Origin of the sequence: Caulobacter sp. UNC279MFTsu5.1 (assembly GCF_900114015.1) — a bacterium.
In the GTDB taxonomy this organism is placed as follows: Bacteria; Pseudomonadota; Alphaproteobacteria; order Caulobacterales; family Caulobacteraceae; genus Caulobacter.
In genome coordinates this window covers 1-56,634 of the sequence record NZ_FORN01000034.1, presented here as the reverse complement: position 1 = coordinate 56,634, position 56,634 = coordinate 1, and the positions used below count along the sequence as shown (strand labels likewise).

The following is a 56,634-nucleotide window of genomic DNA, read 5'->3' as shown; positions in this document are numbered from 1 at the left end:
GTGCTGGGCGTGTCCATCGCCACCGCCATGGTGTTCGTGGTCACCGCCATCGTCTCGTGGCGAATTTCCCAGGCCTCGCTGCCCGGCCAGCCGGCGGGCCTGGCGCACGGGGTGCGCGCCTTCGCCTGGGTGAGCATCGGCGAGATCGCCTTCTTCATCGGGGCGTTCGCCCTGGCGATCGTCTACGTCAAGCGGCCGGAAATCCATAAACGCCTGCTGCTGCTGGCCACGATCTCGCTGCTGGGCGCGCCGATCGCCCGCTGGTTCCTGACCCTCCTGGCGCCGTCGGCCCCGCCGCCCCCGGCCGCGCCGCCGTCCGGCCTGCCGGCGATGTTCGTCCCGCCGGTGTTCGTCGCCGTTCCGCCGGCGCTGATCGGCGACATCCTGCTGCTGGTCGCCATGTGGGTGGACTGGCGCACCCGGGGCCGGCCCCACCCGGTTTATCTGATCGGCGGAGGGCTGATGGTGCTGCTGCACGCCACCCAGGTCCAGGTCGCGGAATCGCCGGCCTGGCAGGCGGCGGCCGCCGCCATCGGCCACATCACGGGCTGACGGCTTGCGCCGGGGCGTGGGGCGACCGACAAAGCCTGATGACCACCGCCCCATAACCACTTCTCAAGCCCTGATCGCCTTCGGCCTCGCCGCCGGCCTGCTGACCATCACGCCCGGCCTCGACACCGCCCTGGTGCTGCGCACGGCCGCGGCCGAGGGTTGGCGGCGCGCGGCCGCCACGGCGATCGGGATCGGCCTGGGCTGCCTGGCCTGGGGCGCGGCGGCGGCGTTCGGGGCCGGGGCCCTGCTGGTGGCCTCGCACGCCGCCTATACGATCCTGAAATGGGCTGGGGCGGCCTATCTGGTCTGGCTGGGCGTCGCCCCGCTACGCAAGCCGCGCGAGCGCTTCGACACCGGGGCGGGCGCGGCGGCGCCCTCGGGCGGCCTGGTGGCGGCCCTGGCCAAGGGCTTCTGGAACAACCTGCTGAACCCCAAGGTCGGGGTGTTCTACGTGTCTTTCCTGCCGCAGTTCGTCCCGGCCGGCGCCAGCCCCGCCGCCTTCGGCCTGCTGCTGGCCGCGATCCACGTGGTCATGGGCCTTATCTGGGCCGGCGGCCTGATCCTGGCCACCGCCCCGATCGCCAAGGCGCTGAGAAAGCCCGGCGTCGTCCGCTGGCTGGACCGGGCCACCGGCGGGGTGTTCGTGGCGTTCGGCGTGCGGATCGCGCTGGAGCGACGCTAGGGTCGCTAGAAGCTCCGCAGATAGGCTTGGAACATGTCGGCCATGGCGTCGGCATAGGCCTCGATCTCGGCGGGCGTCCGGGGACTTTCCGAGAAGGCCTTGCCCACCTGGCTGAGCGTGGCCTTGATCAGGTCGCCGGCCAGGACGCGCGTCGCCTCGGAGGCCCCGGGCAGCACCTCGCGCATGAAGCCCTGGACGATGTCGGCGCCCGCCGCCTTGGCGTCCTGGGCCTCGGGCGCGTCGCGATAGAGCGGCGCCGCGTCGCTGAGCGCCACGCGCATGGCCGCCTCCTCGCATTCGGAGCGGACGAAGGCGTGAACTAGGGTCCGCAGCCGATCCAGGGGCGGCCGCGCGACGTCGGCCAGGATGGCGCGCAGCAGGTCGGTGGTCTGGCGCCATTCGTCGCTCTGCAGCCGAAACAGGATCGCCGCCTTGTTCGGGAAGTACTGGTAGACCGAGCCGACGCTGACCCCGGCCTTCTCGGCCACCCGCGCCGTGGTGAAACGCCCCGCGCCCTCCGTGGCCAGAACCTGAACAGCCGCCTGCAGGATCGCCGCCACCAGGTCGTTGGAGCGGGCCTGGCGAGGCTGCTTTCGTGAGGAAATCCGGTGGCTTGGGCGATCGGTCATGGCGTGCGCGGGCAATGCGAATAGGAAACCTGACGGATTAGTCGCATTTTTTGTCCGGCGCAACGACACGCGCTTTTGCACTGGAAATACCGATGAACACCCTGACCACCACCCCGCTGGCGCCCTTGCTGGAGCGCCTGTTCGCGCAGGCCGACGAGACCTCGCCGATGGACCTGCCCGCCGCGGCCGCCCTCACGCCCGAGGACCTCGCCCGCCTGATGCGCAGCAAGACCCACTATGTCGACTTCTATGGCCAGATGAAGGACATGCCCCTGGCCGTCTCGCGCGAGACCGGCGTCCTGCTCTACATGCTGGCACGCGGCGCCAAGGTCCGCACGATCGTCGAGTTCGGGACCTCGTTCGGCATCTCGACCCTGCACTTGGCCGCGGCCCTGCGCGACAACGGCGGCGGGCGCCTGATCACCAGCGAGTTCGAACCCTCCAAGGTGGCGCGGGCCCGGGACAACCTGACGGCGGGCGGCCTGATCGACCTGGTCGAAATCCGCGAAGGCGACGCCCTGCAAACCCTGGCCGTCGATCTGCCCGAGACGATCGATCTGGTCCTGCTGGACGGCGCCAAGGCGCTGTATCCCGAAATCCTGGACCTGCTGGAAAGCCGCCTGCGGCCCGGCGCCCTGATCGTCGCCGACAACGCCGACTACGCGCCCGACTATCTGGCGCGCGTGCGCTCGCCGGCGGCGGGCTATCTGTCCACGCCGTTCGCCGAGGACGTCGAGCTGTCCATGCGGTTGGGCTGAGGGCGGCGGCAAGCCCAGGGCTTCAGCCCCAAGATCGGTTGTCATCCCGGGCGTAGCGAAGCGGAGACCCGGGACCGCCGGAAGCTCCGAGTCCACTCCCCGGTCCCGGATCTTCGCGCTGCGCGCTCGTCCGGGATGACAACGTCAGGCGGGCTCCGGGTCCAGCGCGCCCCTACCCCTCCGCCAGCGCCTTCACGCCCCCGCCGTCCCCCGGCGTCACGACGAACCGCTTCAGCACCCGGGTCTCGTACTTGGGGTCCAGGATCGTCGACACGGCGATCAGCTCGCCCGTCGCCCGGCCGTGCTCGAGGGTCAGCAGCAGGAAGCCCTTGGCGCTCTGGTCGGTGAACTTCACCTCCTTGTTGCGCGCCGCATAGGCCTGGTCCAGCGGCGCGCCGGGCAGGTAGTCGCCGTAGCCGGGCGAGGTCACCGAGGTGACGCCGAACTCGGCCGCCACCCGCGTGGCCCCCGCGTCGTCCCACAGTTCATTGGCCCAGAAGGCGTGGCTGTCGCCCGACAGCACGATCGGCCGGGCCTTGTAGGCCTTGAAGATGTCGTGGACCCGGGTCCGGTCGGCCGGATAGCCGTCCCAGGCGTCCAGGTTGCCGGGCAAGCCGGCCAGGGACAGGCCGCGGCCCTGTTCGACCGGCTTGGCGACATAGGCGGGCAGCTTGGCCAGCAGGGCGCCGTAGGCCGCCTCGCCCATGGCCGCCTTCAGGTCGGGCGGGACCACCCGGGCCATCACCACCTGGTTGCCCAGCACCTGCCAGGCCGTGCCGGCCTTTATCGAGGCGTCGACCTCGCGCGCCAGCCACTGCTCCTGGCCCTGGCCCATCATCCGGCGATCGGGATCGTTCAGCTTGGCCACGAAGGCGGCGACGTCGGGCTTGCCGTCCTTGATCGGCAGGTCATGGGCATAATCGAGCTGGTGGGTGCGGGCCGTCAGCCGGGTCTCGGTCATCAGCAGGGTGACGACGTCGCCGAACTGGAAGCGGCGCCAGGAGGCCTCGGGCAGGGTCCCGGCCGCCGGTTCGCGGATCGGCATCCACTCGTAATAGGCCTTGATGCCGGCCGCCTTGCGCTTGGCCCAGTCGCCCTCGGTGGCGGGCTGGTGGTTCTCGGCCCCGCCGATCCAGCTGTTGTCGGCGGTCTCGTGGTCGTCCCAGACCACGATCCACGGCGCGCGGGCGTGGGCGGCCTGCAGGGCCGGGTCGGTCTTGTAGAGGGCGTGGCGGCGGCGGTAGTCGTCCAGGCTGAGCAGCTCGCGCGGCGGGTCGGGCACGCGGGTCCGGGCGGTCGGCGAGGCCATGCCGTAGTCGTCGGGCGCGGCGCCGTACTCGTAGATATAGTCGCCCAGGTGCAGCACCGCGTCGACGCGCGGCAGCCTGGCGACGGCGTCATAGGCGTTGAAATAGCCGTTCGGATAGAGGCTGCACGAGACCACGGCCAGGACCACGTCGCGGACCTGGCCCTTGGGCAGGGTGCGCGTGCGGCCGCCGACGCCCTTGCCGACCGGCTTGCCGTTCCTCACGTACCGGAAGCGGTAGAAATAGTCCGTCGCCGGCTTCAGGCCGGTGACGTCGACCTTGACCGTATAGTCGCGGGCCGACACCGCCGTGGCCTGGCCCTGGCGGACGATGGCCTTGAAGCCCGGGTCCGTGGCCACGTCCCAGCGCACGGCGATCGGGGCGGTGGTCGCCTCGGCCGTGATCCGGGTCCACAAGACCACCCGGTCCTCCAGCGGATCGCCCGAGGCGGCGCCGTGCAGGAACGCGGCCCGGCCGGCGAAATAGGTCCGGGGCTTGGCCGCAACGGCCTCGCCGGCCGCGCCCGCGCCGCCCAGGCCGAAGAGGGCCAGGGCCCTGCGTCTGTCGATGGTCATGCTCAACTCCCCGGGGATTCGCCGCGCCGCTTGGCGTTCTCGTGCGTTAGCCCCCGGAGACAACAGCAGGATGACGACGCCTGTCCAGCCAAAGCCGTGGGGACACGCGCATGCGCATGTCCCGGCCGTGTCCACCCCTACCGTCGCAGCGAGAACGTCGCGCCGTAATGGCGCGGGTTGCCGGCGATGAAGCTCGGGACGCCGCCGGCGGCGGCCATGAGCAAGGTGGTGCGGAAGGCGCGCATCGACTATCCCCTTCGGACGCAAGGCTTGAACCTGAGCCGTTAGCCGCGGGCGAGGTCGGCGATACCGACATCCCCCTGACCGAGACATGAAGACGCCTTGATCCCGCCGCCCGACCCGACCGCGCCGCTCGTCGACGACGAGATCGACGACCTGGACCTTCCCGATGCGGAGGCCGGGGTCGGCGGCGAGGTCGTGCGGATCGCGCTGGGTCCGGACCTGGCCGGCCAGCGGCTGGACAAGGCCCTGGCGACCGCCGCGCCGGAGCTGTCGCGCGCCCGCCTGCAGGCCCTGATCGCCGCCGGCCAGGTGTCGCTGGTCGTCGAGGGCCGCGACCCGCGGCCGATGACCGACGGCAAGGCCAAGGCCCCGGCCGGCGTCTACCATGTGCGGGTCCCGCCGCCGGTCGCCGCCGAGCCGGAGCCCGAGGACATCCCCCTCAGCGTGCTCTACGAGGACGCCCACTTGATCGTCGTCGACAAGCCGCCGGGCATGGCCGCCCACCCCGGTCCCGGCTGCGAGACCGGCACCCTGGTCAACGCTCTGCTGTTCCATTGCGGGGCCAGCCTGTCGGGGATCGGCGGGGTGGCGCGGCCGGGCATCGTCCATCGGCTGGACAAGGAAACCTCCGGCGTGATGGTGGCGGCCAAGACCGACGCCGCCCACCAGGGGCTGTCGGCCCTGTTCGCGGCCCACGACATCGACCGCATGTACCTGGCCCTGACCCGCGGCGCGCCGCATCCGGCGGTCGGCACGATCGAAACGCGCCTGGGCCGCTCGCCGCATGACCGCAAGAAGATGGCGGTGCTGAAGACCGGCGGCCGCGAGGCGGTCACCCACTATCGCGTCGAGAAGACGTTCGGCTCGCCGGACAAGCCGGTGGCCGCGCGCGTCGCCTGCCGGCTGGAGACCGGCCGCACCCACCAGATCCGCGTGCACATGGCCAGCAAGGGCAGTCCTTGCCTCGGCGACCCCGTCTACGGGGCCGGCGCCCCGGCCGCACCGGTCAAGGCGGCGCTGACCCAGATCGGCTTCACCCGCCAGGCCCTGCACGCCGCGGTGCTGGGCTTCGTCCACCCGATCACCGGCCAGACCCTGCGGTTCGAGACCCCCTTGCCCCCCGACATGGCCGCGCTGGAGGCCGCCCTTGAAGCCCTGTGACGTGGTCCCCAGCTAGACCTTGCCTGGCCGATACATTCAGGCCCTAATTCGGTTACAGACCGGGCCCACTGTGGCGGGGTCGGAGGTTTCGTCCATGTTCGCGTCCCGCATCGCCCTCGCCGCCGCTCTCCTGGCCCTGCCGCTGGCCCTGCCCGGCGCGGCGCTCGCCCGTTCGGCCGACGACGAGGTCGTGACCACCGCCGCTTCGCGCGCCACCCGCCCCCCAACCGAGGCCGAGCTGGAGAAGGCCAAGGCCGACGCCCAGGCCCGCGACGCAGCCGAACGCGCCAAACCGGCCGCCGTCGACCCGCTCTCCGCCTGGATGGCCGACGCGCCGCCGGTCCAGGGCGGTCCGATCAACTACGCGCCGCGCGCGGACCTCGACGTGAACGGCTATCCGCTGGACAAGGACGGCAAGCGCCAGGTCCACGGCGAGGTCGGCGTCAGCGTCGGCACCGGCGGCTATCGCAGCGGCTATGTCTCCAGCCTGATCCCGATCGGCGAAACCGGCACCCTGGGCGTCGCCGTCAGCCAGACCGACTTCGGCAAGCACGGCGGCTACGGATACGGCGGCTACGGTGGATATGGCGGCTATGGCGGCGGATACGGCTACGGCTGGGGGCCGCGCGGCGGGACCTCCCAGTCCCTGGCCCTGTCGCTGGACATGCGCGGCGGCGGCGGGCGGAGCCGGTCCGACACGCCGGAAGGCTGCGCGCCCGGCTTCCGCGACGGCGACCGCTATGTCGAGCCGGTCTGGGTGACCCAGATGCGTGGCGACAAGAGCTGCGCGGCGGCCGCCGAACGCCCGTAGGTCCGCCCCTGAGACCTATCGTCTCGGGGCCGAACGGGCCGGCCTTGTTCGCCGATACTTAAGAGCTTGCGGTCAAGGTGCCCGCCTCAGGGCGTCATCGGACCGATCTATGCAGCCGGACATCACCGCTTTCCACCACCCCGCCACCGGGCGGGTGACCTATCTGATCGCCGACCCGGCCACCCTGCTCTGCGCGTTCGTCGACCCCGTCCTCGACTACGACCCGCTGACCCAGGCCGTCGACACCCGCTTCATGGACGCCATCATCGCCGACGTCCGCGCCAGGGACCTGGGCCCGACCTGGATCCTGGAGACCGGCCTGCACACCGACCACCTGTCGGCGGCCGGCCACCTGAAATACGAAACCGGCGCCTCGATCTGCATCGGCGCCCCGGTGCTGGACAGCCTCAAGCGCCTGGTCCCGGTGCTGGGCGGCGACGGCGTCGACCTGGACGGCTGGGACTTCGACAAGCTGGCCCAGGACGGCGAGTCCCTGCCGATGGGCGGCATCGAGATCACCGCCATCTCCCTGCCCGGCCGCCTGCCGGGGGCCACGGCCTACCAGGTCGGCGACGTGGTCTTCGCCGGCTCGGCCCTGCTGCCGCCCGACCAGGGCCTGGACGACAGCGCCGCCCCGGGCGCCGACGCCGCCGGCCAGCACGCCGCCGCCCGCCGGCTGCTGGGCCTGCCGCCCGAAACCCGCCTGCTGGTCGGCCGGACCGGCGCGGCCGCCGACGCCTGGAACACCACCGTCGCCGACCAAAAGGCCCGCAACATCGACGCCGGCGACGCCGTGCCGGCCGAGGCCTTCGTCGCCCGCCGCGCCGCCGTCCCGGCCGCGCCCGGCCCGCTGGCCGCCCCGGCCCTGCAGGTCGGCGTCCGCGCCTTCCGCCTGCCGCCCGAAGGCGAGGACGGCAAGCGCTTCCAACCCGTCGATATCAGTTCTATTTAAAAACCCACTTGCCTTGCCCTAGCCGTCACGCCTAGATGCTTCGCACGCGAATAATCGGGAGACGCCGCCGTGGCCGAAGACAAGAGCGCTGAACTGACCGCCGCCCAGGCCGACAACCTGCCGGGCCTGCTGGGCCTGGAATGGCAGGAAGCGGTCCCGGGCCGCGTCGTCGGCCGCATGACGGTGGCCAAGCATCACATGGCCCCCAACGGCTTCCTGCACGCCGCCAGCGTCATCGCCCTGGCCGACAGCGCCTGCGGCTACGGCTGCGTGGTGTCGTTGCCCGACGGCGCCAGCGGCTTCACCACCATCGAGCTGAAGTCCAACTTCCTGGGCACGGTGCGCGAGGGCGGCGGCGTGGCCTGCGAGGCCAGCCTGGTCCACGGCGGCCGCAACACCCAGGTCTGGGACGCGATCGTCACCGCCGAGGCCACCGGCAAGACCATCGCGCTTTTCCGCTGCACCCAGATGGTTCTCTATCCGAAAACCTGAGGCCCGCCGGGCCGGCGCGTCGGAAACCGCGTCCCACGACACAAAAGCTTGTCACAGGCTCTTGCGCTCTTCGGGCGACGCCGCTAGGTATCCCGCCCTCACTCAAGGCGCGCCCCCGGGCGGCCTGCGAAGACCCCCTGGAGAGGTGGCAGAGTGGTCGAATGTACCGCACTCGAAATGCGGCGTGCCTGGAAGGGCACCGTGGGTTCGAATCCCACCCTCTCCGCCACTACCCATTGATTTTATTAGATAGTTCGCCGCTGGCGAACACCCTCCTACAACTGGAGTAGCAGTCCCGCGCCCGTTGGCGACACGGGGCCATTGTCGGGTTATTTTTCTTGGCCGGCGGGCGATCGTCGGAAGGCGCGGTACTTCAGCGCGGCCGAAGTCACGAGCTTGGGTTCCATTTCCCGGTACATCTCGCGAAAATAGGTTTGGGCCTTCGGCGTCGTCATGCCTTGAAGCGCCAGAGTGACCATCCTTTGGTGGGAAACGGCGCACTCGGGCGCAACGCCATTAGCAACGGATACAGCCACCGTGAAGGCGTCCCCCTCTCCAGGGCCGCTAGCGCAAAGCCCCGAAGTTCCGCCGCCCGCTCCGGCGACCCCGCCAGACGTTCGAAGTCGAACCCCTGTTCCCCGACCCATTGCTCCCCCGCCGGCTCAGCGGATCGGCACAAGCATCGTGAAGGTCGCGCCGCCACCTGGCGTTCGCCCCACCTTCACCGCGCCGCCGTGGGCGGCCATGGCCTCCTGAACGATGGTGAGGCCGAGCCCCGCGCCGGGGGTCCGGTGCTCCCGTCGCCAGAAAGGCTCGAAGATCCTCCGCCCGTCTTCGTCGGCGACACCGCCGCCGTGATCGATCACATGGATCTCCCCGGCCGATGTCACCCGCACCTCGACGGTCCCGCCAGGCGGCTCGGCGCGGGTCGCGTTTCGCACCAGATTGGTGAGCGCGCTCTCCAGCACGGCGACGCCCCCACGGGTCGGCAGCCGCGTCACCATCGGAACGAGAGCCAGGTCCCGTCCCTCGGCGAGCGCCAGGGGCGTGCAGTCCGCCACCACGTCTCGGGCCAGGGCCACGAGATCGAGGGGCTCCTCGAGCGGTACGTCCCCGCGCTCGAGCCGCGCCACGAACAGAAGCTGGTCCACCAGGCTCCGCATCCGCTCCACGTCGCGCCGGAGCGCGGCGGTGAGTTCGCTCTCGGGCTGACTGTCGACGCGCGCCGCGAGGATCGCCAGCGGGGTCCGCATTTCGTGCGCCGCCTGGGCCGCGAAGCGCTGCTGGCGGCTGAAGCCTTCGTCGAGACGCGCGAGAGCCATGTTGATGGAACGGACGAGCGACACCAGCTCGCTTGGCACCCCGACGCCCTCTGGCAGCCGCATCTGGCGGGTGCGCAGGTCGATCTGCGCCGCTTGGGCAGAGGCCCGCTCGAGGGGCTCCAGCGCCCTGCGGATCACCAGCGGCACGATCAGGATCGAGCCCAGCAGAACGATGGCCATGACGCGCAGGACATTACCGCCCGTTTGCGCCGCAAGGGCCGGCAGGTCCGCGAGCCGGAAGCGGTTGCCCGTGCTGACGACGGTGACCTCGCCCCAACGGGTGCGCTCGGCGGTGGCGACGACCATCGATCCGGCGAGCGGCCCTCGCGTGAAGGCGAAGGTGGCGCTGGCGAAACGGGGCAGGCCCTGCATCTCGAGGGCGTCCACCAGGTCCCTGGACGAGCCGGCAAGCGGTTGGCCGGCGTGGATCGCGGCCAAGCGCACCTGCGGGCGGTCATGCCGGAATGCGCGCAGCGTGGCCGTGTCGCCGATCCGCGGCGCCCCTCCCGGACCGGCCTCCAGCGAGCGGACGACCAGGTTCGCGGCGTTCAGATGCGCGAATGCGTACTGGTCCCCGGGCTGGGGCGACAACACGAACTTCAGGGCGATCACCACGATGGCCAGCAGCGATTGCATGGCGATGAACCAGGCGATGAGGCGCCCCCCGAGCGAGGTCGAGAACCGCCTCATACCGCCCTCAGGAGATAGCCCACGTTGCGGACGGGATGGATCACGACGCCGGCCTCGAGCGCCGCGAGCCGCTTGCGCAGGCGCGAGACGTGCCCGTCCAGCGACTTCGGCTGGATCTCGTCGTCGAGGCCGTATACGGCCTCGAGCAAGCTGTGCCGCTGGACCACGCGCCCCGCCCGGCGGATGAGCGCCTTCAGCGCCAGCAGCTCGCGCCGCTTCAGAAGCAGCGGCGCGTCCCCGACGAACAGCTCCTCCCGATCGGGCGCGAAGGAGAGGCGTCCGCAGATGATCCGGGGCGCCGGCTCCGCGCCGGGCCGCCGCAGGGCCGCGCGGATGCGCGCCATGAGTTCATCGGTGAAGAAGGGCTTGGTGAGGTAGTCGTCCGCGCCCGCGTCGAGGCCTCCCACCTTCTCGTCGAGTTCATCCCGCGCGGTGAGCACGATCACCGGCGTCCCAGGCTGAAGGGTCCGGATGAGGGGGAGGAGCTTCACCCCGTCGCCGTCCGGGAGCCCGCGATCGAGCAGCACCAGGCCGTATTCGGCGATGGCCAGGATGTGGCGCGCCTCTTCGAGCGAGCCCGCGCGGTCCACCAGGAATCCGGCCTTGGCGAGGTTCGCGGCCACAAGCGCCGCCATCTCGGGCTCGTCCTCGATCAACAGGATGCGTGTCATGCGGGCGGACGACCGTCAGGAGCAGGGAAGGATCGGCGCGGGCGCACCCTAGCACAACCTTGGGCGCGTAGGCGGGTCGCCGTCCTGTCGAACGGAGCCCTCCCATGGCCAACCTGTCCCTGCCCACCCCCGCCGCCGCCGTCCTCGCGGCCCTTGTGCTGGCCGTCCTGGCCGCGCCGCGGCTCCTGCGCCACGCGGTGCGCCTGCGTCGACGACGCGGCGGAGCCGCCAGGGATCGGCTCTGGAACCTGTTCTATGGGCTCGACTGGGGCGAGGTCGCCACCAACAACTACGGCTTCGCCCCAGCCGACGGCGACGCGCCCGAGCGCCATCAGTTGCAGATGTACGCCGAGCTCCTTGCTCTGCTGCGCGCACGGGGCGGCCCGGGTCGGACCACCGACCTCCTCGAGGTGAGCTGCGGTCGCGGCGGGGGACTGGCGCATCTGGCCCGCCTCTGGCCCTCTCCGCTGAAGGCGATCGGACTGGACGCCTCGGAACAGGCGATCGCCGCCTGCCGCCGCCTGCACGGCGACGTCCCGGGTCTGACGTTCGTGCGCGGATCGGCGCTCGCCCTGCCTTTCCCCGACGGCGTGTTCGACGTCGTGGTCAATGTGGAGGCCTCCAACGACTATGGGGACTTCGCTGGCTTCTTCCAGGAAGTGTGCCGGGTCCTGCGCCCGGGCGGGGTCCTGCTCTACTGCGATACGCGCCGGGCCGAGGAGGCCGAACGCGTCGCCGCCACGATGCGGGCCGCCGGCCTGCAGGGCGACTGGCGTGACATCACCGAGCACGTGGTGGCCGCCTGCCGGGCGGACACCCCGCGGCGCCTGGCGCTGATCCGCCGACGGGCGCCGTGGTTCCTCAGGCTGGCGTTTGAGACCGACCTGCGCAGCTATGCGGCGGTCGAGGGCAGCGCGAAGTTCGAGGCGTTCGCCGCACGAAAGCGGCTGTACCTCATGACCTGCGCCGTCAAGCCGCCGCTCCTCCTCGGTGCGCCCGTCAGCCGGCCCGCCGCGGACGTGATCGCCCGATGATCGGGTCGCCGGCGCCAGCCTCAAAATCGCCGGACCACGCCCAGCGCAAGGCTGGTCTGGTTCCTGGATCCTCGCAGCCGGACGAGCGGGCTCCCCGCGGCCTCGTCCATCAGGCGCTCGTAGGCCGCCGATCCGATCACGCTCCATCGAGGGTCCAAGCTCCAGCGCAGGCTCAAGCCCACCTCTCCCGCCTGCAGGCCCGGGTCCGGTGCGTAGCGGGGCAGGCCGCTGGGCTCCGCGCGGCCGTCGACCCCATAGTAGCTGCGCATGAAGTCCCGATCGGCGTAGGTCAACGCACCCCGCGCCCCGAGCACCACCCGCGGCGACAGCGGCCGCTCGAAGGACAGGCTGGCCTGCAGGGTCTGGCCTTGGTGGGTCCCGGAGACGTCGTGCAGGTAGTCGACGCCGGCGACGAGGCGGCCGCCGCCAAGGTCGCCACTGTATGTGAGACGGACGCCCGCCTCGACCGCATCATCCAGTTCCGGCAGCTTCCGCACGACGGGGTCGGAGACGTCGTGGCGTCCCAGTCGATAGTGTAGCAGCGGCCCGAACACGAGGCGGGGGTCGCGCGCGACGTCGACCACGGCGCCCCCGCCGCCCACCACGATCGTATAGCCGGCCCGCTCGTAGCGAAGCACGACGAAGGGGAGCGGCCGGACCTTGTAGTCGTCCGAGCCTGGGTAGTCCGGGCGATAGAGCGCCCCGGCCCCGACCGCCACCTGCAGCGGCGCGTCACTGGCGGCGGGAGCCGCAAGGGCCGGCCCCACCTGCACGATCAAGGCCGAAAGGCCCCCCACGAATCCCATTTGACGCCGACGCATCGCACCCCTCGATCAAGCCGCTGGAAGACCCGGTGACCGATGGCGGATAGCCTACGGAGGTTGCGCGGGGGCGCCGGCGGGAGGTCGAAGATTTCGTCTGCGCCGCCGAAGGGCGCCGAGCGACACCGACGCCAGCGGTCCGGGCGGCCAGCATGTCAACAAGACCGATAGCGCCGTTCGCGCCACCCACCGCCCCACCGGTCTGGTCGCCACCGCGCAAGAACAGCGCTCGCAGCACGCCACCGCAAGCTGGCGCGACTGAAACTCGCCATGATGATCGAAGAACAGCGGGCCGCGTCACGCGACAAGGCCCGCCGATCGCAATGGAGCCTCCACCAGCAACTTGAGCGCGGCAATCCTGTCAGAACCTACAAGGGGGTCCGCTTCACGCCGAAATCGGCGACCTGAACCCAAACGGGGTGGGCGAAATCCTGCGAATTTCGCCCACCCCTTCCAACCGGAGCCGCTTCCGATCCTGGGCCCGACGCCTTCGGCCGCTCACCATCCGTTGCAGCCGTTCATCAGGTCGGGTTGCAGTCGATGCGAGGTCGCCTAACATCTTGCCGCCCCCTACATTTGGATTCCCAGAGCGATGCCGGAAGTGATCACAACGTGTCGCCTCACGCGAGATACCGCCGGGCTGCTTGAGAACATCGCGGAAGAGGTCTTCGACGAGGAAATTAACGCCCAACGGCTTGCAACCTATTTGGAGTCGCCGGGGCACCTGATGATCATCGCGGTTTGCGGAAAGCAGGTTATCGGCCAGGTCGCGGCCTATGTTCACCGCCACCCCGATCAAGCATCGGACGTCTACATCGACAATCTGGGCGTGGCTCCGCCGTTCCAGCGACGTGGTGTGGCGCGACGCCTTGTCGACGAAGTGTTGGCATGGGGCAAAACGCTGGAATGCCGCCAGGCGTGGATCGTTACGGACACCGAGAACAATGCCGCTCTCGCCCTCTACGAAAGTCGGGGCGCCACGGCCGAGCCGATTGTGATGTTCTCCTACAAGCTCTGACCTGCCGCCGGTCGTGGACATAGCCGCGACCGCAGGCGTGGGTTCCGGGGTGTTCGGCGCGATCAGCGCCTACAACGGCTTTGGCCAGACCGCCGAACTCAAGGAGATCAATGCGAAGCTAAACCGCGTAATCGGTTTGCAGTTGGAGACCCTGCAGGCCACCAAGGATCTCGGAATACAAATCCGGCAAGATCTCGAAGTGACCCTTGTCATAAGCTTGAATCAGACCTCGGCCGATTTGGGAATCCACCGATTCACAGAAATCTCAACCCGCCCTAGACGCGCTCTTTCGGCTGGCTATTGCGCGATCTTGCCCGCCACGATGCCGCCGGCGCCGCGCGCGACATAGACCGTTCCGTACTCGAGCGGGTCGCCGGCGAGCACGCCGCCGTCGTTGAACCGATGGACATCATCGTTGATGCGCACCCAGTTCTTGCCCTCGTCATCGGAGCGCCAGATGCCGGTCTGGCCCTTGATCTTCCCCGCCAGGTAGACCGCGGGATAGGTCTGGTTGGGCGGGGCCTTGCCGAAGCCGATGTGCCAAGCCTCGTCGACTCCTTTTATGCCGGCCAGCGGTTTGGCGGCTTCCGCCGAATGGAGCAGGCCGAACGGCCCGGCCAGCCACAGGTCGCGCGCGCGTCCGGGGACCACGGCGAGCTCGGAGTCGTTCCAACCGGGGACGGGAGGAATGCCCTTGATCACCGGTTTGAAGCTCTTGCCCCCGTCGACGCTGATCAGGATCTGCCCGCCCGCGCCGTCGTGGACATAGAAGACCCCGTCGACGGCTCTGTCGGCCACCGGGACGACCTTGCCGTCGGCGTCCTGCGGCCAGCCGGCCGCCGGCGTCCAGGTCTTGCCCTTGTCGAAGGAGTAGTAGCCCTTGTCCCGCGGCATGGTCCAGACGATCGAGGTCGCCTCGGCGGAGACGGCGAGCTTGCCGATGGAGCGCCAGTTCCCCTGAGCATCCTGGGGCGTGTAGGGCGGCGACGAGGGGAAGGCTTTCCAGGCCAATCCGCCATCCTCGGAATAGAAACCGTAGGGCTTGGCGTCCAGCGAGCGCGCAACGAAGGCGGGCTTCAGCCAGGCCACATCCACCGACCGATGGCTCGGGCCGGTGAAGAGCCCGGAGGCCGGCGGCGACTTGGTCACGTCGTCCCAGCTCCCCCCCGCCACGTCGCCCAGGGCCGCCATCAGCGTCGCGCCGGCCGGCGGCGACACCATCTGAATGATCGCTGTTTCCTCGAGGTTGTCGTCGGCGAAGTCGAACTCGACCGTCTTGCCGGAGTCCGCCGCCGACAAATTGCGGGTCATCCACACGCCGCCGCCGGTGCCGTAGATCAGTTCATCCGGATTGAACGGGTTGAGCTTGACGTCGGAAAGCCAGCTGCCCATCACCTCGCCCTCGCGCCACGGGAAGCGCGTGACGAAACGCGACTTCGCGCGCAGCGCCGTCCAGTGCGCGCCCCCGTCCCTCGACAGGAAGATATCGTCGGGCTCGGGCCACCAGCGGTCGATGGTGGAGGCCACGATCGTGCCCGGATGGCCGGGGTCGACGTCGATGCCGGAATAGCCGAATTGCCGCTGGCCGAGGATCGGCTGAATGGGCGAGATGTCCTTCCCCTTGCCGGTCTTGAGGTCCATCTTCCAGACTCCGCCGACCGCGACGTTACTGGGATTGAGATCGGACTTGGACTTGCCGTCGCCGGCGGCGAAGGTGACGTAGAGGAAGCCGTCGGGGCCGAACACCGCGTGCTGCGGCGTCTGCCGGGGCGCGCCGGGGACGAGGGCGAAACTCGCGCCCCCGTCCCGGCTGACCCAGAGGCCGCCCTTGTCGTCGCCGGCGCCCACATGACCCGCCCCCACATAGATCGTCTGGCTGGGCGAGCCCTTGGCGCCGGAGTTCGGGTCGATCAGCACCAGGGACACGTTGGCGCCCGGGAAGCCTCCTGCCTTGCTGAAGGTCTTGGCGCCGTCCGCGCTCTTCCACAGGCCGTTCTCGTTGGAGCCGAGGAACAGGACGTCGCCCAGGTTCGGGTCGACTTGCAGGCGTTCGCCCGCGCCGCGCCCGTCGGCATTTCCACCGAGCCGGATGGTCAGTTCGGTCTTGTTCCAGGTCGCGCCCCGGTCGTCCGAGCGCAGCACCGCCGCGGTGCGGGCCCACTGTCCCAGATAGAGTCCGCACGCCAGGTAGAGCTTGTTGGAATCATTGGGGTCGACCGCGATGCTGAGGATGCCGGCCAGGTCCCCCTCGGCGTGGCTCAGGCTATCGAGCAGCGGGATCCAGCGCTTGGCGGCGAAATCGTAACGGTAGGCGCCGCCGACATCCGTGCGGGTGTAGAGGAGGTCCTTGACCTTCGGGTGATAAACGAAGCCGTCGACATAACCCCCGCCGCCCCACGGTACGGTGCGCCAGCTGTAGGCCGCGTCCGCCGCGTTGGCCGCGTTGGCCAAGCAGAAAGTCGTCGCGGCGGCGGCCAAGCCGGCGCCGAGAGCCCGGATCTTCATAGCAATTCCCCCCTTCACGCCTTGATCCGCGCCGTGTTCGTTGCGCGGTCGCGTGGACTGTTAATTGCAATACCAAAACCAAATAACATATATAAAATCAATACCAATCGCGTGCGTGCGGGAGAGCGATGATCTTCACGTTTATCGCGAGGCCGGTTTTTCGCGACTTCTTGGCGAGAACTGACCCGGCACGCCATCCGCATCTCGCCAGAAACGAGGCGCAAGCTTCCACTAATAAAAATGACTTGCCATTTTTTCTGTCGGCGGCCGTCGGGGTCGTCCAGGGATAGCGAATTTGATAGCCGAGACTGCTCGCCACCGAGAGCAACCCGTGGGCGGGAACGTTGGTGCAGTCCTGGCCGCTCGGGATGCAAAGGTTGTAGGCGTAGTAGTTGAAGCCAGACGGACGGATGATGGTGCTCACGTGTCCGCTGTCAGCCTTTGACGTGCAGGAGTTGGCCAGGGATTTGAGGAAGACGACAATGGCGCCGTCCATCATCACATAGGTGAAGCTGGTGCTGTCGTAGGACAGCGTCGCGCGCCTGCCGTTTGGCGCTGCGATCCCGGGCCGGGCTCCGCGTGCGATGTTGGCTAGGACCTGCAGGTCCAGGGCCGCTTCCCCCTTCCACGCTCCCGCCGATATCCGCCGCCAAGCCCCGCCCGCGAACGCCCCGCCAGCTTGAGCCGCCGAGAAGACCCGCCATCGACGACGAACGATCTGGAGCATCCCCGCCCTGGCGCCGGCGCGCGGAACTCGTCCAGCAGGCGGCCGCCCGCGAGCCGAAGGCGGTCGCCAGCCGCGCGCCGGCCGGCTAGCGTCGATGCGAGTCGCCTGAGCGGAGTCCTGTCGTGAGCGCCGATCCAACCTCCCCTCCCCGCCCCTGGTGGAAGGACGCGGTCGTCTACCAGATCTATCCGCGCTCGTTCCTCGACACCAACGGCGACGGGGTGGGCGACCTGCCGGGGATCACGGCGAAGCTGGACTATCTGCAGGCCCTGGGGGTCGACGTGGTCTGGCTCAGCCCGCACTTCGACAGCCCCAACGCCGACAACGGCTACGACATCCGCGACTACCGCAAGGTGATGGCCCAGTTCGGGACCATGGCCGACTTCGACGCCATGCTGGCCGGGATGACGGCGCGGGGCATCCGGCTGATCATCGACCTGGTGGTCAACCACAGCAGCGACGAGCACGCCTGGTTCGTCGAGAGCCGCAAGGGCCGCGACAACCCCTACCGCGACTACTACATCTGGCGCGACGGCAAGGATGGCGGCCCGCCCAACAACTACCGCGCCTTCTTCGGCGGCCCGGCCTGGACCTTCGACGAGGGCAGCGGCCAGTACTACCTGCACTATTTCGCCGCCAAGCAGCCGGACCTGAACTGGGAGAACCCCAAGGTCCGGGCCGAGGTCCACGACCTGATGCGGTTCTGGCTGGACAAGGGCGTGTCGGGCTTCCGGATGGACGTCATCCCGTTCATCGCCAAGCCGCCCGGCCTGCCGGACCTGACGCCGGAGGACCTGCGCGCGCCGCAGTTCGTCTACGCCGCCGGACCCCGGCTGCACGACCATCTGCGCGAGATGCGCCGCGAGGTGCTGGACCACTACGACACCCTGACCGTCGGCGAGGCGTTCGGCGTGCGGCCCGACCAGGCCCGCGACCTGATCGACAGCCGCCGGCGCGAACTGGACCTGGTGATCAATTTCGACATCGTGCGGATGGACATCGACGGCTGGCGCAAGACGTCCTGGACCCTGCCCCGGCTGAAGGCGCTGTACGCCCAGCTGGATCAGGCGGCCGGGCCGTTCGGCTGGAACACGGTGTTCCTGTCCAACCACGACAATCCGCGCTCGGTCTCGCATTTCGGCGACGACGATCCGGCCTGGGTCGAGCGCTCCGCCAAGGTCCTCAACACCCTGATCCTGACCCAGCGCGGTACGCCGTTCCTCTACCAGGGCGAGGAACTGGGCATGACCAACTATCCGTTCCAGACCCTGGACGAGTTCGACGACCTGGAGGTGGCCGGCCGCTGGCGCGACGTGAAGCATCGGGTGTCGGAGGCCGAATACCTGGCCAACGCCTGGGCCATGGGTCGCGACAACAGCCGCACGCCGATGCAGTGGACGGCGGGACCGCACGGCGGCTTCACGACAGGCCAGCCCTGGCTGGCGGTCAATCCGAACGCGGCGACGATCAACGCCGAGGACCAGGCCGCACGGCCGGACTCGGTGCTGGCCCACACCCGCGACCTGATCGCCTTCCGGCGCGGTTCGGCCGACCTGCGCGAGGGCGACTACCGCGACCTCGATCCGGACCATCCGCAGGTCTTCGCCTATCGCCGCGGAGAGGGACTTGTGGTGCTGCTGAACTTCGGCCGCGAGACGGTGCGCTACGCCCTGCCCGACGGCCTGGCGGTCGAGGGCGCGGCGTTCGGCGCGGCGCAGGTCGCGGACGGGGTCGTGACGCTGGCGGGCTGGGACTTCGCGATCCTGGCCGTCAGCGATCGGCCTTAGGCCTTCGGAGTCGGCGCCCGAGCCAGAAGATCCCGAAGCCGACGCCGATCGGCACGCCGCCGAAGACCAGGGCCAGCAGCAGCATGCCGCCCAGGTCGCCCCCGCCGCTTCCCACCATCGAAACGATGAAGGCCAGCGAGCACAGGCCGCACAGGGCCATCATCAAGGCGCCCACCGCCATCAGCAGCGCGCCGAACAGCCTGCCGACCGGATCGCGCCGGTCCTGGTCCGAACTCATGTCGCCCTCCCCTGGCCCCGTGTTTGTCCCAGCGCGAGCGCCCGGGCGCCCGCGGCGCCGGGACGGTAGAAGGTGTTGTAGGTGTCGAACGGGATGATCCGCCCGTCCGGCTCGACGAAGTGCACGCACGAGCGCTTCACCGTCCCCAGGTCGAAATTGTAGCGGTCCAGGAACTGCGAGATCACCACGCGGAAAGTGTGCTCGTAGGCCAGGCTCTGGGGCACGACGGCCTCGGGCAGGCAGCACAGCAGGGCCGCCAGCTTGTCGGAGGTGTCGGCCTGGGCCGTGGACAGCGACAGCAGGTCGAAGACCTTCCGTTGCAGCTCGGGATAGGCCTCGAACGTCACCGTGCTGGGCGCGGCGGCGACGAACAGCTCGCGCGGCAGCAGCGAGGTGACCGGCGCCACGCCGGCCCCGTCGCGCAGGCCGTAGCCGATGCAGATCTGGTCGGGATTGCACGGCAGGGGGATCAGGTCCTCCAGGGCGAAGACCCCGGCCTCGGCGATCCGGCGGCGGACCTCGGTCAGGACGATGCGGTGGTCGCGGGCGTCGAAGCCGTCGTTGCGGCCGGCGTCCTGGATCGGCTGGAAGGTCACGCCGCGCACGCAGCGCCAGGTCAGGGCATGGCGGACGATGTCGGCGATCTCGTCGTCATTGACGCCCTTCTTCAGGGTCACGACCAGGGTGGTCGGGATGTTGTTGCGCTCCAGCGCCTCCAGCGCCTGGGCGCGGACCTTGACCAGGTCGGCGCCGCGCAGCTGCATCAGGGCGTCGCGCTTGAGGCTGTCGAACTGCAGATAGACCTCGAACCTGGGCATATAGGTCGCCAGCCGCTCGGCGAAGCCGGGCTCGCGCGCGATCCGCAGGCCGTTGGTGTTGATCATCAGGTGGCGGATCGGGCGAGCCCGCGCGGCCGACAGGATCTCGAAGAACTGCGGATGCAGGGTGGGCTCGCCGCCGGACAGCTGCACCAGGTCGGGCTCGCCCTCGGAGGCGACGATGACGTCCAGCATCCGCTCCACCTCGGCCAGGGGGCGGTGGGCGTCCAGGCCGGTCGACGAGCCGGCGAAGCACACCGGACAGGTCAGGTTGCAGGCTTCGTTGATCTCCAGGATCGCCAGGCAGGAATGCTGCTCGTGGTCCGGGCACAGGCCGCAGTCGTAGGGGCAGCCATGGTCGGTGCGGGTCTGGACGGCCAGGGGCCGGTCGCCGGGCTTCAGCCAGTCCTTCTGGGCCTTCCAATAGGCCAGGTCGTCGGCGATCAGGGTCTTCTGGACCCCGTGCTCGCGACAGCGCTTCAGATAGTAGACCCGCTCGCCCTCGGCGATGATCTTGGCCGGGACCAGCGCCAGGCAGGTCTCACACAGGCTGGTGGTCTGGCCCAGGAACAGGTAGGGCGCGACCTTGCGCGAGGCGCTCTCGCCGCAGGTCGGCGCGGTAATAGACCCATCCATAGATCACCAGCCCCAGGCAAAGCAGATGGAAGACGTTAAACGGCCCGATCAACCTGGGATAGGGCTTTAGGAACTCCCAGCAGAACCGCTGCAGGCCGTACCAGCCGCACATGACGTAGAAGCCGCGGCGCATGGCCCAGTCCTGGCGACGCGCCAGGCCGGCCAGGTAGACGGCCAGGAACAGCGCCATGCTGGCGGACTCGTAGAGCTGGACGGGATGGCGCCCCACGCCATCGCCCAGGTCGACCGCCCAGGGCAGGCGGGTCGGCGCGCCGTAGGTGTCGTCCGCAAGGCCGGCGAAGAAGCAGCCCAGCCGGCCGATCACCACGCCGAGGCTGAACGAGCCGACGAAGATCCCGCCGGTCGAGCCCCTGACGCCGCGCAGCGCCTTGTAGAGCTCGACGCCGGCGATGGCCCCCACTAGCGCCCCGGCCACGCTGTGCGACAGGGCCGGGGCGTGCTCGCGCAGCGAGTTGAACGAGCCGGCCAGCCAGGCGCCGGGAATGGCGCCCAGGGCCAGGAACAGGAAATAGCCGCCGTCGATCCGGGCCGCGACCGGCTGGACCTGGCCCTTGAGCCGCCAGCGGTAGACGACGACCGTCGAGGCGGTCCCCGCGCCCCAGGCCAGCAGGTCGAAGGGCAGGTGCGCCCAAGGGGCCGTCGCGACCTGGATCATGGCGCCGAACAGCCCTCATCGCGCGCCTCTTCGCAAGCCCGTCGAACGTGAAAAGGGCGCCCACCGATCGGCGGACGCCCCTTCCTGGCATTCGGAAGGCCCTACGCCTTGATGAAGGCCAGCAGGTCCGGATTGATGATCTCCGGGTGGGTGGTGCACATGCCGTGCGGCAGGCCCGGATAGGTTTTCAGCGTGCCGTGCTTCAGCAGCTTGATGCCCAGCTTGGCCGAGTCCTCGATCGGCACGATCTGGTCGTCCTCGCCGTGCATCAGCAGCACCGGCACGTCGACCGACTTGAGGTCGTCGGTGAAGTCGGTTTCCGAGAAGGCCTTGATGCAGTCGTAGTGGGCCTTGGCGCCGCCCATCATGCCCTGGCGCCACCAGTTCTCGACGGTGGCCGGCGAGACCTTCGCGCCCGGACGGTTGTAGCCGTAGAACGGACCGGCCGCGACGTCGTGGAAGAACTGGGCGCGGTTGGCGTTCTGGGCGGCGCGGAAGCCGTCGAACACCTCGATCGGCAGGCCGCCCGGGTTCTTGTCGGACTTGACCATGATCGGCGGCACGGCGCCGATCAGCACCACCTTGGCCACGCGGCCCGGCTTGGCGCGCGCCGCGTAGTGGATGGCCTCGCCGCCGCCGGTCGAGTGGCCGACGTGGACGGCGTTCTTCAGGTCCAGGTGGTCGGTCAGGGCGATGACGTCGGCGGCATAGGTGTCCATCTCGTTGCCGGTGTCGGTCTGGGTGGACCGGCCGTGGCCGCGACGGTCGTGGGCGATGACCCGGAAGCCCTCGCCCAGGAAGAACATCATCTGGGCGTCCCAGTCGTCGGCGCTGAGCGGCCAGCCATGGTGGAACACGATCGGCTGGGCGGTCTTGGGACCCCAGTCCTTGTAGAAGATCTGCGTGCCGTCCTTGGTGGTGACGAAGCCGCTGCTCATTTTCGTGTCTCCTGGAGATTTGGGCGAGGCCTTGGGCGTCGCCGCGGACGATGGGGTCGGCGCGAGGGACGGCAGGGCCGCCACGAGGGCCAGGCTCAGGCCGCTGGTGACGACGCCGCGCCGCGAGGCGCCGTCCTGGTCGCTGGAAGATGTGGTCATGCCCCGCCTCTCTGTCGATCCGGCGGAAGGACCGCCAGGTTCTGGCCGCAGGCTAGACCGTTGGCCGGCCCGGGGCTTGGACAGGCCTGCCGTGACTTGAAGGTTCTGCGCGCCGGACGGCGCGGGTCGCGGTCAGGTTTCCGGGCGGAAGAAGGTGTTGGCCGTCAGCCGGCCGGCGCGTGGATCGGCGCCGGCGGGGCGGTCGGCCAGCACGCCCGCGTGCAGCAGGTTGCTGGCGTAGACCACGATCCGGTTGAACGCCGACGCCACGACGGTGGTCTGCTCGTAGAGCGCGTTGGAGGCGGTGATGTAGCCGTCCTGGCCGCCCGCCCCGTCCGCCATCTCGCCGCGCACGGCGGCCAGATAGGCCGGGGCGCGGGCGGGATCGATCGCCTCGAAGCCGGTGGCGCGGTGGCGGTAGAAGGCGGTGCCGCCGTGCGGGGGTCCGCACAGATAGTGCAGGATCGCCAGCTGGGCCGGCGCCGTGGTGTCGATGTGCGGCAGGCGCTGGGCCGGGGTCGCCTGGTCGGCCGGCAGGACCGCCATCGACAGGGCGCAGGTGACGTGGGCCCGGCCGTCGGGCGGCGCGCCGAACGTCGTCGCCAGATGTGGCCGCAGGGCCGTGATCAGGGCCTGGACATAGCCTGGCGGCGCGGGCGCGCGGACGCCGGGATAGAAGTTGGCGGCGGCCTTGACCGGGGCCAGGACGGCCGTGTCGGCGGCGAAGTCGACCAGGCCTTCCGCCCCTGCCAGCAGGCCGTCGACGACCAGCACCGATTGGCCCTCGCGGCCAATCCGCAGCACCTCCAGGCGAGGGTCCGGACCCGGCGCGAACGCGGATCTGCTCACCGCCGGGGCGCTTCGCCGGCCTCGGCCGTTGCGAGGTCGGGGACCTTGGTCGAGAAGCCGCGCGCATAGACGTCGGTCAGCAGGGCGCGATGGTCGGGCAGGCTGGCGGCGGCCCGCAGCCCCGCTTCGCGCACCCGCGCGAAATCGGCCCGGGCCAGGCCGCCATGGACGTGGGCGGCGGGGTCGACCGTGGTCTCGAACCCCATGCCGTAGAGGATGTACTGGTAATTGAAGTACTTGAAGCTTTCGTGCAGGTTCGGAAAATCGAACACGTTGGGCGGCCGGTGCCGCCACATCGCCAGGTGGTCGCGCAGCGTCCCGGGGATCGAGGCCGGGTCGGCGTTGTCGGTCCAGAAGCTGTTGTCGGTGCGCCGGCTCAGGCAATAGTGCAGCTTGATGAAGTCGATGGCCCGCAGGTAGCGGTCGGTCATGGCCGCGTTGAACTGGCGGGCCGCGGCCTCCATCCCGCCCCGGCGCGGCAGGTTGCGGGCCAGCATGTAGGCGGCGGCCTCGATCAGCACGATGCCGGTCGATTCCAGCGGCTCCAGGAAGCCGCCCGACAGGCCCACGGCCACGCAGTTCCCGATCCAGTGCCGGTCGCGATGGCCGACCTTCAGCTTCAGCAGGCGCGGCGTCAGGCCGTCGCCGGCCCGGCCGACATAGCCGCGCAGGACCTGCTCGGCGCGGTCGTCGGTGGTGTGGCGGCTGGAATAGACATAGCCCGTGCCGCGCCGGTCGGGCAGGCCGATGTCCCAGGTCCAGCCGGCCTCATGGGCGGTCGAGATCGTGGTGGTCGCCACCGGCGCGTCGGGGCGGTCGTAGGGGACCTGCAGGGCCAGGGCGCGGTCGACGAACAGGGTGTCGCCCCTGTCGATCCAGGCGCCGCCCATGGCCTCGCCGATCAGGGCGCCGGCAAAACCCGTGCAGTCGATGTAGAGGTCGGCGACCAGGTCGCCGTGCTCACGGGTCGTCACCGAGGCGATCGATCCGTCGTCGGCCTTGTTGACCGCCAGCACATTGCCCAGCAGATGCTTGACGCCCGTGGCCTTGCCGACGTCGCGCAGCAGGGTCGCCAGTTTGCCCGCGTCGAAATGATAGGCGTAGGCCATCGGCCCGCCGTACTGCGGATCATCCAGCCGCTTGGGCCCGCGCATCGCATCGCAGACCTTGTCCTGCAGGGTGACGGCGTCGGAGAACGGGATGTTCCCCGCCTCGCCCATCAGCCAGTAGGGCGCCAGGTCCAGGCCGCCGTTCAGCAGCCGGGGCTGGGCGAACGGGTGGTAGTAGCAGCTGTGGACGCCGCCCTGGGGCGCGGTCTTCCAGTCCACGAACCTGATGCCCTGCTTGAAGGCCGCCCCGGCCTCGCGCATGAACCGCGCCTCATCGACGCCGAGCGTGCGCATGGTGTTCTGGATGGTCGGGAACGTGCCCTCGCCCACCCCGATGATGCCGATCTCGCTGGACTCGATCAGGGTGATGCGCACCCCGTCCGGCCGGGTCGAGCCCAGGCGCCGGGCCAGGTAGGCGGCGGTCATCCAGCCGGCCGTGCCGCCGCCGACGATCAGGATGTCGTTGATCGGCCTGTCGCTCACGCCCATCCCCTCATCCTTTCGCCAGCTTCGGCGTCAAGCCGTCAGGCCGGCAGCAGGCAACGCACCGCCTCGCCGATCCGTTCGGCGTCGGGGCCCAGCACCACGTGCACGGCCCGTTCGCCGACCCGGACCACGCCGCGCGAGTCCAGCGCCGCCAGGGCCGCCTCATCGACGATGGCGTTGTCGCGGACCACCAGCCGCAGGCGGCTGGAGCAGGCCCCGACCGCCTCGACATTGGCCGATCCGCCCAGGGCGCCGACCAGGGCCTCGGCCCGGTCGTCGTCGGCGGCGGTAGGCAGGGCGACCGGCGCCGCGGGCTTGGCGACAGCGGCCTTGGCCGCGACCGGCGCAACCCCTTGCCCGCCAGCCAGGGCGGCGCGGATCTCGCCGGCCACGCCGTCGGCGATCGGACCCAGCACCACCTGCAGGGCCTTGTCCGACGGCTTGACGATCCCGCGCGCGCCCAGGGCCTTCAGGGCCGGTTCGTTGACCGCGCCCTGGTCGGCGACGATCAGGCGCAGGCGGGTGGTGCAGGCGTCGACCGACACCAGGTTGCCCGCCCCGCCCAGGGCCAGGACGAAGTCCGCCCCGCGCCCGCCGCCGGTTGTGGCGGCCTCGGCCGCGACCACGTCGTCGGCCTCCCGGCCCGGGGTCTTGAGGTCGAACTTGACGATGAAGAAGCGGAACAGGCCGTAATAGATCCCGGCGTACAGCGCCCCCAGCGGCAGCAGCCACAGCGGATGGGTCGCCTTGCCGAAGTTCAGCACATAGTCGAACAGGCCGGCCGAGAAGGTGAAGCCCAGCTTGATGTCCAGGGCGTTCATGGCCGCCATGGCCACGCCCGTCAGCACCGCATGCACCGCGTAGAGCAGCGGGGCCAGGAACATGAAGGAGAACTCGATCGGCTCGGTCACCCCGGTCAGGAACGAGGTCAGGGCCAGCGAGGTCAACATGCCGCCGACCGCCTTTTTCTTCTCCGGCCGGGCCGTGTGGTACATGGCCAGGCAGGCGGCGGGCAGGCCGAACATCATCACCGGGAAGAACCCGCTCATGAAGCCGCCGGCGCTGGGGTCGTCGGCGAAGAACCGCCGCAGGTCGCCGGTCGCGCCGTGATAGTCGCCGATCACGAACCAGGCGATGTTGTTGAGGATGTGGTGCAGGCCGGTGACGATCAGGATCCGGTTCAGGAACCCGTAGACCAGCAGGCCCGTCTCGCCCGAGCCGACGATGGCCCGGCTGGCCCCGTCGACCACGCCGTTGATGCCGTCGTATCCGAAGCCGATCAACACCGCGATCAGCAGGCCCGCCAGGCCGCTGATGATCGGCACGAAGCGCCGGCCGCTGAAGAAGGCCAGGTATTCTGGCAGCTTGAAGGTCGAAAAGCGGTTGTAGAACATCCCGCCGATCAGGCCCGAGGCGATACCGATCGGCACGCTGAGCTTGGCCAGGGCCTTGGCCTTGTAGGCCGCCGAGGCGAGGTCCGCGTGGGCCTTGATCAGGCCAGCCGTAACGTCCGGCGGCACGTGCAGCAGGGCCTTGGCGCCCTCGGTGGCGATCAGGAAGCAGACCACGCCGGCCAGGCCGGCCGCGCCGTTGTTCTCCTTGGCGAAGCCCACCGCCACGCCGATGGCGAACAGCAGGCCGAGGTTGGAGAAGATCGCGTCGCCGGCCGCGGCCACGAAGGCGATGTTCAGCAGGTCCGGCTGGCCCAGGCGCAGCAGCAGTCCGGCCACCGGCAGGACGGCGATCGGCAGCATCAGGGCGCGGCCCAGGGGCTGGAGGAATTCGAGCGGGGACTTCATTCGCTTCAGGCTCCAACCTTCGCGTGGAAGGCTTTGCAGAGATCTCGGACCGCCTCGGGGGAGGTCTGGTCCAGGGCCTGGCGGGCCAGGGCCTGGCAGGCTTCGACGTTCAGGGCGCGGACCAGGGCCTTGACCTCCGGCACGGTGGCGGCCGTGGCCGACAGCTCGGTGACGCCCAGGCCGACCAGCACGGGCACGGCGACCAGGTCGGAGGCCAGGCCGCCGCAGACGCCGACCCAGCGGTGATGCCTGGCGGCGCCGGCGCAGGTCTGGGCGATCATCCGCAGCACCGCCGGGTGCAGGGCGTCGATGCGGGCGGCCAGCTCCGGATTGCCCCGGTCCATGGCCAGCACGTACTGGGTCAGGTCGTTGGTGCCCACCGACAGGAAGTCGGCTTCGGAGGCCAGCAGATCGGCGGTCACGGCGGCGGCCGGGGTCTCGATCATCACCCCCAGCTCGATGCGCTCGGTGATCTGCAGCTCGCGCTTGGCCTCCTCCAGCATGGCGCGGACGGCGCGCAGCTCGTCGAGGCTGGCGATCATCGGGACCATGATCTTGCACTGGCCCAGCGGTTTGACGCGCAGGATGGCGCGCAGCTGGGTCTTCAGCAGGTGCGGCCGCCACAGCGACACGCGCACGCCGCGCAGGCCCAGGGCCGGGTTCTCCTCGGCCGGGATCGGCAGGTAGGGCGCGGCTTTGTCGCCGCCGACGTCCAGGGTGCGGATGATCAGCGGTCGGCCGTCCAGGGCCGAGGCGATCGCCTGGTACTGGCGGGCCTGCTCGTCCTCGTCGGGCGGGGTCTCGCGCTCCAGGAACAGGAACTCGGTGCGCAGCAGGCCCGAGCCCTCGGCGCCGTTGGCGGCGGCGGCGAGGGCGTCGTTCAGCGAGCCGACATTGCCGAACACCTCGATGCGGGTTCCGTCGGCGGTGCGGCTCTCCTGGTGGGCGGCGGCCTTGGCGGCGGCCTTGCGCTCGTGGCGGGCGGCGATGGCGGTCTGGGCGTCGGCCAGCTGGCCGGCGTCCGGTCCGACGCGAAGCGTGCCGTTCTCGGCGTCGAGGATCAGACCCGCCCCCTCGGTGACGTCCAGCACGCCCGGGCCGGCGGCGACGATGGCCGGGATGCCCATGGCGGCGGCCAGGATGGCCACGTGCGAGGTCGGCCCGCCCTTGGCGGTGCAGAAGCCCGCCACCTGGCCGGCCTCGACGCCCATCAGTTGCGAGGGCAGCAGTTCGTCGGCCAGCAGGATGGCGCCGGCCGGCAGGGCCCGGGCCTCATCCTCCTCGCCGCTGAGGGCGCGCAGCACCTGGCGCTCCAGGTCGATCAGGTCGTCGACGCGCTCGGCCAGCCGCCGGTCGCCCAGGCCGCGCAGGGCCTCGACATAGCCGCCGACGGCGCGCCGCCAGGCGAAGCCCGCGCTCTTGCCCTCGGCGATCAGCCGGTGGGCCGAGGCGGTCAGCTCGGGATCCTCCAGGAAGGCCAGGTGGGCGCCGAGGATGGCCTTGCGGGCGGTGTCGCCTTTCGCGGCGGCCTTGTCGATCCGGGCGCGGACCTGGGCCAGGGCGTCCTCCAGGGCGGCGCGCTCGTGGCCCGCGCCGGCGCCGGCCTCGGCCACGACGATGTCGCTGGAGACGAAGCGCACGGCCTGGCCGATCGCCAGGCCCGGGGCGGCCATCACGCCGCGCAGCAGGCCGGGCTCGGAGGGCGGCGCGGCGCGGACGGTCTCGACGGCGGGGGCGGGAGCCGGGGCGGCGGTCGGCGGCAGGGCCGCGGCCTCGCCCATGCCGCCCTCGATCAGCTCGACGACGGCGGCGACGGCGAAGTCGGCGTCCGGGCCGCTGGCCACGACGCTGATGCGGTCGCCATGGCGGATGGCCAGGGACATCACCCCGACCGGGCTCTTGGCGCTGGCCCGGCGGTTGACCGCGACCAGGGCGACGTCCGAGGCGAACTTGCGGGCGCTCTCGGCGATCCGGGCGGCCGGCCGGGCGTGGATGCCGTGCTGCAGCGGCACCACCACCTCGCGCGACACCTCGCCCTCGGCGACCGCCAGGGTCGCCCCGGCCCCGCCGATCGGCGCCAGCTCCATCAGGAAGTCGCCGACCGCGGCGGCGTGGTCCTGCTCGCGGCGGACGATCTTGAAGGCGTCGGGATTGGTGATCACCACGGGGGTGATCAGGCTCTTGGCGCGCTGCGACAGCAGGTCCAGGTCGAAGCTGATCAGCTTGTCGCCAGCCTTGACCGCGTCGCCGTCCTTGATGTGGACCTCGAAGCCCTCGCCGCCCAGGCCGACGGTCTCCAGCCCGACGTGCATCAGGATCTCGGCGCCGTTGTCGGCCCGCAGGGTGACGGCGTGGCGCGTGGCGTGCACGGCGATCACCCGCCCGTCGCAGGGCGCGTGCAGGGTCGAGCCCAGGGGATCTATGGCCAGGCCGTCGCCCAGCATGCGCTCGGCGAACACCGCGTCGGGCGTCTCGTCCAGCGGGGCGATCCAGCCCTTGAGCGGCGAGGACAGTACGAGATTGGGCACCGATACGCTTCCTGCTTCTGAGGTCTACTTGGTGATCTTGGTCGGGGTCAGCGTGACCTGGTCGAGCACCAGGGTCGGCTCGACCGTGCGCGCTGTAAAGGTCAGGCAGAGGTCGTGAAAGCCCTCGCGCCGGGGCAGTACGCCGGACACTGTCCCCAGGCCGGGTCCGCGCGCGGCGGCGCCCAGCGGGATGGCGGCGATCCGTTCGCCCGCGCAGCCGTCGATCCGCACCTCCAGCTCACCGGCCGGCGAGGCCGGGGCCCGCAGCGGGATCTTCTCGCGGTCGGCGCCGATCTGGAAGTTGAACGGGACCTGGCCGATGCGGGCGGTCAGGGTCAGCCCGGCCGACAGGTCGGCGCCCTTCCACACCCAGCAGGGGTTCATCAGGTCGACCGCGAACACCGCGCGCGGGCCGTCGCCGGAACCGGCCTTGGGGGCGTCGTCCTCCAGCGACAGGTTGATGCCGTTGCTGCACAGCTCCAACTGGTGGCTGTCGCGGGTCTGGGCCGCCAGCAGGCTGACGGGATAGTCGCGGATCCGGCCCAGGGCGGCGTCGCCCAGGAAGGTCCGGGCCCGGACGGTCTTGCCCGGCGCGAGGGCCAGGGGCGCATCATAGAGACCGGACGCCCTGGTCGGGGCCCGGCCGTCGGTCGTGTAACGGATCTCGCCCAGGCCCAGGCCCGAGGCCAGGGCGACCGCGACCTGGCCCCCGTCGGCCGGACGCAGGGTCGCCTGCGGCTCGTAGGGCACGGTGTCGTGGGCCACGCCCAGCACGTCCAGCCGCGCGGTCTCGGCCGGCAGGCGGGCGGCGAAGCCGGCCCAGTCGTGTCGGGCGGCCGGCGTCCAGCCGTTCTCGGCCACGGCGACCAGGCGGGGGAAGGTCATCCGTTCCAGCCGCTCGTCGGTGCGCATGTGCTCGGTGAACGCGGTGGCCTGCAGGCCCAGGATGTGGGCGCGCTGGGCCTCCGTCAGCGCGGTCGGGGCGGCGTCGAAATCGTAGACGTCCTTGAGGCTGACGATCTTGATCCGGCCGGGCGGCTCGTCGGCCGAGGCGCTCTGGCGGCGGTCCAGATAGAGGGTGCTGTCGGGGGCCAGCACCGCGTCATGGCCCTGCGAGGCCGCGGCGACCGCCCCGTCGATCCCGCGCCAGGACATCACCGTGGCGTTCGGGGCCAGGCCGCCTTCCAGGATCTCGTCCCAGCCGATCATCCGCCGGCCGCGGGCGTTGATGTGCTTCTCGGCCCGCTGGATGAACCAGCTCTGCAGGCCGTGCTCGTCCTTGACGCCGAGGGCCTGGATCTGGGCCTGGACCTCGGGGCTGGCCTTCCACTGGTCCTTGACCGCCTCGTCGCCGCCGACGTGAATGTACTCGGACGGGAACAGGTCCATCACCTCGTCGAGCACGTCGTTCAGGAAGGTGAAGGTCGCCTCGCTGGGCCGGTAGAGGTAGGGGAACACGCCCCAGTCGCCCATGGCCTGGCGCGGCGGGGCCTTGGTCATGCCGAACTGCGGATAGGCCGCCAGCGGCGCCAGGGCGTGACCCGGCATCTCGATCTCGGGAACGATGGTGATCCCGCGCGCGGCGGCGTAGGCGACCAGGTCGCGCACCTGGTCCTGGGTGTAGAAGCCCTGGTAGCGGACCGCCTTGCCGGTCCTGGGATCCCGGCCCGCCGCCCCGGCCGGGACGCGCCAGGCGCCTTCGCGGGTCAGCTTCGGATACTTCTTGATCTCCAGCCGCCAGCCCTGGTCGTCGACCAGGTGCCAGTGCAGGACGTTCAGCTTGTGGGCGGCCATGGCGTCGAGGATCGCCTTGATCGTCTCGACGCTTTGGAAGTGGCGGGCGCTGTCCAGCATGAAGCCGCGCCAGGCGAAGCGCGGGCTGTCGTCGATGGCGACGGCCGGCAGCTGGACGGGCCCCTTGGCGGCGTCCTGGACGGCCAGTTGCCAGACGCTGACCGCGCCGTAGAACAGGCCCGTGCGCTTGGCGGCGGTGATCATCACGCCGGTCGGGGCGACCTGGAGGGCGTAGGCCTCGGCCTTGCCGTTCTGGGCCGAGCCGCGGGCCAGGACGATGGCCGCCTCGCCGGCGGGCGGCGCGCCCTCGACCACGGCGGGCTTCAGGCCCCGGGCCTTCAGCAGCATGTCGGACAGCTGGCCGGCCACGACGCGGGCCTCGACATCGCCCTTGGCGACGAAGATCCGGGTCCGGGCGGTCAGGGCGAAGGTCCCCTGCCCCAGAGTCGCCTGGGCGGGCGCGGGCGTGAGGGTCAGAATGGGTTCAGCCGCGCAGGCGGCCGAGGTCGCCGCGAGCGCGGCGATCGAAACCGACAGCGCGCCGGTCAGTCTCAAGGCGGCTCTGGCGAAGGGCGGGGCGAAGATCATGAATGAAGGCTCGCCCGCCGACGGAAAGCAAAAAGCGGGCGGAGCGTTTGACCGCTCCGCCCCAGCTCCATGCTTGCAGTCAGGAGGGCTTGGGTCGCGATCGGCGGCGGGCTGGTCATGAAACGATCCTGGACCCTGCCGCATCCGACGCGACGATCTCGAAAACAAAAACTGGCTCGAAAACAAGGACGGGGCCCGCGGCCCGGATGCCGATGACCCCGTCCATACCGGCTAGAACTTGAACCGGACGCCGCCAAAGACCATGCGGCCGTTCTTGTAGATACGGGCCGGACGGTTCTTGTCGTTGTCGTAGTTGTCGGTCTGCTTCTCGTCGGTGAGGTTCACCGCGTCGAGGCTGAGCGAGATGTTGTCGGTCAGGTTGACGCTGGCCGACGCGTCGAGCGAGGCGATCGAGTCCGACCACAGCTGGCGGTAGCCGCGCTCGGCGTCGTAGTCGACGAAGAACTTGGACCGGTAGTTGTAGGACAGACGGGCGCTGAAGCGCTCGTTTTCATAGTAGCCGCTGACGTTGAAGATGTTCTTCGAGTTCGACGGCACCGGAACCCCCGACGACGAGCTGGCGTCGGAATAGGTGTAGTTGGCCAGGACGCCGAAGCCGTTCCAGACGGGCATCTGGAAGTTGACCTCGAAGCCCTTGGTCTCGCCGCCCGCCACGTTGACCGGACGGCCGACATTGTAGTCGCAGCTGTAGAGGCCGGCGCTCTGCAGCACGCAGTTGTTGGCCGGGTTGACGACCCGCGGGTCGTTGGCGGCGGCCTGCAGCGGCAGCTTCTCGACCGTCGCGCCCTGGACGATGTAGGTCGAGATATCCTTGTAGAAGAAGTCGACCGACAGGATCGACTGCGGCGCGAAGTACCACTCCACCGTCGCGTCGTACTGGTTGGCGCGATAGGGATCCAGGTCGGGGTTGCCGCCCGAGGCCGTCAGCAGGGACTCGGTCAGCGAGGTGAAGCCGGCCATCTGGGCGTAGTCCGGGCGGGCCATGACGCGGCCGGCCGCCAGGCGGATCACCACGTCGTCGCGCACGTCGAACGAGAAGTTCGCCGAGGGCAGGATGTCGGTGTATTCCTTCTCGCCCGAGGTCGGGGCCATCAGGCCGAACGGGTTGTTGATGGCGCCCGGCGTGCCGGCCGACACGCCCACGCGCCATGCGTTGGTCTCGATCTTGGTGTTGACCACGCGAACGCCGACATTGCCGCGCCAGCCCTCGCCCTTCAGGTTGCCCATCACGTAGCCGCCGAAGGTCTTCTCGTTGAAGTCGAAGCTTTCCAGCGGACCGAAGTGGTCGCAGTTGGCCAGGCCGATGCAGCCGCCGACATTGGGGTTGTTCGGATCGTAGATCGTGGCCGGACCCATCGCGGCGTAGATCGCCTCGATCTTGTCCTTGCTGGCGGTCAGGTACGAGCTGAGCACGCCCGCCCCCTTGATGCCGTCCAGATAGTCGCCCGGCGTCACGCCGTTGGCCACGTCGGCCAGCGAGCACGAATGGCCGCCGCAGGCCGTGGCGCCGAACAGGGCGCGGCGCTGGCCGTAGGTCTGCACCACGTCGCGGTCGTGGTCGGTGTATTTCAGGCCGAACTTGACCGAGCTGAACACGCCGCCGTCCAGGAATTTCTCGCCGTCGACGAAGGTGTAGAACTCGTCGTCGTCGTTGACGGTGGTGTTGGCCGACACCCAGCCCAGGGTCATCTCGTCGTCGGCCGTGGTCGGGGTGATGTCGGTGAAATGCACCTTGGGCAGGCCGTTCGACAGGTCGTAGGTCAGGCCGGTCGGGGCGTTGGTCTCCCAGAACGGCTGCAGGTCGGTGGCGCCCTTGGCCTTGGTGTAGCCAACACGGCCGCTGAACTCCCAGCCGTCGGCCGGACGCCACTTGCCGGCCAGGTCGATCGAGCCGACGTTGGTGTGGGCGATGCGATCGATGGCGTCGAACACCACGCCGTTGCCGCCGATGGCGTTGAAGTTGCCGGCGGTGGCCGTGCCGTTCTCGACGCGGGTGATGTTGAACTGCGAGCCCGGCGAGGTGCTCAGGGCCCCGACCTTCTGGCTGATCCAGGCCATGTAGTTCTGGTTGAAGTTGTCGGCGTCCATCTTGGAATAGAGGCCGGTCAGGTTCAGCTCGAACTTGTCGGTCGGCGCGTACTGGATGGCGAAGTTGGCGCCCTTGCGCTCGCGGGTCTGGGTGAACAGCGACGAGCCGATCAGGCTGGGCGCATAGACCGTCTGGCCGGGGCTGATGCCGCTGATGTTGCCAGAGCCCGAGGCGGTGGTCACGGCCTGGTAGCCCAGGACCTCGATACCGTCGCGGCGGATGCGGCGCTTGTCGTAGATGCCGCCGACCAGGACGCCCAGGGTCTTGTCGGCGTTATGCCAGCTGAGCATGGCCGAGGCGGTCGGATCGGTGTTGCCCGACTTCTCGTCATGGAAGGCCTGGACCGAGCCGGACACCGACAGCGGGGCCAGGTCCAGCGGGTTGCGGGTGTGCACGTTGACCGTGCCGCCCACGCCGCCCTCGTCGATGTCGGCCATCGGGCTCTTGAAGACCTCGACCTTGCCGACGATTTCCGACGGCAGCATCAGGTAGTTGAAGCTGCGACTGGCCTTGAATTGATCGAGAATGAACCAGTCGGCGGTGGCCACGGCGTGGCCGTTGAGCAGAGTACGATTCAAGGTCGGCGCCGTGCCGCGGATCGAGATCCGCTCGCCTTCGCCGAATTCACGCTGGATAGTGACGCCCGGAACGCGTTGCAGGGATTCGGCGACGTTCTTGTCCGGGAACTTGCCGATATCTTCGGCGGTGATCACGTCGATCACGGCGTTGGCGCTACGCTTGGCTTCGACTGACGCTTGCAGCGAAGCGCGAATGCCGGTGACGACGACTTCTTCGACTTGTGTAGAGTCCTGCGCGAAGGCCGGCGCGGCCAACGCAACCGCCAGGACGCTGGCGGACGCTGTTAGAATGGTCTTGTGAAACTTTCTCATCTTCGAATTCTCCCCGTGTGTTTTTTTCGAGCCATTGAGCCTGGAGCTGAACCCCAAGCCCAATTTGATACCAATTTTCTGCGGACATCCGTAGAATGAGGTACTTCTTGGGCCCCAAAACGGGACTGTGACGGAAATTTATCGGATGACAAGGCCAAAAAAGAACCAATTCCAGACCATCTTCTTATTGGTATGAAAATGGTCATATGCTATCCCGTTGATCACGGGGTGATGCGGATTTGCGCGGGGGTGCGGAGTTGACGATGTTTTCTGAACGGATCGGCGGCCTGACGGGCGACGATCACGCTCCGCTCTACAAGCAGTTGCAGCGCGCCCTGCGCGACGCCATCCAGAGGAAGGTGTTGGCGCCTGACGACGCCCTGCCGGCCGAGCGCGACATGGCCGAGGAATTCAGCGTCTCGCGGATCACCGTGCGCAAGGCGCTGGACGGCCTGGTCAGCGAGGGCCTGCTGACCCGCCGCCAGGGCGCGGGGACCTTCGTGGCCGCCCGCGTGGAGAAGAGCTTCTCCAAGCTGTCGTCGTTCACCGAGGACATGATCTCGCGCGGGCGCACGCCGCGCAGCGAGTGGATCAGCAAGGCCCAGGGCTCGGTCACCCCCGAGGAGTCCCTGACCCTGGGCCTGTCGCCCGGAACGCCGGTCTATCGCTTCAACCGGATTCGCTATGCCGACGGCGCGCCGATGGCCGTGGAATATTCCACCATCGCCGGCTTCGCCCTGCCGTCGGCCGAGGCGGTCGGCACCTCGCTCTACGAAGCGCTGGAGGTCACCGGTCATCGGCCCGCCCGCGCCCTGCAGCGGCTGCGCGCGGTGCTGTTCACCGCCGAGCACGCCGAACTGCTGGGCGTTCCGGCCAAGGACGCCGGCCTGCTGATCGAACGCCGCGGCTTCCTGAAGGACGGCCGGGCGGTCGAGGTGACCCAATCCTACTACCGCGGCGACGCCTACGACTTCGTCGCCGAACTGAACGCCCTTTCCTAAAGGGCTCGTACCGAACGGGGCCCGCCCCGCGTTTATCTGAAGGGAACGCCCGTCTTGGAGGCCAATGTCTTGACCCGATCCGCATCCCCCGCCGAACCTTCCTCCACGGGTGGGCGTCTGACGGCGGAATCGACCCGCATGTTCCTCGAGGCCGGCCAGGCCTCGCAAGTGATCGCCACCCAGCTGGGGGCCAACGCCGCCCGCGCCGCCAAGATCGCCGAGCGCCTGCGCGCCAACCCGCCCCGCGCCGTGGTCACCTGCGCGCGCGGCAGCTCGGACCACGCGGCCACCTTCGCCAAGTACCTGATCGAGACCCGTACCGGCGTGCTGACCTCGTCGGCCGCCCTGTCGGTCAGTTCGGTCTACGCGGCCCAGCAGGACCTGGGCGACGTGCTGTATCTGGCCGTTTCGCAGTCGGGCAAGAGCCCCGACCTGCTGGCCGCGGTGCAATCGGCCAAGGCGGCCGGCGCCTTTGTCATCGCCCTGGTCAACGACACGACCTCGCCCCTGGCCGCCCTGGCCGACGAGGTGCTGCCGCTGCACGCTGGCCCCGAGCTGAGCGTGGCGGCCACCAAGTCCTACATCGCCGCCCTGGCGGCCATCGCCCAGCTGGTCGCCGCCTGGACGGAAGACGACGACCTGACCGCCGCCCTCGCCACCCTGCCCGCCCTGCTGGCCGAAGCCTGGACCCTGGACTGGACCCCGGCCGTCGAACGCCTGAAGCTGGCGCGCAACCTCTATGTGCTGGGCCGCGGCGTCGGCTTCGGCGTGGCCCAGGAGGCGGCCTTGAAGTTCAAGGAGACCTGCGGCCTGCACGCCGAGGCCTTCAGCGCCGCCGAGGTGCTGCACGGCCCGATGGCCCTGGTGAAGGAAGGCTTCCCCGTCCTGGTGTTCGCCCAGAACGACGAGAGCCGCGACAGCGTCGACGCCATGGCCAAGGGCGTGGCCGAGCGGGGCGGCGACGTCCTGCTGGCCGGCGCCGGCGAAACCGGGGCCGGCGTGCTGCCCGCCCTGGCCGCCCATCCGGTGATCGAGCCGATCCTGATGATCCAGAGCTTCTACCGCATGGCCAACGCCCTGTCGGTGGCGCGCGGCTACGATCCCGACAGCCCCCCCCACCTCAACAAGGTCACAGAAACCGTCTGATGCAGTCCGTTCTCGTTAATGGCCGCATCCTGACGCCACACGGCATCGTCGAGGGCAAGGCCCTGGCGATCCGCGACGGGCGGATCGACGGCCTCATCGACCCCGCCGACGCGCCGGCCGCCGTCCAGCGCCACGACCTGGACGGCGGCCTGCTGGTCCCCGGCTTCATCGACACCCAGGTCAATGGCGGCGGCGGGGTGCTGTTCAACGACTCCACCACCGTCGAGGCGATCGCCGCCATCGGCGCCGCCCACCGGCCCTATGGCACCACCGGCTTCCTGCCGACCCTGATCAGCGACGACCTGGCCGTGGTCGACGCGGCCATGCGGGCGACCGAGCAGGCCATCGAGGCCGGCGTGCCTGGGGTGCTGGGCGTGCACATCGAGGGCCCGTTCCTCAATGTGAAGCGCAAAGGCATCCACGACCCCAGCAAGTTCCGGACCCTCGACGACGAAGCCGTGACCCTGCTGAGCTCGCTCAAGCGCGGCAAGACCCTGGTGACCCTGGCGCCGGAGACCACCACGCCCGAGATGGTGCGCCGCCTGGCCCAGGCCGGGGTGACCGTCGCCGCCGGCCACACCAACGCCGCCTATGGCGTCGTGCGCAAGGCGCTGGACGCGGGCCTGACCGGCTTCACCCATCTGTTCAACGCCATGTCGCCGCTGACCAGCCGCGAGCCGGGCGTGGTCGGCGCGGCGCTGGAGAGCCAGGCCGCCTGGTGCGGGATCATCGTCGACGGCCGCCACGTGGACCCGGCCGTGCTGCGCATCGCCCTGCGCACCCGGCCGCTGGACCGGTTCATGCTGGTGACCGACGCCATGCCGACCGTCGGCATGGCCGACAAGAGCTTCGACCTGCAGGGCCGCCACATCCAGGTGGTCGACGGGGTCTGCGTCGACGACCAGGGCACCCTGGCCGGCTCGGACCTCGACATGATCGGCGCGGTGCGCAACGCCGTGGCGATGCTGGGCCTGTCGCTGGAGGACGCCCTGTCCATCGCCTCGGCCGCCCCCGCCGCCTTCCTGGGCCTGGCGGATCGGCGCGGGACCATCCAGCCCGGCCAGGCCGCCGACCTGGTGCTGCTGGACAAGGACGTTCAAGTGCGCCGGACCTGGATCGACGGGGTCGCGAACCTTTAAACCCGTCATCCCGGATCTTCGCGCCGCGCGTCGCGAAGAAAGCCCTCGAACGCAAAACGCCCCCGCCGGCCCCGGGCCGGAGCGTCCCCTACAGGGACGCTCCGGCGGAGCCAGCGGAGGCGTATTAAGATCCCCGGAAGGGGAGCTTTTAGACTTACGCGCCGCCCGGGAAGCGGAACGGGACCTTCACGGTGCCGGTCTTGGCGCCCATCGGCAGCTTTTCAGCGATGCACATGGCGGCCTTGTCGAAACCCTTGCCGGCGGCGCTGTTGTCGACGACCTTGCACTCGGTCAGCTTGCCGGCGTCGGCGGTGCATTCCAGCATCACCTGGGCGGCGTCGCGCGTGTTGGCGAATTGTTGCAGGCAACGGCCCATTTGGTCTTCGAAGCCGCCAGCCGCCGAGGCGGCTTGAGCGACGAAAAAGCTGCCAGCGATTCCCGCGGCAATAGCGATCGGATATTTCATCCCGCTGCTCCTAGTAGTGTGTCTCGCCCTTCGGACGTCGCGTCGTCCGGACGCCTGAGCTTTTTCGCAGAACCGAGTTAAAATATTCTGAGTCAGCGAAAGATCGTTTTCTTCATTTGTTGGTAACCACGCTTACTTGGCGAATACGCCAGTTTCACTTGAAACTACACTCAGGATGCATTGTCGGCGACTCGACGCCATCGCGGGCGTGACTCCTGCGCGCGCCCGTTCCTTGGTTCCAGGCCTGGCGGCTGGAGGGGCTCGCGGCGGGGAATCCGGAGGGTGCGACACGCCCTGCGGCAAACGCCCTTAACCAAAGTCAGGAACTATTAGGAATATGTCGTGATGATCCCCCTCGACGTTGGTGATCCGTGCGCACGGACCGCCGCAAGAGGGGACCAAATCCGATGAAGCGCTTCCGGCTCGTCGATCTGCCGTTGATCATCAAAATCGGCTTCGCGCCGGCTTTCGCCTTGCTCATGCTGGCCCTGATGGCCGGCGGCGCGATCGTCATGCAAAAGAGCCAGTCCGCCGCGCTGCACCAGGTCGTCGAGACCGACATGCGCGAGAACATGGAGATCCAGGCGATCTCCAAGCGGATCTCCAACATCAACGGCGAGCTCTACACGGTGTTGACCCACAAGGCGGGCAATATCGAGGTCGACAAGAACGACGCCCGCATGGCGGCGATCCTGACCGAGACCGACGCGCTCAAGAAGGATCTGACGGCCCTGAAGGGCAAGCTGCCCAAGGACGAGCAGCCCAAGATCGCCGAGCTGATCAAGTCGCTCGACGAATGCCGCAGCGCCATCGACACGGTCAGCGGCATGATCGGCGTCGACTTCAACATGGCCGTCGGCTTCATCGCCCCGTTCGAAGAACAGTACGCCAAGATGACCGGCCAGCTGGACGCCGTCGTCGCTGCCGCCAACAAGCGCATCGCCACCGAGACGGCCAAGAAGCAGGCCGAGGCCACCGCGGCCATGAGCGCCACGATCATCATGTCGTTGATCACGCTGTGCGCGGTCGCCGGCCTGGCCTTCATGACCGTCATGACCACCCGCAAGTCGATCGGCGACATCGCCGGCGCCACCGAGAAGCTGTCCAAGGGCGACAACACGATCGACCTGGAGAAGATGACCCGCGGCGACGAGCTGGGCGCCATCGTCCGCTCGCTGAAGGTCTTCCGCGACAACCAGCTGCACCTGGAGCAGATGCGCGCCGAGCAGGAGAAGTCGGCCGCCCTGACCGCCGACGAGCGCCGCGCCAAGGAAGAGGCCGCCGCCGCCGCCGCCCGCGAGAACGCCCTGGTGGTGTCGTCGCTGGCCGAGGCGCTGGAGCACCTGGCCAAGGGCGACCTGACGTTCCGCGTCCAGGCCGACTTCCCGGGCGACTATCGCAAGCTGAAGGACGACTTCAACGCCGCCATCACCCAGCTGCAGGAAACCATCAAGGTCATCGCGGCCTCGACGGACGGCCTGCGCACCGGCGCCGACGAGATCGCCCACGCTTCAGACGACCTGTCGCGCCGCACCGAACAACAGGCCGCTTCGCTGGAAGAGACCGCCGCCGCCCTGGACGAGCTGACCGCCACGGTGCGCCGCACCGCCAGCGGCGCCAAGCAGGCCTCGGAAGTGGTTTCCAGCACCCGCGGCGAAGCCACCCATTCGGGCCAGGTCGTGCACGAGGCCGTCTCGGCCATGGGCGCCATCGAGGACTCGTCCAAGCAGATCAACCAGATCATCGGCGTCATCGACGAGATCGCCTTCCAGACCAACCTGCTGGCCCTGAACGCCGGCGTCGAAGCCGCCCGTGCGGGTGACGCCGGCCGCGGCTTCGCGGTCGTCGCCCAGGAAGTGCGGGCCCTGGCCCAGCGCTCGGCCGAAGCGGCCAAGGAGATCAAGACCCTGATCTCGTCCTCGACCCAGCAGGTCAGCCAGGGCGTCAGCCTGGTCGGCCAGACCGGCGAGGCCCTGCAGCGGATCGTCACCAAGGTCGGCGAAATCGACGCCCTGGTCACCGAGATCGCCGCCTCGGCCGCCGAACAGGCTACGGGCCTGAACGAGGTCAACACCGCCGTCAACCAGATGGACCAGGTGACCCAGCAAAACGCCGCGATGGTCGAGCAATCGACCGCCGCCACCCACTCGCTGAAGGGCGAGACCGGCGAGCTGGTGCGCCTGATCGGCCGCTTCCGGGTCGGCGACGGCCGCCAGCAGACGACCGCCTACGAGCGTCCGCAGATGGCCGATCCCGCCTATCACGCCCCCGCCGCCAATCCGGTGGCCGAACAGCGCGCCCGCCTCAACGCCTTCGCCCGTCCCGGACGCGGCGGCGCGGCGACCGCGGCCGCCCCCGCCAGCGACGGCTGGGAGGAGTTCTGATGTCGACAGCGATCGCCCTGCCCGAAACCCTTGATCTGAAGGCTTCGGGGCCGCTCAAGCAGGCGTTCGTCGAACGCCGCGGCCAGGACATCGAGGTCCATGCCGATCAGGTCCGTCGCCTCGGCGGCCTGTGCCTGCAGGTCCTGCTCGCCGCCCGCAAGGCGTGGGCCGAGGACGGCAAGCCCTTTTCGATCACCGCGCCTTCCGAGGCGTTCGTGGAAACCATCCGTCTTTTCGGGGCCGAAGGGGCCCTGCTTCAGGCCGAAATCCAAGGAGCTGCATCGTGACGCGTACTGTCCTCACGGTCGATGACTCGCGTACGATGCGGGACATGCTGCGCATGGCCCTCGCCGGCGCCGGGTTCAACGTCGTCGAAGCCGTCGACGGCGAACACGGGCTGGAAGTGCTGTCCGCCCATCGCCCCGACGTGATCATCACCGACATCAACATGCCCAAGCTGGACGGCTTCGGCTTCATCGAGGCGGTGCGGGTCGACGACGACTATCGCGCCATCCCGATCCTGGTGCTGACCACGGAAAGCGACCCCAGCAAGAAGCAGCGGGCCCGTGAAGCCGGGGCGACCGGCTGGATCGTCAAGCCGTTCAATCCCGAGAAGCTGGTCGAGGCGATCCGCCGCGTCGCGGCCTGATCGAGCGCGCTTCAGGTACTGAAATACCTTTGTAGGAAGTCGGGGAATGGACGAGCTAGAGGCCATCAAGGTCACCTTCTTTCAGGAATGCGAGGAACTGCTCGCGGATCTCGAAGGCGGGCTCCTGGCCATGCAGGACGGCAATGACGACGGCGACACCGTCAACGCCGTCTTCCGGGCCGTGCACTCGATCAAGGGCGGGGCCGGCGCCTTCGGCCTGGAGCCGCTGGTGCGCTTCGCCCACGTGTTCGAGACCCTGCTGGACGCCCTGCGCTCGAACGAGATCCCCGGCACGCCAGACCTGACGGCCCTGCTGCTGCGCGCCTCGGACGTGCTGGCCGACCACGTCAGCGCCGCCCGCGGTCTGGGCGTCGTCGACATGGACGTCTCGGCCGCCATGGCCGCCGAGCTGAAGATCGCCACCGACCCCAACGCCGCCCCGGCCGCCGCCGCGCCGGTGGCGGAAGCGCCCCAGTACGTCGACGCCGCGCCGATCGTCATCGGCGCTGACGACGGAATGGACGACGACGACCTGGGCTTCGACTTCCAGCCGATGACCATCACTCTCGACGCCCAGGCCGCCGACGCGGCCGTGCTCGACGGCGATGTCTGGACGGTGTCGATCCGTCCAAAGTCGGACCTGTACCGCAAGGCCAACGAGACCGCCCTGCTGCTGCGCGAGCTGAGCCGCCTGGGTCCGATCCAGGCGACCCTGGACGACAGCGCCCTGCCGGCCCTGGAATTCATCGATCCCGAAGCCGCCTACGTCACCTGGAGCGTCCGGGTCGAGACCGAGCAGGGCGAAGAGGCCATCCGCGAAGTCTTCGAATTCGTCGACGGCGACTGCGACCTGGAGATCACCCGCGGCGAGGCCCCGGTGGCCGACGTGCTGGCCAGCCTGCTGGACATCGCCGCCCCGGCGCCCGCGCCCGAAGCCGCCCCCGTCGCGGTCGAAATTCCCGCCGAAGCGCCGCCCGTGAGCGCCGTTGGCCCGGCGGCCGAGGCCGCGCCGCTGGCCGCTCCGATGCCCGTTTCGGCCCCGGCGCCCGCCGCGCCGCCGGTCGCCGCCAACGCGCCGGCCCCCGCGGCCGCCAAGCCGGCCCAGATCGACGTCCCCGGTCCGGGCCAGTCGGTGATCCGCGTCGATCCCGAGCGCATCGACCGCCTGATCGACCTGGTCGGCGAGTTGGTCATCAACCAGGCCATGCTGGCCCAGCGGGTCGGCGAATACGGCATCGCCCCGTCCTCGAACCTGGCCATGGGTCTGGATGAGCTGGAACAGCTCACCCGCGAGATCCAGGACAGCGTGATGGCCATCCGCGCCCAGCCGGTGAAGTCGGTGTTCCAGCGCATGCCGCGCCTGGTCCGCGAAGTCGCCAACATGACGGGCAAGCAGGCCCGCCTGGTCATGGACGGCGAGAACACCGAGGTCGACAAGACGGTCATCGAGCGCCTGTCCGATCCGATCACCCACATGCTGCGCAACGCCATCGACCACGGGCTGGAAAGCCCCGAGGAGCGCAAGGCGGCCGGCAAGAATCCCGAAGGCGTCGTGCGCCTGGCCGCCCTGCACCGCAGCGGCCGGATCGTCATCGAGGTCCAGGACGACGGCAAGGGCATCAACCGCGAGCGGGTCCACTCGATCGCGGTCAAGAAGGGCCTGATCTCGCCGGACCTGACGCTGACCGACGAAGAGATCGACAACCTGATCTTCCTCCCCGGGTTCTCGACCGCGGACAAGATCTCGGACGTCTCGGGCCGCGGCGTCGGCATGGACGTGGTCAAGCGTTCGGTGCAGGCCCTGGGCGGCCGCATCTCGATCACCTCGCGTCCGGGCCTGGGCTCGACCTTCACGCTGAGCCTGCCGCTGACCCTGGCCGTGCTGGACGGCATGGTGGTCGACGTGGCCGGCGAGACCCTGGTCATCCCGCTGGCCTGCATCGTCGAAAGCCTGCGTCCCAAGGCCGAGGAAATCCGGCCCCTGGGCCCGGTCGGCTCGGTCCTGGCCGTGCGCGACAGCTTCGTGCCGCTGATCGACGTGGGCCTGACCCTGAACTACCGCGACCGCTCGCCGCCGCCCACCGAGGGCGTGGTGCTGCTGGTCGAGGGCGAGGACGGCTCGCGCGCCGCCCTGGTGGCCGACGCCATCCACGGCCAGCGCCAGGTGGTGATCAAGTCGCTCGAGCAGAACTACCAGCAGGTCGAAGGGGTCGCCGCCGCGACCATCCTGGGCGACGGCCGGGTGGCGCTGATCCTCGACGTCGACGCGGTGATCAACCTGCGTCGCCGCGGCCCGCCGCCGCCGTCCGATCCCACCCTCATCGCCGCGGAATAGCCACGATGACCGAACCGACCATCACGTCCAGCAACGAAACCCGCGAACTGATCTCGTTCCGCGTGGGCGAGCAGGAATACTGCGTGGACATCATGGCCGTCCGCGAAATCCGCGGCTGGAGCCCGGCCACCACCCTGCCGCAGTCGCCCGCCTACATGCGCGGCGTGATCAACCTGCGCGGCGCGGTTCTGCCGATCATGGACCTGGCCGCCCGCATCGGCATGCCGACCACCGAGCCGAACGTGCGCAGCGTGTTCATCGTCGTCCAGGCCGGCGACCGCACGGTCGGCCTGCTGGTCGACGCGGTGTCCGACATCCTGTCGATCACCGACGACATGTGCCAGCCGACCCCGGACATCGCCTGCGAGAACGTCCGCCATTTCGTGCGCGGGATCATTTCCATCGAAGGGCGGATGATCAGCGAGATCTCGCTGGACCGCCTGCTCCCCGAGCGCGAGGCCCTGGCCGCCTAGATGACCACCCCCTCGACCTCCTTCACCGATCGCCGCGAGGCCCTCGTCGACGGCGAATTCGCCTTCACGAGCGCCGACTTCAAACGGATCGCGGCCCTGCTGTACGACCAGGCCGGCATCAGCCTGCCCGACAGCAAGGCGACTCTGGTCTATTCGCGCCTGGCCAAGCGCCTGCGCACCCTGGGCCTGAAGACCTTCGCCGAGTACTGCGCGTTCGTCGCCCAGGACGGCAATGTCGACGAGCAGCAGCACATGCTCCGGGCCCTGACGACCAACGTCACCCGATTCTTCCGTGAGCCGCACCACTTCGACGATCTGCGCGCCAGCATCCTGGAGCCCATGGCCGACAAGGTCCGGGCCGGCGGGCGCCTGCGCCTATGGTCGGCGGCCTGTTCGTCGGGCCAGGAGCCGTATTCGATGGCCTTCACCGTGCTGTCGGTGTGGCCGAACGCCGCCGATCTGGACATCCGGATCCTGGGCACCGACATCGACACCAACGTGCTGGCCACCGGCCGGACGGCCGTCTACGAGGAGCAACTCCTCGAGGGCATCCCCGCCAACATGCGCAGCCAGTATTTCGAGCGCGACGCCGACGATCGCCGCAGCTTCCGGGTCTGCGAGGCCGCCCGCCAGATGGTGGCGTTCCGCGAGTTGAACCTGAACGGCCCGCACTGGCCGATGAAGGGGCCGTTCGACGCCATCTTCTGTCGCAACGTGGTGATCTATTTCGACGAGCCTACCCAGGAGCGGGTCTGGCAGCGCTTCGCGCCGCTGGTGTCGCCAGGCGGCAAGCTCTATGTCGGCCACTCCGAGCGCGTGGGCGCGTCGGTCAGGGCCTTTGAAAGCGCCGGCCTGACCGCCTATCGCAAGATGGGAGGTCGCTGATGGCCCGGATTCGCGTTCTCGTCGTCGACGACTCCGCCACCATGCGCGGCCTGATCACGGCCGCCCTGACCCGCGACCCCGAGATCGAGGTGGTCGGCGCCGCCGGCGACCCGTTCGAGGCCCGGGGCATGATCAAGGCCCTGAATCCCGACGTCGTCACCCTCGACATCGAGATGCCGAACATGAACGGCATCGAGTTCCTCGAGAAGATCATGCGCCTGCGGCCGATGCCGGTGGTCATGGTCTCCAGCCTGACCCAGGCCGGGGCCGAGATGACCCTGCGCGCGCTGGAGCTGGGCGCGGTCGACTGCGTGGGCAAGCCCACCAACGCGACCGGCACCGCCGAGGCCCTGGCCGAGGTGGCCGACAAGGTCAAGGCCGCCGCCCGCGCCTCGGTGCGGACCAAGGCCGACGCCGCGCCGGCGACCGCCCGTCGCCTGAACTACCTGCCGTCGGGCGACATCGTGGCGATCGGCTCGTCGACCGGCGGGGTCGAAGCCTTGCTGTCGATCCTCAGCCAGTTCCCCGAGACCGGCCCGCCGACGGTGATCACCCAGCACATGCCGGCCACCTTCACCGCCAGCTTCGCCGCCCGTCTCGACCGGGCCAGCGGCGCCAAGGTGCAGGAAGCCGTCGACGGCGCCCTGCTGGAGCCGGGCAAGGTCTATGTCGCGCCGGGCGGGGCGACCCACCTGGAAGTCGTCCGCTCGGCCGGGCTGCGCTGCCGCCTGGTCCAGGGCGACCCCGTCAGCGGCCACCGGCCCTCGGTCGACGTGCTGTTCAACTCGGTGGCCCAGGCGGTCGGCGACAAGGCGGTCGGCGCGATCCTGACCGGCATGGGCCGCGACGGCGCGCAGGGCCTGCTGGCCATGCGCAAGGCCGGGGCCCGGACGATCGGCCAGGACGAGCAGAGCTGCGTCGTCTACGGCATGCCGCGCACGGCCTTTGAACTCGGCGCCGTGGAGAAGCAGGTCCCCCTGTCCTCCATGGGCCAAACCCTTCTCGATCTGGCCTCCGCGAGGCGATGAACCCATGCCCCAAGCAAGCTCCATTTCCGTTCTCGTCGTCGATGACCAGCTGACCATGCGGGCGTTGATCCGCAACGCCTTGCAGCAGATCGGCTTCAAGGACATCCGCGAGGCCCCCGACGGCGAGGAGGCCCTCAAGAACCTGCTGGCCAAACCGGCCAACCTGGTCATCTCGGACTTCAACATGCCGAAGATGGACGGGCTGGCCCTGTTGCGCGCGGTGCGCTCGCATCCGCCGATCCGCCAGACGGCCTTCGTCATGCTGACCGGCCGAGCCGACCGCGAGCTGGTCCAGCGCGCCGTGCAGTTCGGCGTCAACAACTACTGCGTCAAGCCGTTCACCGTCCAAGGCCTGAAGGAAAAGATCGAACAGGTCTTTGGCCAGCTGACATGATCGGGCGAGACCCCTATCCAGACGAAGCGGGTCCGGCGATCAAGGTGCACGTCACCCAGGGCGAGAGCCACGTGTCGGCCGACCCCAACGTGGTGATGACCACGGTGCTCGGCTCGTGCATCGCCGCCTGCCTGCGCGATCCGACCACCGGCATCGGCGGCATGAACCACTTCCTGCTGCCCGACTCCGGCGACCGCAAGGACGGCGGCGACGCCGTCCGCTACGGCGCCTACGCCATGGAGCTGCTGATCAACGGCCTCTTGAAGAAGGGCGCCCGCCGCGACCGTCTCGAGGCCAAGATCTTCGGCGGCGGCAAGCTGTTCGACGGCCTTTCGGACGTCGGCGCCAGCAACGCCGCCTTCGCCGAGCGCTTCCTGCGCGACGAAGGCATCCCGATCGTTTCGTCCAGCACCGGCGGCCTGTCGGCCCGGCGCGTCGAGTTCTGGCCGGCGTCCGGCCGGGTCCGCCAGCGCCTGGTCGCCGTCGACAACGCCCCGCAGGACGTCCGTCGCCCCGCGCCCGCCCCGATGCCCGCCGCCTCCAGCGGCGACGTGGACCTGTTCTGACGCCCATGACCGCCCAGCCGCTCGCCCTGACCGACGCCGACGAGACCTCCCCCGGGCAGCTGCCCGTGGGCGAGCTTTCGCGCCGGCTGGCGGCGGAGCTGATGGCCGCGGCGGCGATCTGCCGGGACTGCGAGCACATCGCCGGCGACCTAGCCAGCGGCGGCGCGGCCCTGGAGAACCTGTCGCGGCTGCAGGCCCTGGACGAGCTGACCCAGCGCCTGCACGGCCTGTCCGACGTCCTGGCCCGCATCGGCCAGCACGCCTCGGGCGAGTGGAGCATGGCCGTCGAGCCGCTGCTCGAGGGCCTGGGCCTGGCCGACCTTGTGGTGCGCCTGCGCGACGCCGAGAACGGCGAAGGCTGGGACGCCACGGCCGGCGAGCTCGACTTCTTCTAGGCCATGCGCGAACCGCTTCACGCCTCGACCCGCATCAATCTCGAAAAGGTCGAGGTCCTGCTCGTCGACGACAGCGTTCCGTCGCTGAACCTGCTGTCCCAGGTGCTGCTCGGCTTCGGCATAGGGAAGCTGACCCGCGCCGACAGCGCCAAGATGGCCCAGGCCCTGCTGCGCGAGCGCACGTTCGACCTGGTGATCAGCGCCACCAACATGGCCGGGGTGGACGGCTACGAACTGGTCAAATGGCTGCGCCGCGGCGCCCTGGAAGCCAATCGCTACCTGGCCGTGATCCTGGTTTCGGGCCACACGCCGCCTTCGCAGGTATTCAAGGGGCGCGACGCCGGCGCCAACTTCACGATCGCCAAGCCGATCACCCCCAAGATCGTGCTGGAGCGGATCCTGTGGGCGGCCAAGGAAGATCGCCAGTTCATCGAGTGCGAGACCTACCTGGGACCCGATCGCCGGTTCAAAAACGACGGTCCCCCGGCCGGCGCCAAGGGGCGGCGTCGCGAGGATCCTCCGCAAGCGCTCCGGCCGCCGGGCGCCCAGTCGTTGGAGTCCGCCGACTCCGAGAAAGTCAAACCATGAGCGTCATGCGTAAATTCCGCGCGCCCAACCGCCTGTCGATGCTGGTGCGGGCCAACGGCGGCATGATGGCCAAGGACGCCCTGGCGGCCGCCGACGCGGCGCTGGAGCCGCTGCGCGCCGAATCCCTGGCGGTGCTGGACGCCGCCTTGGCCGAGATCGAGGCGCGGTTCGGCCGGTCGGCGGCGACGACCCGCGCCTCCGGGGCCTATCAGGACCTCTACACCCTGGCCCTGCGCATCATCGACGTGTCCGGCTTCCTGCCGGGTTCGTGCGTGGACCAGGCGGCGGTCTCGTTCTGCGCCCTGGTCGACAACTGCGCCGAGGCCGGCGCCTGGCGCTGGGACGCCGTCGACGTGCACGTCAACGCCCTGCGGCTGCTGCGCACCACCGACCTCAATCCCGACCAGCGACGCGCGGTGATCGAAGGGCTCAACAAGGTCAGTCAGCGGCGGATCGACGACGCCTGACGAAAGGGTCGGCGAAACAAGCTTGGCCTTAATGTGGCCGAAACGACACGATCGCCGCGTCGCTATAATCCGCCGCGCTCCAGCCATCTTGTGATCGACGGTTTCATTTGATACCGCTGGCATTGCTACCGGTGTCATGACACGCTCCGCGCGGATGTGACACCGGTGTCAAAATAGACGGCCAGGAACGGCCGCGCAGGAAGGAAGCGCGTACGCACTCTTCGGCCGGGCGATGCGAAAGCGTCGTTCAAAAAGAATGTGGTCACGGGAGGAGGATCCATGTCTCAGGTCACCAAGCAGCGCGTCCGTGCGCTGAAGCTCGGAGCGTCCGGCGGCGCCATGCTGACGGCGCTAGCCCTGGCCGGCGCCGCCGCCGCGCAGGAAACGCCGGCGCCCGCCACCGAAGACAACGCCGTCGCGGAAGTGGTCGTCACCGGCTTCCGCGCCAGCCTGGCCAACGCCCTGGACATCAAGCGTCGTGAAAACGACCTCGTCGACGTCATCAAGGCGCAAGACATCGCCGACTTCCCCGACCTGAATCTGGCCGAGTCGCTGCAGCGTGTGCCGGGCGTGTCGATCGACCGCGACGGCGGCGAAGGCCGCACGATCACCGTGCGCGGCCTGGGTCCCGACTTCACCGTGGTGCGCCTGAACGGCCTGGAAGCCCTGGCCACGACCGGCGGCAAGGACGGTTCGGGCGGCGCCAACCGCGGCCGTCAGTTCGACTTCTCGATCTTCGCCTCGGAGCTGTTCAACAGCGTCACCGTGCGCAAGTCGACCTCGGCCATCAATGAAGAAGGCTCGCTGGGCGCGATCATCGACCTGCAGGCCTCGCGTCCGTTCGACTTCAGCGGCCCGGCCATGAGCATGGGCGCCAAGATCGGCTGGAACGACCTGTCGCGGAAGAAGGACCCGCGCTTCACCTTCCTGGCCAGCAACCGCTGGGACACCGGCATCGGCGAGGTCGGCGCCCTGATCTCGGTGGCCTATGCCGAGCGCAAGACCCTGGAAGAGGGCTCCTCGACCGGCCGCTGGGAGAACCCCAGCGTGGCCAATAACTCGGCGACGGCGTTCCCGTGCACCGGCGCGGCCTACAATCCGGTCAGCGGCCCGCCCCTGACCTGCGCCCAGATCGGCACGGTGGTCGGCGGCACGACGCCGACCACGGCCGCCGCGGCCGGCACGGCCAACAATCTGTGGCACCCGCGCATCCCGCGCTACGGCCGCCTGCAATACGACCAGAAGCGCCTGGGCGTGACCGGCTCGCTGCAATGGCGGCCGACCGAGAACTCGACCCTGACCCTCGACGGCCTGCTGGCCAAGTTCACCAACAACCGCGACGAGACCTATCTGGAAGTCATTTCGTTCAGCCGCAGCGGCGCGGGCCTGCCCCAGACCGACGTCGTCAACTTCACCGCCGACGACAAGGGCCACCTGATCAAGGGCGCGTTCGACGACGTCGACGCCCGGGTCGAATATCGCCACGACGATCTGAAGACCGAGTTCAACCAGTTCACCCTGACCTACGACACCAAGTTCGGCGACGCCGGCCACCTGAACCTGGTCTACGGCCAGTCGCGGTCGATCCAGGACAACCCGGTCCAGACGACGTTCTCGTTCGACCGCTACAACAGCGACGGCTACAGCTACGACTACTCGGCCGACGACAAGCTGCCGAGCTTCAACTACGGCTTCGACCCGACCAACCCGGCCAACTTCGCCTACAGCGCCAGCAACGCCAACGGCGACGCGTCACTGCTGCGCCTGCGTCCCAGCAAGGCGGTCAACACCTTCAAGACCTTCCGGGCCGACGTCGACTACGAGATCCTCGATGGCTTCAAGCTGCGCTACGGCGGCGACTACAAGGAGTACGGTTTCTCCTCGTGGGAAAAGCGCCTGTTCTCGCGCAACCTGGCGGCCACCGGCACGACCTTCACGGCCGAAGCCGGCTTCCCGCTGCCGGCCGGCGTCACCGTCGCCGACGTCTCGCGCCTGATCACCGGCTTCGGCCGCGGCCTCGACCTGCCGTCCGGCGTGCCGACCTCGTGGATCGCGCCCGACCTGGACAAGCTGAAGAAGACCATCGGCTACGACTGCAACTGCATCAACGCCAACGGCGACTTCCGCCTGAGCGTGCTCAACCAGCTGGGGGCGCTGCGGGCGATCACCGAGAAGGACACCGCCTTCTACATCCAGGGTGATTTCGACTACGACATCTTCAACATTCCGGTGCGCGGCAATATCGGCGTCCGCTACGTGAAGACCGAGCAGTCGGCGACTGGCCACTACAACGCCGGCAACACCGTCGTCTCGACGCCCACGCCGTTCGGCGCCCTCTCCGAGCAGGTGGCGACCGACGCGGTCCAGACCGTGAATCGCGAATACACCAACACCCTGCCGGCCCTGAACATCTCGGCCCAGCCGATGGAGAACGTCTTCATCCGCTTCGCCGCCGCCAAGGTGATGACGCGTCCGCAGCTGCCGAACCTGACGCCCGGCTTCACCGCCATGAGCCAGAGCAACCAGACCCTGACGCGCGGCAATCCGGATCTCGATCCGATGCTGGCCAACAACCTGGACCTCAGCTTCGAATGGTATCCGGACAAGGAAACCCTGCTGTCGGCGGGCTTCTTCCAGAAGGACATCAAGTCCTACATCCAGCAGACCGCCGAGGTCATGCCCTGGTCCGAGACGGGGCTGCCCAGCAGCCTGCTGAGCAACGGCAACACCACCGCCACCCCGTTCACCGTCACGACTCAGATCAACAGCCCGGGCGGCAAGCTGCGAGGGTTCGAGCTGAGCGCCCAGCGTCCGTTCACCTTCCTGCCGGCGCCGTTCGACAAGTTCGGGGCGATCGTCAACTACACTCACGTCAAGAGCGACATCGACTACATCATCAAGTCGCCGACCTTCGGCGGCACGCCGCGGGTGCAGACCGCCCCGGCGGTGCTGGTCACCCAGCCGCTGGTCAACCTGTCGCCCGACGCCTTCAACGCCACGCTCTATTATGAGAACGGGCCGTTCAAGGCGCGGATCTCGGGCTCGTACCGCGACGCCTACCTGATCCAGGTCGCCCCCTCGGCGACCAACAACAACGACGTGCGGATCAAGGAAAAGACCTTCAACCTCGACAGCCAGGTCAGCTACGAGCTGGGCAAGTTCACCGTCACCCTGGAAGCCATAAACCTGACCGACCAGGAAGACAGCAAGGTCGACGACTCCACCCGCATGAGCTCGGAAGAATACGTGCACTTCGGCCGCCAGTTCTATCTGGGCGTGAAGTACAAGTTCTAGGACCAGCCAGGCTCCAGACGACGAAGGGCGCCGGTGCAAACCGGCGCCCTTTTTTCCTGCCGCGCGGTCGAGGCGTTGAAGGACCTCGACCGCTCGCGGGCCCCTACCCGCCCCGCTTCAGTGTCTCGCGGGCGATGACCAGTTGCTGGATCTGGCTGGTGCCCTCGTAGATCCGGAAGATCCGCACGTCGCGATACAGCCGCTCGATGCCGTAGTCGGCGACATAGCCGGCCCCGCCGAAGATCTGCACCGCCCGGTCCGCCACCCGGCCGACCATCTCGGACGCGAATAGCTTGGCGGCCGCCGCCTCCAGGGTCACGCCCGCGCCGGCGTCGCGCTGGCGGGCGGTCTCCAGCACCAGCGCCCGGGCCGCCAGGGCCTCGGTCTTGCTGTCGGCGATCATCGCCTGGATCAGCTGGAAGCTGGCGATCGGCTGGCCGAACTGCTTGCGCTCCGAAGCATAGGCCACGCAGTCGGCCAGCAGGCGCTCGGCCACGCCCACGCAGACGCTGGCGATGTGCAGCCGGCCGCGGTCCAGCACCTGCATGGCGACCTTGAAGCCCTCGCCTTCCTCGCCCAGCCGGTTCCAGGCCGGCACGCGGACATTGTCGAAGGTCACGTCGTGGATGTGGGCCCCCTGCTGACCCATCTTCTTCTCGGGCTTGCTGACGCCCAGGCCCGGCAGGTCGCGCGGGACCAGGAAGGCCGAAACGCCCGAACCACCCTTGGCCTCGGGATCGGTTCGGGCCATCACCGTGAACAGCGAGGCCTTGCCGGCGTTGGTGATGTAGCGCTTGGCGCCGTTCAGCACATAGTCGTCGCCGTCCCGCGCGGCCCGGGTCTGGACCGCGGCGCTGTCGGACCCCGCCTCGGCCTCCGTCAGGGCGAACGAGGTGACGATCTCGCCCGAGGCGATGCCCGGCAGCCATTTGGTCTTCTGAGCGTCCGTGCCGAACATCACCAGCCCCTGGCTGCCGATGCCGACGTTGGTGCCGAACACCGAGCGGAAGGCCGGCGAGGCGCGGCCCAGCTCGATCCCGACCAGGCATTCCTCCTCCATGTTCAGGCCCAGGCCGCCGAAGTCCTCCGGGATCGACAGGCCGAACAGGCCCAGCCCCTTCATTTCCTCGATGATCTCGGCGGGCACCGCGTCGTCCTCGGCGACCTTGGCCTCGATCGGGCGCAGCCGCTCGGCGACGAACCGCCGGACCGTGTCGATCAGCTGTTCGCGGGTATCGAGGTCCAGGGCCATGGCGTTCCTTCCGCTTCAAACATCTGTTTTGAGCGAACTGTAGCGGCGGAGCGCCGGAAGGAAAGAGGCGAGTGCGGATCGGCCCCGGACGTTTCGGAGACCCTTCCGCGGCGCGGCGTGCATTTCCGCTTCAAAAGGAACCCGTGACCGCTAGGCTCGCGCCATGAGCGATCTCCTGACGCCCACCAAGGTCGAGCCGCTGGAGGCGGGACAGGCCGCCGCCCTGGACCGCGACGGCTATCTGCTGCTGCGCGGCGCCGTGCCCGAGGCCTGGCGCGACGCCCTGCGCACCGCCTTCGACGCCGGCGTGGGCGCCCCGGATCAATGGGCCGCGCCCAGAGGGGCCGGCTGGCGCCACGCCCTGGTCGATCTGGATCCCACGGTGCAGCGGACCTGCCGCCTGCCGCCCCTGCTGGCGGCGGCCGGACGGATCCTGGGCGGCCCGTTCTTCCTCTGCCAGGTCGAGGGCCGCGAGCCCCTGCCGGACGACGGCCGCCAGCCCCTGCACCGCGACGGCGCGGGCCAGGACGCCGCCGTCGCCCTGGTCTTCCTCGACCCCTACGGGCCGGACAACGGCGCCACCCGCGTGGTTCCGCGCCCGCGCGACGCCAAGGAACCGGGCGGCGAACCGGACGAGGCCGCGTCCATGGTCCTGGCGGGCGAGGCCGGCGACATCCTGGTGTTTGACGCCGACCTGCTGCACGGCGCCACCCGCAACCGCTCCGGCGCGCGGCGGCGCTCGCTCCTGCTGAGCTTCAAGCTTGAGCGCGACCGGGCGGGCGAGGACGCCTGCCGCGCCATCCGCAACGTGCGCATGGACACCCGCGAGACGTTCGTCCCTTAAGCGGCGCCTACGCCTTTCCGGCCTCGGCCCGCGCCAGGACGCTACGTCGCACCCCGTACAGCAGATACACCGCCGCCCCGATCAGGTGGGCGTACAGGAAGTAGCGCTGGGTCTTGGCCGGCAGGCTGTAGAACAGGTACAGGCACCCCAGGATGGCGCCGGGGGCCACGACCTGCCACAGCGGCGTGGAGAACAGCCGCGGCCGGTTCGGGTCGCGCACCCGCAGGATGATCACCGACAGGCCCACGGCGATGAACGCCGCCAGGGTGCCGGCGTTGGCCAACTCGGCGATGTCCTTCAGCGACAGCAGGCCCGACAGCAGGGCCGACAGGGCGCCGGTCAGCAGGGTCATCAGCACCGGCGTGCCGGTCTTGGCGTTCACCCGCGACAGGGCGGGCGGCAGCAGGCCGTCGCGGGCCATCACGAAGAAGATCCGGCTCTGGCCGTACATGAAGGCCAGGATCACGGTCGGCAGGGCGACCACCGCGGCCAGGGCCACCAGCTGGGCCATCCTCGGATGCTTCAGGCTCTCCAGGATGAAGACCAGCGGCGCCTCGCTCTTGGAGAACACCTCGGCCCGCGAGGCCCCGATGGCGACGGCGGCCACCAACATGTAGATCAAGGTGCAGGCCAGCATCGAGCCGACGATGCCGATGGTCAGGTCTCGCTTGGGGTTCTTGGTCTCCTCGGCGGCGGTCGAGACCGCGTCGAAGCCGTAGAAGGCGAAGAAGATCAGGCTGGCGGCGGCCATCACCCCGACCTTGACCCCGTCCGGTCCGGCCGTGGCGGCGAAGCCCTGCGGCATGAACGGCGTGAAGTGGCTGGCGTCGAAGGCCGGCAGGCACAGCACCACGAACACCGCCAGGGCCGTGATCTTGATCACCACCAGCACCATGTTGACCGTGGCGCTCTCCTTGGTGCCCAGGGCCAGCAGCCCCGCCACCGCGAACGAGATGATCACCGCCGGCAGGTTGACCAGGCCGCCGGCGTGCGGGCCGGCCAGCAGGATCTCGGGGAAGCCGGCCATCCGGAACAGACCCTGGGCGTGGGCCGACCAGCCCACCGCCACGGCCGCGCAGACCAGGGTGTATTCGAGGATCAGGCTCCAGCCGACGAACCAGGCCACCGGCTCGCCCATGGCCACGTAGCTGTAGGTGTAGGCGCTGCCCGAGGCCGGGATCATCGTCGACAGCTCGGCGTAGCACAGGGCCGCGCAGGCGCAGACCGCCCCGGCGATCAGGAACGACAGCATCACCCCCGGCCCCGCCAGCCCGGCCCCGACCCCGGTCAGGGTGTAGATGCCGGTGCCGACGATGGCCCCGACGCCCAGGGCGACCAGGTGATACCAGCTGAGGGTCTTCTTCAGGGCGTGGGCGGCGTCGCCGCCGGCCGTATCGATCGCCTTGCGGCGGTTCCAGATGCTCAAGCTCTTCTCCCGACTCGTCGCCGGGGACGATGGGCCAGCGCGCCGCCGCCGCCAAGGGGGAGAATTTGCTCCGCCGACGACGGATTCTGACAAGCCCGTGCAGCGGGACTGCATGAACGGGTGAGACGTCGCCCTTCTCCCTCCTTCAGGATGGCGGGCGTCATCCATGGATCTGCTGCAAGAAGACCTGTCATCCCGGACAAGCCCGGCGAAAGCCGGGCGCGGATCCGGGATCGCCGCAAGCGCCGAGGTCACGCGTCGGTCCCGGATCTTCGCGCTGCGCGCTCGTCCGGGATGACAATCGCTTTTGGGTCTATGCGATTGCCTTGCGGAAGGGAGGGAGCCCTTCAGATCACCGCGTCGAAGGCCGCCCAGTTGGGCGTCTGGGCGTCCGGGTGGGCCTTGCGGCCGCGGTTGGCGATCCGGGTGTAGAGCAGCTTCACGCAGCGGCTGCCGGTGGTCTCGAACAGGAACGGGAAGATCCCGTGGACGAAGCAGGCCAGGCCGCCCAGCAGCATCGGGACGGCGAAGCTCCAGGCCACGGCCATGTGCTGGCCATAGGTCTCGCCGACCGAACGGGGATGGCGGGTGAACAGGTCGAGCATGGCGATCCCCGTGGCGGCGTGCGATTCCATGATGCCACGTTTCGCGAAAATGACATGGTCTCAGTCGGGGCCTCATGGCAGGTATGGAGAATTCAGTTCTCCAGATACGGCTGCACAGAGAATGATTTCGCTGGACCAGATCGACCGCCGCCTGCTGGCCATCCTGCAGCAGGACGCCACCGTCCCCATCGCCGAGCTGGCCGAACGGGTGGGGCTGTCCCAAACCCCGTGCTGGAAGCGGGTCAAGCGGCTGCAGGACGGCGGCGTGATCACCGCCCGCGTCGCCCTGATCGACCGCGAGGCCCTGGACCTGCCCCTGACCGTGTTCGTGGCCGTCAAGACCGGCCGCCACGACGAGGAGTGGCTGGCGACCTTCGCGGCCGGGGCCAAGGCCCTGCCCGAGGTGGTCGAGTTCTACCGGATGAGCGGCGACGTCGACTATCTGCTCAAGGTCGTGGTCCGCGACATCGCCGCCTATGACCGCTTCTACCGCCGCCTGATCGCCACCGCCCCGCTGACCGACGTGTCGTCGAGCTTCGCCATGGAGCAGATCAAGTTCACCACGGCCCTGCCGATCGCCACGGGGTGAGCCGGTCATGGACGGGACGCTTTCTGGCTCGTTCGGCGCGGTGAACACTTGCCCCCTACGGACCGCTTCGCGGTCGTCTTGCCCCAGAGGGGGAAGAGCGCTCCGCCCCCTGTGGGGGCGGACAGGCGGCGAAGCCGCTAGGTGGGGGCAGGTGTTCGCGGGCGTGGCGTCACAGACACGGCTTTTCGACCTCGGGCTTTCGCGACGAGTGGCTGGGGAGGCGCGGAGCGGTCCGGGCCGAGCCCGGATGACCGTGGGTGTTGTGTGTGCGTTTCGGCTAGACCTGACCGCTCCGCCGAACCGTTCTTCTCAAGGGACGTCGACTGAGGGCCTGTTTCATCCCGGTCGACGTT

General features: G+C 69.4%; 50 protein-coding genes, 1 tRNA gene and 2 pseudogenes (1 of these 53 only partly in view). 32 read left to right on the top strand and 21 right to left on the bottom strand.

Annotated elements, in window-relative coordinates:
• Together BM066_RS17785 and BM066_RS17780 are read left to right on the top strand one after the other, a co-directional pair.
• Positions 1-552 carry the 3' portion of a hypothetical protein gene (locus BM066_RS17785; RefSeq protein WP_089929757.1) on the top strand. Its footprint begins 258 nt before the window's first position, so 552 of the gene's 810 nt are visible here — the last part of the coding sequence; the start codon falls outside the window, past its left edge; it ends in the stop codon at positions 550-552.
• A gap of 52 nt (positions 553-604) precedes the next feature.
• Entirely contained in the window at positions 605-1,234 is a 630-nt protein-coding gene (locus tag BM066_RS17780) for a LysE family translocator (protein WP_089929767.1), read from the top strand.
• Between the two features lie 5 nt (positions 1,235-1,239).
• On the opposite strand, the gene BM066_RS17775 is transcribed toward BM066_RS17780, so the two are convergent.
• Positions 1,240-1,863 carry a TetR/AcrR family transcriptional regulator gene (locus tag BM066_RS17775; RefSeq protein WP_089929766.1) on the bottom strand — a complete coding sequence of 208 codons (624 nt, stop codon included), beginning with the start codon at positions 1,861-1,863 and terminating at the stop codon, positions 1,240-1,242.
• Positions 1,864-1,955: 92 nt separating this feature from the next.
• Here BM066_RS17775 and BM066_RS17770 point away from each other — a divergent pair, with 92 nt between their 5' ends.
• The gene (locus tag BM066_RS17770) at positions 1,956-2,621 is read left to right on the top strand and encodes an O-methyltransferase (RefSeq protein WP_089929756.1); all 666 of its coding nucleotides are present in this window, start codon (positions 1,956-1,958) and stop codon (positions 2,619-2,621) included.
• 172 nt (positions 2,622-2,793) lie between these two features.
• On the opposite strand, the gene BM066_RS17765 is transcribed toward BM066_RS17770, so the two are convergent.
• On the bottom strand, positions 2,794-4,503 hold the full coding sequence (locus BM066_RS17765; RefSeq protein WP_089929765.1) for an alkaline phosphatase D family protein: 1,710 nt from the start codon (positions 4,501-4,503) through the stop codon (positions 2,794-2,796).
• A gap of 342 nt (positions 4,504-4,845) precedes the next feature.
• Here BM066_RS17765 and BM066_RS17760 point away from each other — a divergent pair, with 342 nt between their 5' ends.
• The 5 genes from BM066_RS17760 to BM066_RS17740 all read left to right on the top strand — a co-directional run bounded on the left by BM066_RS17760 (position 4,846) and on the right by BM066_RS17740 (position 8,391).
• Positions 4,846-5,907, top strand: coding sequence for an RluA family pseudouridine synthase (locus BM066_RS17760; RefSeq protein WP_089929755.1), 1,062 nt, complete (start codon positions 4,846-4,848; stop codon positions 5,905-5,907).
• Positions 5,908-6,001: 94 nt separating this feature from the next.
• Positions 6,002-6,718, top strand: a complete 717-nt coding sequence (locus BM066_RS17755) for a hypothetical protein (RefSeq protein ID WP_089929754.1) — start codon at positions 6,002-6,004, stop codon at positions 6,716-6,718.
• Positions 6,719-6,827: 109 nt separating this feature from the next.
• The gene (locus BM066_RS17750; RefSeq protein ID WP_089929753.1) at positions 6,828-7,670 is read left to right on the top strand and encodes an MBL fold metallo-hydrolase; all 843 of its coding nucleotides are present in this window, start codon (positions 6,828-6,830) and stop codon (positions 7,668-7,670) included.
• A 69-nt stretch (positions 7,671-7,739) separates the two neighbouring features.
• Positions 7,740-8,162 carry a PaaI family thioesterase gene (locus BM066_RS17745; RefSeq protein ID WP_089929752.1) on the top strand — a complete coding sequence of 141 codons (423 nt, stop codon included), beginning with the start codon at positions 7,740-7,742 and terminating at the stop codon, positions 8,160-8,162.
• Between the two features lie 139 nt (positions 8,163-8,301).
• Positions 8,302-8,391, top strand: a tRNA-Ser gene (locus BM066_RS17740).
• A gap of 433 nt (positions 8,392-8,824) precedes the next feature.
• On the opposite strand, the gene BM066_RS17735 is transcribed toward BM066_RS17740, so the two are convergent.
• A complete protein-coding gene (locus BM066_RS17735; RefSeq protein ID WP_089929751.1) occupies positions 8,825-10,174 on the bottom strand; it encodes a sensor histidine kinase in 1,350 nt (449 codons plus the stop codon).
• Positions 10,171-10,845 (bottom strand): response regulator transcription factor, encoded by a 675-nt coding sequence (locus BM066_RS17730; RefSeq protein WP_089929750.1) that lies wholly within the window; start codon positions 10,843-10,845, stop codon positions 10,171-10,173. Before BM066_RS17730 ends, BM066_RS17735 begins: the two co-directional genes overlap by 4 nt.
• A gap of 104 nt (positions 10,846-10,949) precedes the next feature.
• On the opposite strand from BM066_RS17730, the gene BM066_RS17725 reads away from it, so the two are divergent.
• A complete protein-coding gene (locus BM066_RS17725; protein ID WP_089929749.1) occupies positions 10,950-11,879 on the top strand; it encodes a class I SAM-dependent methyltransferase in 930 nt (309 codons plus the stop codon).
• A gap of 20 nt (positions 11,880-11,899) precedes the next feature.
• Here BM066_RS17725 and BM066_RS17720 read toward each other — a convergent pair whose 3' ends face one another.
• Complete coding sequence (locus BM066_RS17720; protein ID WP_089929748.1) at positions 11,900-12,700, bottom strand: MipA/OmpV family protein; 801 nt, start codon at positions 12,698-12,700, stop codon at positions 11,900-11,902.
• Positions 12,701-12,830: 130 nt separating this feature from the next.
• Here BM066_RS17720 and BM066_RS27090 point away from each other — a divergent pair.
• From BM066_RS27090 to BM066_RS26065, 4 genes and pseudogenes are all read left to right on the top strand, one after another.
• Positions 12,831-12,938 (top strand): annotated as a pseudogene (locus BM066_RS27090) (peptide chain release factor-like protein); the annotation flags it as partial.
• 32 nt (positions 12,939-12,970) lie between these two features.
• The gene (locus BM066_RS27085) at positions 12,971-13,108 is read left to right on the top strand and encodes a hypothetical protein (protein ID WP_255367637.1); all 138 of its coding nucleotides are present in this window, start codon (positions 12,971-12,973) and stop codon (positions 13,106-13,108) included.
• A gap of 184 nt (positions 13,109-13,292) precedes the next feature.
• A complete protein-coding gene (locus BM066_RS17710) occupies positions 13,293-13,718 on the top strand; it encodes a GNAT family N-acetyltransferase (RefSeq protein WP_089929747.1) in 426 nt (141 codons plus the stop codon).
• A gap of 49 nt (positions 13,719-13,767) precedes the next feature.
• Positions 13,768-14,067, top strand: coding sequence for a hypothetical protein (locus BM066_RS26065; RefSeq protein ID WP_143093759.1), 300 nt, complete (start codon positions 13,768-13,770; stop codon positions 14,065-14,067).
• Here BM066_RS26065 and BM066_RS17705 read toward each other — a convergent pair.
• Together BM066_RS17705 and BM066_RS26060 are read right to left on the bottom strand one after the other, a co-directional pair.
• On the bottom strand, positions 14,016-16,223 hold the full coding sequence (locus BM066_RS17705; protein WP_143093758.1) for a beta propeller repeat protein: 2,208 nt from the start codon (positions 16,221-16,223) through the stop codon (positions 14,016-14,018). The genes BM066_RS26065 and BM066_RS17705 overlap by 52 nt on opposite strands.
• 97 nt (positions 16,224-16,320) lie before the next feature.
• Positions 16,321-16,950 (bottom strand): hypothetical protein, encoded by a 630-nt coding sequence (locus tag BM066_RS26060; protein WP_143093757.1) that lies wholly within the window; start codon positions 16,948-16,950, stop codon positions 16,321-16,323.
• A gap of 122 nt (positions 16,951-17,072) precedes the next feature.
• On the opposite strand from BM066_RS26060, the gene BM066_RS17700 reads away from it, so the two are divergent.
• Positions 17,073-18,737: an alpha-glucosidase gene (locus BM066_RS17700; protein WP_089929746.1), complete on the top strand. Its 1,665-nt coding sequence runs from the start codon at positions 17,073-17,075 to the stop codon at positions 18,735-18,737.
• Here the strand turns inward: BM066_RS17700 and BM066_RS17695 are convergent.
• The 10 genes from BM066_RS17695 to BM066_RS17650 form a co-directional block, all read right to left on the bottom strand.
• Positions 18,721-18,975: a hypothetical protein gene (locus tag BM066_RS17695; RefSeq protein WP_089929745.1), complete on the bottom strand. Its 255-nt coding sequence runs from the start codon at positions 18,973-18,975 to the stop codon at positions 18,721-18,723. The genes BM066_RS17700 and BM066_RS17695 overlap by 17 nt on opposite strands.
• Positions 18,972-20,429 carry a radical SAM protein gene (locus BM066_RS17690; protein WP_089929744.1) on the bottom strand — a complete coding sequence of 486 codons (1,458 nt, stop codon included), beginning with the start codon at positions 20,427-20,429 and terminating at the stop codon, positions 18,972-18,974. Before BM066_RS17690 ends, BM066_RS17695 begins: the two co-directional genes overlap by 4 nt.
• The gene (locus BM066_RS17685; RefSeq protein ID WP_089929743.1) at positions 20,335-21,105 is read right to left on the bottom strand and encodes a prolipoprotein diacylglyceryl transferase; all 771 of its coding nucleotides are present in this window, start codon (positions 21,103-21,105) and stop codon (positions 20,335-20,337) included. The genes BM066_RS17690 and BM066_RS17685 overlap by 95 nt, the downstream gene beginning before the upstream one ends.
• A 101-nt stretch (positions 21,106-21,206) precedes the next feature.
• Complete coding sequence (locus tag BM066_RS17680) at positions 21,207-22,043, bottom strand: alpha/beta fold hydrolase (RefSeq protein ID WP_218150918.1); 837 nt, start codon at positions 22,041-22,043, stop codon at positions 21,207-21,209.
• Positions 22,044-22,334: 291 nt separating this feature from the next.
• The gene (locus tag BM066_RS17675) at positions 22,335-23,051 is read right to left on the bottom strand and encodes a DUF6445 family protein (RefSeq protein ID WP_089929741.1); all 717 of its coding nucleotides are present in this window, start codon (positions 23,049-23,051) and stop codon (positions 22,335-22,337) included.
• Complete coding sequence (locus BM066_RS17670) at positions 23,048-24,649, bottom strand: tryptophan halogenase family protein (RefSeq protein WP_089929740.1); 1,602 nt, start codon at positions 24,647-24,649, stop codon at positions 23,048-23,050. The genes BM066_RS17675 and BM066_RS17670 overlap by 4 nt, the downstream gene beginning before the upstream one ends.
• Positions 24,650-24,684: 35 nt before the next feature.
• Entirely contained in the window at positions 24,685-26,445 is a 1,761-nt protein-coding gene (gene nagE / locus BM066_RS17665; protein WP_089929739.1) for an N-acetylglucosamine-specific PTS transporter subunit IIBC, read from the bottom strand.
• Between the two features lie 5 nt (positions 26,446-26,450).
• The gene (gene ptsP / locus BM066_RS17660; protein WP_089929738.1) at positions 26,451-28,973 is read right to left on the bottom strand and encodes a phosphoenolpyruvate--protein phosphotransferase; all 2,523 of its coding nucleotides are present in this window, start codon (positions 28,971-28,973) and stop codon (positions 26,451-26,453) included.
• 24 nt (positions 28,974-28,997) lie between these two features.
• Positions 28,998-31,355 (bottom strand): family 20 glycosylhydrolase, encoded by a 2,358-nt coding sequence (locus tag BM066_RS17655; protein WP_089929737.1) that lies wholly within the window; start codon positions 31,353-31,355, stop codon positions 28,998-29,000.
• Positions 31,356-31,586: 231 nt separating this feature from the next.
• Positions 31,587-34,355, bottom strand: a complete 2,769-nt coding sequence (locus tag BM066_RS17650) for a TonB-dependent receptor (RefSeq protein WP_089929736.1) — start codon at positions 34,353-34,355, stop codon at positions 31,587-31,589.
• A gap of 263 nt (positions 34,356-34,618) precedes the next feature.
• Between BM066_RS17650 and BM066_RS17645 the strand changes: the two genes are divergently transcribed.
• From BM066_RS17645 to nagA, 3 genes are read left to right on the top strand one after another with little or no spacing between them, the layout of a single operon-like run.
• On the top strand, positions 34,619-35,356 hold the full coding sequence (locus BM066_RS17645) for a GntR family transcriptional regulator (RefSeq protein WP_089929735.1): 738 nt from the start codon (positions 34,619-34,621) through the stop codon (positions 35,354-35,356).
• 54 nt (positions 35,357-35,410) lie between these two features.
• Positions 35,411-36,502: an SIS domain-containing protein gene (locus BM066_RS17640; protein ID WP_089929734.1), complete on the top strand. Its 1,092-nt coding sequence runs from the start codon at positions 35,411-35,413 to the stop codon at positions 36,500-36,502.
• Entirely contained in the window at positions 36,502-37,641 is a 1,140-nt protein-coding gene (gene nagA, locus BM066_RS17635; protein ID WP_089929733.1) for an N-acetylglucosamine-6-phosphate deacetylase, read from the top strand. The genes BM066_RS17640 and nagA overlap by 1 nt, the downstream gene beginning before the upstream one ends.
• A 154-nt stretch (positions 37,642-37,795) precedes the next feature.
• Here nagA and BM066_RS17630 read toward each other — a convergent pair whose 3' ends face one another.
• Positions 37,796-38,107 carry an energy transducer TonB gene (locus BM066_RS17630; RefSeq protein WP_012284370.1) on the bottom strand — a complete coding sequence of 104 codons (312 nt, stop codon included), beginning with the start codon at positions 38,105-38,107 and terminating at the stop codon, positions 37,796-37,798.
• Positions 38,108-38,468: 361 nt separating this feature from the next.
• Between BM066_RS17630 and BM066_RS17625 the strand changes: the two are divergent.
• The 13 genes and pseudogenes from BM066_RS17625 (at position 38,469) to BM066_RS17565 (ending at position 51,565) form a co-directional block, all read left to right on the top strand.
• A pseudogene (locus BM066_RS17625) lies at positions 38,469-40,491 on the top strand (methyl-accepting chemotaxis protein).
• Positions 40,491-40,778: an STAS domain-containing protein gene (locus BM066_RS17620; RefSeq protein WP_019847923.1), complete on the top strand. Its 288-nt coding sequence runs from the start codon at positions 40,491-40,493 to the stop codon at positions 40,776-40,778. Before BM066_RS17625 ends, BM066_RS17620 begins: the two are co-directional and overlap by 1 nt.
• Positions 40,775-41,140 carry a response regulator gene (locus tag BM066_RS17615; protein WP_028038734.1) on the top strand — a complete coding sequence of 122 codons (366 nt, stop codon included), beginning with the start codon at positions 40,775-40,777 and terminating at the stop codon, positions 41,138-41,140. The genes BM066_RS17620 and BM066_RS17615 overlap by 4 nt, the downstream gene beginning before the upstream one ends.
• 46 nt (positions 41,141-41,186) lie before the next feature.
• Positions 41,187-43,475, top strand: coding sequence for a chemotaxis protein CheA (locus BM066_RS17610; protein ID WP_089929731.1), 2,289 nt, complete (start codon positions 41,187-41,189; stop codon positions 43,473-43,475).
• 5 nt (positions 43,476-43,480) lie between these two features.
• Positions 43,481-43,948 (top strand): chemotaxis protein CheW, encoded by a 468-nt coding sequence (locus tag BM066_RS17605; protein ID WP_089929730.1) that lies wholly within the window; start codon positions 43,481-43,483, stop codon positions 43,946-43,948.
• Positions 43,949-44,833 carry a CheR family methyltransferase gene (locus BM066_RS17600; RefSeq protein ID WP_089929729.1) on the top strand — a complete coding sequence of 295 codons (885 nt, stop codon included), beginning with the start codon at positions 43,949-43,951 and terminating at the stop codon, positions 44,831-44,833.
• On the top strand, positions 44,833-45,861 hold the full coding sequence (locus BM066_RS17595; RefSeq protein WP_089929728.1) for a protein-glutamate methylesterase/protein-glutamine glutaminase: 1,029 nt from the start codon (positions 44,833-44,835) through the stop codon (positions 45,859-45,861). The genes BM066_RS17600 and BM066_RS17595 overlap by 1 nt, the downstream gene beginning before the upstream one ends.
• 4 nt (positions 45,862-45,865) lie before the next feature.
• Positions 45,866-46,255 carry a response regulator gene (locus tag BM066_RS17590; protein WP_019847929.1) on the top strand — a complete coding sequence of 130 codons (390 nt, stop codon included), beginning with the start codon at positions 45,866-45,868 and terminating at the stop codon, positions 46,253-46,255.
• Positions 46,252-46,821 (top strand): chemotaxis protein CheD, encoded by a 570-nt coding sequence (locus tag BM066_RS17585; protein ID WP_089929727.1) that lies wholly within the window; start codon positions 46,252-46,254, stop codon positions 46,819-46,821. Before BM066_RS17590 ends, BM066_RS17585 begins: the two co-directional genes overlap by 4 nt.
• 5 nt (positions 46,822-46,826) lie before the next feature.
• A complete protein-coding gene (locus tag BM066_RS17580) occupies positions 46,827-47,216 on the top strand; it encodes a chemotaxis protein CheU (protein WP_089929726.1) in 390 nt (129 codons plus the stop codon).
• A gap of 3 nt (positions 47,217-47,219) precedes the next feature.
• Positions 47,220-47,804 (top strand): response regulator, encoded by a 585-nt coding sequence (locus BM066_RS17575; protein ID WP_089929725.1) that lies wholly within the window; start codon positions 47,220-47,222, stop codon positions 47,802-47,804.
• A complete protein-coding gene (locus tag BM066_RS17570) occupies positions 47,801-48,271 on the top strand; it encodes a chemotaxis protein CheE (RefSeq protein WP_089929724.1) in 471 nt (156 codons plus the stop codon). The genes BM066_RS17575 and BM066_RS17570 overlap by 4 nt, the downstream gene beginning before the upstream one ends.
• 279 nt (positions 48,272-48,550) lie before the next feature.
• Positions 48,551-51,565, top strand: a complete 3,015-nt coding sequence (locus BM066_RS17565; protein WP_089929723.1) for a TonB-dependent receptor — start codon at positions 48,551-48,553, stop codon at positions 51,563-51,565.
• Positions 51,566-51,668: 103 nt separating this feature from the next.
• Here the strand turns inward: BM066_RS17565 and BM066_RS17560 are convergent, their stop codons facing one another.
• Positions 51,669-52,817: an acyl-CoA dehydrogenase family protein gene (locus BM066_RS17560; protein WP_089929722.1), complete on the bottom strand. Its 1,149-nt coding sequence runs from the start codon at positions 52,815-52,817 to the stop codon at positions 51,669-51,671.
• 163 nt (positions 52,818-52,980) lie between these two features.
• On the opposite strand from BM066_RS17560, the gene BM066_RS17555 reads away from it, so the two are divergent.
• Positions 52,981-53,661, top strand: coding sequence for a phytanoyl-CoA dioxygenase family protein (locus tag BM066_RS17555; protein ID WP_089929721.1), 681 nt, complete (start codon positions 52,981-52,983; stop codon positions 53,659-53,661).
• A 7-nt stretch (positions 53,662-53,668) separates the two neighbouring features.
• Here the strand turns inward: BM066_RS17555 and BM066_RS17550 are convergent, their stop codons facing one another.
• Together BM066_RS17550 and BM066_RS17540 are read right to left on the bottom strand one after the other, a co-directional pair.
• The gene (locus BM066_RS17550; protein WP_089929720.1) at positions 53,669-55,087 is read right to left on the bottom strand and encodes an amino acid permease; all 1,419 of its coding nucleotides are present in this window, start codon (positions 55,085-55,087) and stop codon (positions 53,669-53,671) included.
• 347 nt (positions 55,088-55,434) lie between these two features.
• Positions 55,435-55,692, bottom strand: coding sequence for a DUF6356 family protein (locus tag BM066_RS17540; protein WP_089929763.1), 258 nt, complete (start codon positions 55,690-55,692; stop codon positions 55,435-55,437).
• Between the two features lie 121 nt (positions 55,693-55,813).
• Here BM066_RS17540 and BM066_RS17535 point away from each other — a divergent pair, with 121 nt between their 5' ends.
• Positions 55,814-56,281, top strand: a complete 468-nt coding sequence (locus BM066_RS17535; RefSeq protein WP_089929718.1) for an Lrp/AsnC family transcriptional regulator — start codon at positions 55,814-55,816, stop codon at positions 56,279-56,281.
• The last annotated feature ends 353 nt before the right edge of the window (positions 56,282-56,634 follow it).

Coding starts and splice junctions, on each gene's coding strand:
- BM066_RS17750 (WP_089929753.1), top strand. CDS start 6,828: ATGCAGCCGGACATCACCGCTTTCCACCACCCCGCCACCGGGCGGGTG.
- BM066_RS17735 (WP_089929751.1), bottom strand. CDS start 10,174: ATGAGGCGGTTCTCGACCTCGCTCGGGGGGCGCCTCATCGCCTGGTTC.
- BM066_RS17680 (WP_218150918.1), bottom strand. CDS start 22,043: ATGAGCAGCGGCTTCGTCACCACCAAGGACGGCACGCAGATCTTCTAC.
- BM066_RS17705 (WP_143093758.1), bottom strand. CDS start 16,223: ATGAAGATCCGGGCTCTCGGCGCCGGCTTGGCCGCCGCCGCGACGACT.
- BM066_RS17720 (WP_089929748.1), bottom strand. CDS start 12,700: ATGCGTCGGCGTCAAATGGGATTCGTGGGGGGCCTTTCGGCCTTGATC.
- BM066_RS17655 (WP_089929737.1), bottom strand. CDS start 31,355: ATGATCTTCGCCCCGCCCTTCGCCAGAGCCGCCTTGAGACTGACCGGC.
- BM066_RS17770 (WP_089929756.1), top strand. CDS start 1,956: ATGAACACCCTGACCACCACCCCGCTGGCGCCCTTGCTGGAGCGCCTG.
- nagA (WP_089929733.1), top strand. CDS start 36,502: ATGCAGTCCGTTCTCGTTAATGGCCGCATCCTGACGCCACACGGCATC.
- BM066_RS17695 (WP_089929745.1), bottom strand. CDS start 18,975: ATGAGTTCGGACCAGGACCGGCGCGATCCGGTCGGCAGGCTGTTCGGC.
- BM066_RS17645 (WP_089929735.1), top strand. CDS start 34,619: ATGTTTTCTGAACGGATCGGCGGCCTGACGGGCGACGATCACGCTCCG.
- BM066_RS17650 (WP_089929736.1), bottom strand. CDS start 34,355: ATGAGAAAGTTTCACAAGACCATTCTAACAGCGTCCGCCAGCGTCCTG.
- BM066_RS17690 (WP_089929744.1), bottom strand. CDS start 20,429: ATGGATGGGTCTATTACCGCGCCGACCTGCGGCGAGAGCGCCTCGCGC.
- BM066_RS17685 (WP_089929743.1), bottom strand. CDS start 21,105: ATGATCCAGGTCGCGACGGCCCCTTGGGCGCACCTGCCCTTCGACCTG.
- BM066_RS17565 (WP_089929723.1), top strand. CDS start 48,551: ATGTCTCAGGTCACCAAGCAGCGCGTCCGTGCGCTGAAGCTCGGAGCG.
- BM066_RS17610 (WP_089929731.1), top strand. CDS start 41,187: ATGGACGAGCTAGAGGCCATCAAGGTCACCTTCTTTCAGGAATGCGAG.
- BM066_RS17765 (WP_089929765.1), bottom strand. CDS start 4,503: ATGACCATCGACAGACGCAGGGCCCTGGCCCTCTTCGGCCTGGGCGGC.
- BM066_RS17570 (WP_089929724.1), top strand. CDS start 47,801: ATGAGCGTCATGCGTAAATTCCGCGCGCCCAACCGCCTGTCGATGCTG.
- BM066_RS17600 (WP_089929729.1), top strand. CDS start 43,949: ATGACCACCCCCTCGACCTCCTTCACCGATCGCCGCGAGGCCCTCGTC.
- BM066_RS17620 (WP_019847923.1), top strand. CDS start 40,491: ATGTCGACAGCGATCGCCCTGCCCGAAACCCTTGATCTGAAGGCTTCG.
- BM066_RS17595 (WP_089929728.1), top strand. CDS start 44,833: ATGGCCCGGATTCGCGTTCTCGTCGTCGACGACTCCGCCACCATGCGC.
- BM066_RS17605 (WP_089929730.1), top strand. CDS start 43,481: ATGACCGAACCGACCATCACGTCCAGCAACGAAACCCGCGAACTGATC.
- BM066_RS17580 (WP_089929726.1), top strand. CDS start 46,827: ATGACCGCCCAGCCGCTCGCCCTGACCGACGCCGACGAGACCTCCCCC.
- BM066_RS17590 (WP_019847929.1), top strand. CDS start 45,866: ATGCCCCAAGCAAGCTCCATTTCCGTTCTCGTCGTCGATGACCAGCTG.
- BM066_RS17535 (WP_089929718.1), top strand. CDS start 55,814: ATGATTTCGCTGGACCAGATCGACCGCCGCCTGCTGGCCATCCTGCAG.
- BM066_RS26060 (WP_143093757.1), bottom strand. CDS start 16,950: ATGCTCCAGATCGTTCGTCGTCGATGGCGGGTCTTCTCGGCGGCTCAA.
- BM066_RS17730 (WP_089929750.1), bottom strand. CDS start 10,845: ATGACACGCATCCTGTTGATCGAGGACGAGCCCGAGATGGCGGCGCTT.
- BM066_RS17670 (WP_089929740.1), bottom strand. CDS start 24,649: ATGGGCGTGAGCGACAGGCCGATCAACGACATCCTGATCGTCGGCGGC.
- BM066_RS17585 (WP_089929727.1), top strand. CDS start 46,252: ATGATCGGGCGAGACCCCTATCCAGACGAAGCGGGTCCGGCGATCAAG.
- BM066_RS17710 (WP_089929747.1), top strand. CDS start 13,293: ATGCCGGAAGTGATCACAACGTGTCGCCTCACGCGAGATACCGCCGGG.
- BM066_RS17540 (WP_089929763.1), bottom strand. CDS start 55,692: ATGCTCGACCTGTTCACCCGCCATCCCCGTTCGGTCGGCGAGACCTAT.
- BM066_RS17560 (WP_089929722.1), bottom strand. CDS start 52,817: ATGGCCCTGGACCTCGATACCCGCGAACAGCTGATCGACACGGTCCGG.
- BM066_RS17775 (WP_089929766.1), bottom strand. CDS start 1,863: ATGACCGATCGCCCAAGCCACCGGATTTCCTCACGAAAGCAGCCTCGC.
- BM066_RS17555 (WP_089929721.1), top strand. CDS start 52,981: ATGAGCGATCTCCTGACGCCCACCAAGGTCGAGCCGCTGGAGGCGGGA.
- nagE (WP_089929739.1), bottom strand. CDS start 26,445: ATGAAGTCCCCGCTCGAATTCCTCCAGCCCCTGGGCCGCGCCCTGATG.
- BM066_RS17725 (WP_089929749.1), top strand. CDS start 10,950: ATGGCCAACCTGTCCCTGCCCACCCCCGCCGCCGCCGTCCTCGCGGCC.
- BM066_RS27085 (WP_255367637.1), top strand. CDS start 12,971: ATGATGATCGAAGAACAGCGGGCCGCGTCACGCGACAAGGCCCGCCGA.
- BM066_RS17755 (WP_089929754.1), top strand. CDS start 6,002: ATGTTCGCGTCCCGCATCGCCCTCGCCGCCGCTCTCCTGGCCCTGCCG.
- BM066_RS17575 (WP_089929725.1), top strand. CDS start 47,220: ATGCGCGAACCGCTTCACGCCTCGACCCGCATCAATCTCGAAAAGGTC.
- BM066_RS17630 (WP_012284370.1), bottom strand. CDS start 38,107: ATGAAATATCCGATCGCTATTGCCGCGGGAATCGCTGGCAGCTTTTTC.